Source organism: Murdochiella massiliensis (assembly GCF_900059565.1).
Classification (GTDB): Bacteria; Bacillota; Clostridia; order Tissierellales; family Peptoniphilaceae; genus Murdochiella; species Murdochiella massiliensis.
The window spans coordinates 230,685-288,355 of record NZ_FIZW01000001.1 but is presented as its reverse complement, the minus strand read 5'-3'; the positions used below and the strand labels follow the sequence as shown (position 1 = coordinate 288,355).

The following is a 57,671-nucleotide window of genomic DNA, read 5'->3' as shown; positions in this document are numbered from 1 at the left end:
CGCAGCTGTTCGATTTCTTCTTCGTTTAACGGTCGGTATTGTCCTTCCGCCAGGTCATCATCCAGTTCCAACGGTCCCATGCGGTGGCGGTGTAAAGAGAGAACCGTGCGGTTTCCCGCCGAAAACATTCGTTTAACCTGATGATATTTGCCTTCGGTAATGATCACGCTTGCGCGACCGTCTTGACGCATGGACAATTGCGCCGGACGGGTAAGAATATTCTCCGGTTGCAGGAGAATGCCTTCGGCAAAACGCGTGATGAGTGTCTCATCAATCGGGATGTCCACTTCGACAAAATATTCCTTTTCGACGTGTCGGCGCGGAGACAGGAGCGCATGGGCCAGTCTTCCGTCGTCTGTCAACAGAACCAATCCCGTTGTATCCCGATCCAATCGGCCGACGGGAAAAAGCGGACGAAGACGGTCTTCCGGACGAAGAAGGTCTAAAACCGTTTGACGTCGATCGCGCGTTGCGGATAATACACCTTTCGGCTTGTGCAAAAGAAAGTAAACATATTGTTGATAGCGAATAGCCTGTGTATCACACTGCACGAGATCGGTTTCCGCGATGGCCGTTTTCGGTATGGTGACAACCTTTCCGTTTACCTGTACTCTCCCGGACCGGATGAGCGCATTGACCTCTCTGCGCGAGCCCAATCCTTGATGCGATAGCCATTTATCGAGACGCATGGTCACCATTAGTCCTCAGTTCTCTACAGTTCATCGACACGTTGTCCCGAGACGCGTGTCATTTCCATCGCATTCCCGTGCAGAGGATCCACGGAGCGCAAAAGATAACCTTCGCCCCATTTTGTAGCGACAAGATCATCCATGCCGAGAGTACTCAATTTTTCGCGTAGGCGGCGCACGTAAACATCGATATTACGCTCATGGACGTCATCGGTTTCCGACCACAATTCGCGTGCTAAATCGGATCGAGTAAGCACCTGTCCTTTCTCGCGAATCAGCACTAACATTACCTCGAATTCTTTGCTGGTCAGTTGCACACTCCTGTCTTCACGGCGAAGAACACGATGAATCATATCAATATGCAACCCGTAAAGTTCCATCGTAAAAGGGTCATCGGTGACCTTCACGGTGACGGGTTGTTGACGCAAAAGCGCCCGGACACGGGCTTTCACTTCCAAAATATCCATGGGATAGCGAACGACTTCCTGGTATCCGTACTCCAATAAAAGGACGATGTGTTTTACCGATGGCGATCGCGTTAAAAGCATCGCCGGTAACGCATTGGCCTCCTCGAGAACGGCAAAAAAGTCCAGCACGTTGCCATCTTCCACCTCATCCGTCAGAATGGTCATGTCCACCTTCTGCGCAAGCAAAATTTCTCGGGCTCGTTTTAATGTGGAGGCAGAAAACACCTCATAGCCGTCATAACGAAATGCTTCGGACAAGTCTTCCAATATTTCCCGATCCGGATGAATAAGTAAAAGCTGCATAGCGCCCCCTTCAATTCTCCTCTATTAGGATACCAAAAAATAGAAAATTGAAAAGGGGAGAAAATCAGCCCTTCTCTTGTTCCGGAGGTTCAGTTTCAGCATCCAGGGAATACGGAAAGATGGCATCATAGTAGGCGACCAGTTTATCTAAAATTTCTTCATGACGCCGATAAAACGTGCTGCGTGAAAAAAACATTTCGGAGCAAACGCGTGAAATGGAATACCCTTTATAATAGCGATTTGTCAACAATTCAACGTCTTCATCCGATAAGTGAAGTAAAAGCAGTTTGACCAATTGCACTTCAATTTTTAATCGCTCCATCGTGGAAAAGAACTGGCGTCGTTCCAGCTCCAAAAGAAAAGTCAGCGGAGGCAAGTCCGGGCAAAGTTCGTTCTGTTCTTTTGGCGGCGTCGGAGGAGCCAAAGAGGCAAGATAGTCCTCGCCTGCTTGCCATTCGCGAACAAGTTCATCATCACGATAACGTTCCAATTTTTCCTGATTTACTTTATATCGGGACAGTAAATCAATAATATGCATACGAATACGCGACTCATTTCCCGTCCAAGAAGAAGTCATCTTATCCTCCTTTCTTCCCCCTGTGGAGAAGGTTCTCTGTGTGTCATTTTTTTCTCATCTCGGATCCGCCCGGAATCCGGTGGTGAGCTCATTGTATCAAAGTGCTGCATTCTTCTTGTGTTACGGATGATTCATGATGTCTCAGGAATAAGACGGGAAAGAAACATCTCTCTAAAACAAGGAAATTCCATCTTGTATTCAATAAAAATAAAAACTGCAACAAAGCGTGAGCACGCTCTGTTGCAGTTTTCTTGCTCTTGTCGCCTAAGCTTTAGTAAGCGCCGTATCCGGCTGCCGGATTCATCCCCGGTTCATTTTTCTCCTCCGGAATACTGACCACTGCAGCTTCCGTGGTTAAGAACATCGAAGCGATCGATACCGCATTCTGCAGAGCCGAACGGGTTACCTTGGTCGGATCGACAATCCCGGCGCTGAACATATTGACATATTCCTCGCGCATCGCATCAAAGCCTTCGCCCGGAGCTGCCGCTTTGACTTTTTCTACGACGACGGAAGGCTCAAGGCCGGCATTCGCAACAATCTGACGCAGCGGCTCTTCAAGCGCGCGCACAATAATCTGGCCGCCAACCTTTTCATCGCCTTCAAAATCGGCAATGAAGTCGTTGACATCGTTGATGGCGTCGATCATGGCCGTGCCGCCGCCGGCAACAATGCCTTCTTCCACCGCCGCGCGAGTAGCCGAAAGAGCGTCCTCAATGCGCAACTTCTTGTCTTTCATCTCCGTTTCCGTCGCCGCACCGACGCGCAGAACGGCAACGCCGCCGCCAAGCTTTGCTAAGCGTTCTTTAAGCTTTTCTTTATCGTAATCGGAGTCCGTGTTTTCAATCTGCTTTTTAATCTGTTCTACGCGCTGCGTAATCGCTTCTTTATCTCCATGGCCGCTTACGATCACCGTTTTTTCCTTATCGATGTTGACTTTGGCGGCTCTACCGAGCATATCGATCGTTGCCGTTTTGAGATCCAAGCCGAGATCTTCCGTGATGACGCGGCCACCCGTGAGGATGGCGATATCTTGAAGCATCTCTTTACGACGATCTCCGTATCCCGGCGCCTTGATCGCCACTGCGTTAAACGTTCCGCGAATCTTGTTCAATACCAACGTGGCCAGTGCTTCGCCTTCCACATCTTCAGCGATAATGAGCAAAGTCTTGCCAGACTGCACAATCTGTTCCAAAAGCGGAAGAATGTCCTGGATATTGCCGATTTTTTTATCGGTAATGAGAATATACGGATCTTCCAACTCGGCAACCATTTTTTCGGTATCCGTCACCATATACGGCGAAAGATAGCCACGATCAAACTGCATACCTTCGACAACTTCCAAGGTGTTTTCCATGGTCTTGGAATCTTCCACCGTGATCACGCCATCTTTGCCGACCTTTTCCATCGCTTCGGCGATCATTTGGCCAATCGCCTGTTCCCCGGCGGAAATCGTACCGACATTGGCAATGGCTTCCATCGTATCGACTTCTTTCGCCATCTCCTGCAGCTTTTTGACCACATGGTCCGAGGCTTGTTTCATGCCGCGCTTCACCACCATCGGATTGGCTCCGGCCGCAATATTGCGCAGACCTTCGCGAACAATCGCCTGCGCCAGCAAGGTAGCTGTCGTGGTTCCATCACCGGCGACATCATTGGTCTTCGTGGCGACTTCTTTCACCAGCTGTGCACCCAAATTTTCAAAGGCATCTTCCAGATCAATTTCCTTAGCGATGGTCACGCCGTCATTGGTAATCAGCGGAGCCCCAAAGCTCTTCTCTAAAACGACATTTCGTCCCTTCGGTCCAAGCGTCACCTTAACGGTATCCGCTAATTTATTTACGCCTTCCTGAATCTTCTGGCGTGCTTCGGTATTATAACTAATGAGTTTTGCCATGCTTTCTCTCCTTAAACTACGCTCTTCTTAGCCGTCGTCAGTCACGAACTACGGCCAATACGTCCTCAATCTTAATTACGATATATTCCTCACCGTCCAACTTCACGTCAGTTCCGGCGTATTTGGAATAAATGACACGGTCGCCGATTTTCACAGCATCTTTGTACTCATCCTGGCTGGAAATTTTATCGCTGATTGCTACCACTTCCGCATATTGCGGCTGTTCCTGCGCAGACGAGGGCAACACGATGCCGGACGCCGTTGTTTCTTCCTTTTCTAATTTATGAATGACAATACGCTCTCCGATTGGATTGATTTTCATAAGATCCTCCTGTTTTTTATTATCACTCTCATCGTTTGAGTGCCAACACATATAATATACCGCAGAAAGGAATATATTTCAAGGCCTGCTGTAATAATTTTAAAGCGGAGCCATTCGACCCCGCTTCCCTATTTCCTACTTTCTTTTTTGTGAGCGCGATTATTCGCTAATTACCTGTCTTTCATTCTTTTCGGCGGATGATTCGTCCGCTTTGCCCCATCCGCCATTTCCCTGTTCGTCGATCACTTCTTCACGCGTAATTGTGCGTTCTTTACTTTCCATTTTCACTAACACTCCCACCACGGCAATCCTTCTTTCTTCATCCTGATTGGTCGTACAGGTGGAGAGGGTCACGACGCGATCATGTGGAGAGAGCGTCCCATCAAAGTGAAAGTTAGTCTCGGATTGTGCCAAATCCTGTTGCAGATTGCCCAGAAACTTCTCTTCTTCCAAGTTGGGATAGCGATAGGGGTCAGTAGCGAGGGGCTGACGAATCGAAAAAATCCGATAGGTGTATACCCCCCTCTCGTTCGTTAATGTGAACAGCTTCTCACTCTCGTCAGCATACTTTTGATCGAAAAAATGTTTCAGCACACCGAACATCTCATCGCCGTAATACATCATGTGTCCATAAAGAACGGTATTCTGATCCGTCAAATTAGGATTGTTTTGATAATCCATGAAAGGAATGCCCTGAATGCTATACTGCTCATCAATTCCTCGCCGCAGATAATAATCATTATCCTCCGCCTGCAATACCGGATAGCGATTTTCGGATCCATAAATCGTGATATAGGCCACCGTATCCTTATTCATCGCTTTTAGCCTTTTCATCAATGCAACATAATCCACAAGCTCCTCTTTATTACCCTCTGACGAGCCGACGGAAGCTGCCGGTGGTATGGTTAAATCGGACAGCTGCTGGTTGATCTGCGAAAGCTGAGAATTGGAATGTTGTCTTTCCCAAAGATAGGAGCCAATTTCAACGATACTAAACGCCATCACCATGAGCAATATTCCTTGGATGATGCGCCGCAACCATTTTTTCATCATTCTTCTCCATTACCTTCATCTCTGACGGACGCTGAGTTTACTGCGATACTGCGCTTGAAGCGCTGTCTTCCGGAGCCTGTTCCGCTCCCGTACCATAGAATACTTTTGCTTCTTCAAACGCTTCCGGTGTCAATTCCGCTTTATCCAATACGCCGACAAAGGCAAGACGGTAGGCATCGTCGCCTTCTTCCGTACAGGTGGAAAGCGTTAAGATGCGTTCCTTTGTTGTCACCGGTTGAGGATAGTCAAAATCAATCATATTTTCATCAACGGTATCTTTCAGCAATTTCGCATACTCTTCCTCAGACATATTGGCGAACCGATACGGAGCATCGGCCTCCACTTTGCGAACAGCAAACAGACGATAGGTGAAAATACCGTAATTGGTCGTTATGGTAACCGTTTTCGGAGCGGTATCGGTATAGTCCTGATGCAGATAATGACGCAGGACGCCGAATTGTTCCAATCCGCCGAAATCTGGCATATGACCATACAACACCGTATTCTGATCGGTCATCTTCGGCGTATTTTCCATATCCATGTACGGAATACCATAGAGCTCGTATTCCTTGTCAATATTTCTTCGTAAATAAAAATCATTGTCTCCGGAATAGAGTAAAGGATATGCATTCGGCGTACCGTCAAGGGAAATCCACCCCACGACATCCGCATTGCGCTCCTGTAGTTCCTTTACCTTTTGATCAAAACCGTCTTCAACCAGTGTAATGGTGCCATGACGAAGGCTCGTGATTTCCTCACTGGTTTCCTCAACGACACTGCTCTCCGAAGATGAGCTTTCACTAGATACCGGAGCTGTTTCCTTTCCACAGGCCATCAAAATGAAGGAGAGAGCGAAAATGCCGAGAAGACGCACAAAATATTTGCTATTCATAATTTTCCCCTTGCTTACCCCTCAATGGTTTTGATGATTGTGGCTTTGTCTGTGCCGTTTTTAATCCACATTTTGGCTTTTCCGGCAAGAGCCGTGTTGTGATAGAGAATGGCACCGACCATTTTCTCCTCCTCGTCAAAGAAGAGCTTGGTTATCGCACCGTCCTCACCATCTTTACGCACCATTTCCCCGTCATGCGACCCGGCAGAGAACATCTTGACGGCACCGATTTGTAGATTGGTGAAGAGCAACGGAGAATCATAGTGCGCTTCGCCGCCGGACATATTTTCTCCGGCAATTTTCCCCATTTCCATCGCCGCCGACCAAAGGCCCATCGTTCTCCCGTTCAATTCCGCAACATCACCTGCGGCCCAAACATCTGGCTCACTGGTTTCCATGCGGTCATTGACCACGATGCCCTTGTCTTTTTTAAGGGTTTCTCCAGCCAAGGTGGTATCGGAACGTACGCCAACCGAGAAGACGACTGCATCGCAATCCAGCACTTCTCCATTGGATAATGTGACGGAAGTTACTTTTCCATCACCATGGACGGCTTTAAGAGAGGTTCCTACATGAATGTGTAAACCTTCCTTGGTTTCCAGGCTGTTTTGCACCAGATCTGCGGTTTCTTTATCCAGTTGCCGATTGAGCAAATACTCGGCAAATTCGCAAACATGCACATCAAAGTTCTGTTTGCGCAAAGCATAGGCTGCTTCCAGCCCCAGCAAACCGCCGCCTACGACGAGAACGCGTTTGATTTTCGGGAAGTAAGTCCGAAGCGCATCCAGGTCTTCCGCCGTGCGAATAGAGGTGACACCTTCCAATTTTCCTCCCTCATAGGGAGGAATGAAGGGATTCGCTCCGGTCGCAAGAAGAAGTTTGTCGTAGGCTAATTGTTTACCATCCGCAAAAACTACTTCTTTCTTCGCATAATCAACCGAAGAGACCATTTTCCCAAGAAGAAGCGTTATCTTCTGCTCGTCATAGTAGGCCGGTTTTTGCATTACTAAATTTTCCGTCTTTTCTCCCGTTCCCATGGCCTCGGTCAGTTTAATGCGATAATAGGGGGCCGTTTTTTCCGCGGAAATAATCGTAATGTCCCCTTCCGGGTCATTTTTTCGAATTTGCTTGGCTGCAAAAAAGCCTGCAGCGCTTCCGCCAATAAGCACATATTTTGTCATTTTTTCCTCCGTCATCTACTTACATGGTTGTAATCGCTTCTATCTCTTCCACCAAGCCGGCAAACACGGAAAGAGCCTGATCTACCGTCTTGGGATCGGTCATATCGCATCCGGCCATCTTCAGCTGTTCGATCGGGAAATGGTGAGCTCCGTCCTTCAGGAAGGAAAAGTAGGCTTCCACCTCCGCTTTACCACCATGCAACACGTTTTGGGAAAGCACCGTGGCTGCGGTGAAGCCGGTAGCGTATTTATACACATAAAAGTTGGAGTAAAAATGCGGAATACGCATCCACTCATAGGCAATCTCTTTGTCTGAAATCATCGCCTCACCGAAATAGGCCTGATTCAATTCAAGATAAAGTTGATCGTAATCCTCTCCCGCGAGACTTTCTCCCTTTTCTATGCGCTCATGAACGATTTTTTCAAACTCGGCGAACATGGTCTGACGATATACCGTAGACTTGAAGCTGTCCAGATGATGATCTAAAAGTTCTCGCTTTTCTTCCTCCGTTTTAGCCTGTTTTGTCAGATAGTCCAGCAGCAACAGCTCATTAAATGTTGAGGCAACCTCCGCTGCAAAAATTGTGTAATTATAATAAAGCGCTTCATTGTGATGCTTGGCATAATAGCTGTGCATGGAGTGTCCCATCTCATGCGCCAGCGTAAAGACGGAATCCAATGTTCCGTTGAAATTCAACAGAATATACGGACGGCTCTCATAGGAGCCGGAAGAATAAGCGCCTCCCGCCTTTCCTTCACGAGGATAGACATCCATCCATCGCTCATCAAAAGCTTTTCGATAGATAGCCTGATATTCTTCTCCCAAAGGTGCAACCGAGGCGATGCACAATTCTTTTGCTTCGGCAAAAGTGTATGTTTTTGCCGTGCCTTTGATCAAGGGCAGGTAAACATCGTACATATGCTGTTCGGACAAGCCCAATAATTCTTTTTTCTTCGCATAATAGCGGTGAAGGAGTGGAAGGTGACGATGCACACTCTCCAGTAACGAATTGTAAACAGATAGAGGAACATCATCTTCGTAAAGCGTCATCGCCAACGCACTGTCATAATGACGCAATTCGGCTTCGGTTGTCAGCGCTTTAACGTTATTGGTATACGAGGTTGAGATTGTGTTGCCGAAGGTATGAAACGTAGAATACAGCGAAGTGAACGCCTCTTTACGCACTGCAACATCCGGATTCTTCTCATGCATCGTAAAATTCTGCTGCGTAAGCTCTTCCCCGTCCAGGCTTTGTAATGGTGGGAAGTGCAGGTCGGCATTAGTTAAAAAGTAGTAGATGGCATCCGGCGCTTCGGATAAAAAGTGCAGTTTAGCCAGCAAATTTTCCTCCGCAGCGAAGAGTGTGTGTTCCTTATAGCGGAAAATGCGGGCAAACCACTCGCGGAAAAACGCAAACTTTTCCTCCTGCATCAGCTGCTTCTGTTCTTCGTCCGAGAGGGAGAGAAGAAACGGCTCAAAGAAAGAAAAGGCGGCAATATAGTCTTGCAGTAATCGGGAAGCTGTCTGGTAATTTCGTTGTGCTTCACTGTTTCGGCTATCCTCGTCCTGTTTCATATGCGTATAGACCAGAAGATTTTCGGCAACGATCTCACTTCGACGATACGTGTCTAAAATCTCCTCTAAATGCGCTTTCGGTTCTTTTGACCAGTCTTTCAGAGATTGGATGTTTTGTTTCAAAATAGAAATATCCCGCTCCATTGCTGAGGCTTCCGGATACATTTCATTGATGGCCCAGCGATAAGCGATCGCTTGTTTTTCGTCCATAGTTTCTCCTTTCAACAGCTAATTATGTACCCATTCCTTTTCGCCCTATGCGATAACCGTCTCGTTGACATTCAGCTAACGCTCCACGAAAAATGGTCGATGGGCGGTGGGGATGGCGTAGTGCCGAGCGATTTCCTCCGGATTCGCCCACACCATCTTCTTTCCTTCCGGCACCGTTTCCATTTCTTCCTGAACAGCTTCCGCTTGTGTTAACAGGGAGTCCTGTTGTTTATCATTTCCTAAAGTCACAAGAATCGGATATTTTGATTCTGTGAGGATCACCAGGTAACCGATCATATGCCACTCCAAATGCGAAAAAATATGGATAGCCGGATCTAAACCCTCGATTTGTTGAATACATTCGCGAGCAATGCCCTGCTCGGACATCCGCATAAGAATTTCTTCAGGCGAAAGGTGTCCGTTCAGCATAGGAAAAAGCCACATGCCTGCGAGAAGGTCATTCTTCGGCTGTTGCCATAGCAAGAGGCGATCCCCCTGCTGAATCAGCAAAACGGTCTTTTTTTCTTTCCGTCTCGGTTTTTTCGGGCGGCGCTTCGGATATTGCGTCGCGATTTCCTTCCCCGCAACCGCGCAAAATTCATGTAAAGGACACTGTGCACATAAAGGGTCTCCTTTAGCCAGACAAATCAACGAACCCAAATCCATCAGAGCCTGATTAAATGCCCCCGGGCGCTTGTGGTCGATGACCGATTGCATCGCTTCTTCTAAACGTTTTTTGGTTTCGCGATCCTCCAGGAAGCCCTCTTCCTGCTGCAGACGGGAAAAAATGCGGTATGCATTGCCATCCGGCGCAATCACCGGCTTACCGAAAGCGATGGAAGCAATTGCTCCGGCTGTATAGGCTCCGATGCCCGGCAGACGTTGTAATTCTTCTGTCGTATCCGGCAACTGTCCCTGTTGTTCCTGGACAAGTTGCTTCGCCGCTTTTTGCAAATTTCTTGCCCGCGAGTAGTATCCTAAGCCTTGCCAAAGCTTGAGTAAAAAGCCCTCATCCGCTTCGGCCAAGGCATACACATCCGGTAAAAACGTCAAGAAACGCGTGTAATAGCCTTTTACCGCCTCTACGCGCGTTTGTTGCAACATTATTTCAGACACCCAGACATGATACGGCGTAGGATCCTCTCTCCATGGAAGAAAACGACGATGTTGATCATACCAGGTGACCAGTCTTTCGGCTAATGCAGACACCACAAATCCCTCCTGTTCCTATTATAGAGGAACAGGAGGAACGAATGATGTATTTTCTGTTGAATTTACGGTTAAAGCAGGAATACCGCTTCCTCCTCGCCAAAGCGAAGACGATCCCCCTGTACAATGGTCTGCGGTTGAAATGGTGGAAGCCTATGATTATTCACATAGGTTCCATTCGTCGATTGCCAATCGGTCACCATGTAGCGTCCATGCTCTAACGAAAAGCGGGCATGTTTACCGCTCACTCGTCGATTCAAGCGCAAAATTCCCGCCTCGTTTCCCCGGCCGAGAATCGTAGGCAACGAAGAAAGCTCAACTTCCTCCTTTTCAGAGAAGCGTAGACGAGGACGCACCGGATCCGCAATATGCATCATCCGAATATGGCCGTTTTCTTCCCATAAAAGCGGCGTTGCCTCGTTGGCCATGTGTTGTTTTGTTCTTCGACGTTTCTTTTGCACATCGCTTACGTTTTTTTGATTACGATAGTCTTTCCAGTTTTCAAGGCTGAAGTGCATGAGCAGGTCCAATATCGTTTTTGGTGTCCGGCGCGACTCCGTTTTCTTTTCCTTATCTGGCTTTTGACTCTCTTTTTTCTGTTTTTCCTTTTTTTCCTCTTTTTTCAGCTTCTCCTGTTTTTCCTGTTGGATAAAAGGAAGCGGTTCCGTTCGATGACCGCTCTCTTTTTTCGAATCTTGCTGCGGAATCTGCACAGACAGAAACGGCTTCTCTTTTTTCGGCAATGAGGGTTTTGCAGGTTGCGGCGTGACCAACAATGCGTTCTTCTCTTTCGCCTTCGCCTCCCCCTCTAAGCGACCGATGAGGTTTTTCAGGCTGTTCCGATCAAACGCTGGGGTCCTCAGCGCGTTAAAAGCGAGAGCCAGAAACCGGCTGTCTTCTTCAACAAACCCACGTGAAAAAAGTACGTCTTGGCAAAAATCGGCAAGATATCTCTTCGGAGGCAAAAATGACAACACAGGCAGCAGTAAAAAAACCGCCTGTGTGCCATCCCACGTTACGGCATGCGGATGCAAAAGGAGCATTTTCGGATCCGACAAATAATCTTCGGCTTCTTCCATAGCTCCATCCAGCTGGCGAAAAAAGCCGACCATACTTCCGCAATTCCATGGTTCTTCCATCGTATCCAGCCGCTTTCCGGGCAGTGCATAGCGAAGAGCTTCGTTCTCCGTGGTGGAGAGCGGGGCAAAAAAGGATGAAGGGTTGTTGGTTAACATGGTATAGGTCAGGCGATCAATGCTCTTTTCCCCCTCAACATGAAGCAGAATATGTTGACCATCCTCATCGTCAATAAGGCGCAGCCCCTCGTAAATTATACATGCATCCATGTGACCACCTCCTCTATGGATGAAGAAACGCTGAGTGCGGAGATCCTCTCCCGTCGTTGCGCAAATGTATCGGATTTTCCGGGAAGGAAAGGAACGGAAAACGCGCGCGTGCGTTGCTTCGTATTTCCGCGTTCCAAAAATGCATCACGGCCTTCCTCCCAGGTATAGGGAATGGCCTCCAAAAAAGCGCGCATTCCCTCTTCTTCCGTACCATCGGTAAAAAGAAGCAGGCGATCGGCCACGGAAAACAGTTGGGGAAATTGCCACAGCCAGCCGGCCGGACAATCCACAAGCACACACGATTCCCTCTTTTTTACCGTACGAAGAAGACGTATCCACTCTTCTTTGGAAATATCAAAAAAATCCGCCGGACGACGCGGAGGCAAAAATGTGTCCACTCCGTTTTGCTCAATAATACAAGCCGCTAAACGCAGATCCACATCCGCGGCAGGCATGCGCATGGCAAGAACCACATCGGCAAGAGTGTAGGGCAAACCGGTACGGTTTTCAGAAAAAGCAAAGACCTCGTTCGCGTTCCAAAACGGTTGAAGTCCAAAATAAAATACGTGTTCATCAGGAAAAATCCGTCGATAGGCTCCTGCCAACGCCTGCGTCACCGTAGAAACGCCGAGGCCACCTTTTAAGGCGGTGCAGAAAATCAGCTGTCCGCCAAGATCCGTTGTTGGTTCGCTACTGCGTTGATGGGAAAGAAGATAAAGCAGATCCTGACGAAGGCGAGACACCGGCTGATATTTCGCCGGGCCCCGCTCATCGGTTCTATCCTGCCAGAAAAAAATGTTGGATGCCGAGACGACCGCTTCGACTTCCTCTTTTGTCTGCTTGTCCAGCACCCCAGAGTCCACAAGCAAACGATCATAGATACGATGACGACTCGCCTCCAAAAACGAGGCGACATCGGTCATCCATTCGAGTTCAATGCCTTCATTCGGCTTGGTTTTCCATTGCGCTAAAAAGCGATCGCGATACCGGGTGTCCGGATCGATTACAGCAATTCTCCATTTCATCGCACATCCTCCGTTTCCTCTATCGTAACGGAGAACGTGTCCCGCGTGCGTCCCAAAAAAGAGACAATTCCGTCATACTTTCCCGGCAAAAAATCAGGCGCGTTTGTTACGGAGGTACGCATCAATGCCGCGAGCTGCTTTTCTTCCCGCCCCCATAGCAAGAATAACCGTAGCGGAGCCGGTTACCGCATCGCCGCCGGCAAACACGCCTTGTATCGATGTTTCACCGGTTTCTTCATTAATGATAATGCCCTTCTTTTGATTGAGCGACAGTCCATCCAATCCCTTCGCAGCGCGCGGATTCGCGTTGGTTCCGAGCGCCATGATGACGGCATCGCAGGGCAAATCAAATTCAGATCCGGGAATTTCCACCGGGCGACGACGTCCGGAAGCGTCCGGTTCTCCCAATGCCATTCGTATGCAGCGCACACCGGATACCCATCCTTCTTCGTCTGCAAGAATCTCCACCGGATTACACAGAAAATCAAAGCGAACGCCCTCTTCGCGTGCGTGTTCAATTTCCTCGCGCCGTGCAGGAAGTTCATTTGCGCTTCGTCGATACACCAATCGACTTTCCGCGCCAAGACGCAATGCCGTACGCGCCGCATCCATGGCGACATTTCCGCCGCCCACCGTCACTACACGCGAAAATGGTTCCATTTTCGTATCAAAATCTGGATCAAAGGCATGCATCAGATTGTTGCGCGTCAGGTATTCATTGGCCGACATGACGCCATTAAGAGATTCGCCCGAAATGCCCATGAAACGCGGTAAGCCCGCACCCGTCGCAATGAAGACGGCATCAAAGCCTTCCTCCTCCATGAGCTGCGTAATGGTCACGCTCTGCCCGACGAAAACATCGGTTTCTATCGTCACTCCGAGACGGCGAACATTATCCACTTCATAGGCAACTACTTCTTTTTTCGGCAAACGAAATTCCGGAATGCCGTACTGCAAAACACCGCCCGCCTCGTGCAGCGATTCAAAAATGGTCACGGCGTAGCCCATTTTAGCCAAATCGCCGGCGCAGGCAAGTCCGGCCGGACCAGAACCGATCACGGCAACGCGCTGCTCTTCTGCTTTCCTTGCCGGTTTTTCGGGACGTACACCGTTTTTCCGAGCCCAATCCGCAACATAACGTTCCAGTTTACCGATGGCGACCGCCTCGCCCTTGATTCCTCGAATACAGGCGCCTTCACACTGTTCTTCCTGTGGGCAAACGCGTCCGCAAACGGCAGGCAGCGACGAAGCCTCACTCAATATATTAAAGGCTCGATCAAGCGCATTTGTCTTGATTTCGCGAATAAAACCCGGAATGGCAATAGCCACCGGACAAGCTTTTACACAACGCGGATTCGCACATTCCAAACAGCGCGAGGCTTCCAAAGCGGCACCGCGGGCATCATAGCCGAAACAGACCTCTTCAAAGTTGCCGGCGCGTACTTGTGGATCCTGTTCAGCGATCGGAACACGCTTAAGAATATCAAAATACTCGGTTTCCCCATTCTTGACCGTGGCTTTGGGCATCTGTTTCTGCGGATTCGCTTCCTCCTGCAATAACGCGGTTCGGCCGGCTCTTGTACGCACCATTTTTTGCCGGCGAATCGCCTCCTCAAAGTCGATATCGCGCGCGTCAAATTCCGGTCCGTCTACACATGCAAAGCGTACATCTTTTCCCACATGAACACGACAGGCTCCACACATCCCCGTTCCATCCACCATAATGGGGTTCATAGAAACAATGGTCGGCAAGTTCAACCGGTCCGGCGCTGTGAGCTGCGCGACAAATTTCATCATGACCATGGGGCCGATGCATACGCACTGATCGTACACACGCTCCTCTTTTTTCACCAGATCTTCAAGGCATGTCGTTACCAAGCCGTGTCGGCCGTAGGAGCCGTCATCAGTCGTGATGAAAACATGATCCGCGACAGCTTTCATTCGTTCTTCCCAAAAAATTAGCGACTTCGTTCGTGCGCCGATGAGTACGTCCACTGTCACACCACGTTCATGAAGCCATTTCACCTGCGGATAAACAGGCGCTGTGCCCAAGCCGCCGGCAACAAAGATATATCGCCGTTTTTGGACGACAGAAAGCGGTTCTTCGACGAAAGCGGAAGGATGACCGAGAGGTCCAAGGATATCCCTGGCTCCACTACCGACTTCCAGTGCGGCAATTTTTCTTGTTGAGGCACCGATCGTCTGCACAGCCACCGTAATCGTGCCTTGTTCGCGATCGTAATCCGCAATGGTCAGCGGAATACGTTCAGCGACTTCATCCGCTTTAAGAATCAGAAACTGACCCGGTGAACAGGATTCCGCGACGCGAGGTGCATGAAACACCAAAGAGACAATATTTTCCGCCAGCCACTGCTTTTCGATCAATTCAAACACGATGCCCTCCTCAGAGAAATGGTTCGTCATTCTTGCGCTTGTAGACAGTATACCGTAAGCTAAAAAAAAGGACACGGTCTGACCGTTACAGGATGCAGACAGAATCCTATGAAAAGGTAAACGAATAAGAACAGGAGAACACTGCGTTATGAATACGATGAAGAAAGCCCCTTCCCCCGCGGAACAAACCATCTATTTTGCCGGCGGCTGTTTCTGGGGCATACAAGGTTATTTTCGCCAGCTTGATGGCGTTCTTTCCACCGAAGTAGGCTATGCCAACGGAAAGACGGAAAATACAAGCTATGAACAAATCAAACAGAGTGACCATGCCGAAACGGTCAAAATAGAATACGACCGCAACCGTATTTCACTGGCGGAGCTACTTGATCATTATTTGCGTTTGGTAGATCCCCTGTCGGTGAATCGGCAAGGCAATGACATGGGCCGACAATATCGAACCGGAATTTATATTCCTTCTTCTGCGCCGGAGGGAACGCAAGAAAAGGTGCAAAAACGTCTGGATCGCTTATCCTCGAAACTCGGTCAAAAAGTCGCCATCGAATGCGCGCCGCTTAGCCATTGGGTCAGAGCAGAAGAAGAGCATCAGGACTATCTCCTGAAGCATCCCCAAGGTTACTGCCACATCGATCTTTCGCTTGCCGAGGTTCCCCTTGAGGATGGGTTTGAAGCCTTCCAAAAACCAAAGGATGAAACGCTTCGCGCCCAACTGACAGCGATACAATATCATGTAACACAAGAACAAGGAACCGATGTTCCTCACGCGCATCCCTATGATCAGCTTTTTCGGCCGGGCATTTATGTAGATATTGTTTCCGGTGAACCGCTTTTCAGTTCGCGCGATAAGTTTGATGCCGGATGCGGCTGGCCTTCGTTTAGTAAGCCGATGCGAAACGAACAGCTCACCAAGCATCGCGATCTCTCTATTCCCGGACGCGAACGCGTCGAAGTTCAGTCACGCCGCGCGGAAAGCCACCTCGGGCACGTTTTTCCCGACGGGCCGAAGGATCTCGGCGGCTTACGCTATTGCATTGACGGTTCAGCGCTGCGCTTTATTCCGCGAGAAGAAATGGAGAAAGAAGGCTACGGTGATTGGATTGCCTATGTGGATGAAGAGAAATAAAAAATCGCCGATCGGCGATTTTTTATTTTCTTTTTCAATCTTTATTTCGTTCTGTTCGGATACAGCAATACTTCGCGCGTTGCGGAGTAAATTTCGCGTTCAGCGAAAAACAAAAAATTTGCTCAAAAAGTAGTTGGACACCACTACGCCCACTTGAGCGACTGTTTTTACCGCCCAATCGTAACGCAGGAGCTTTAATCCTTCGATGCCGATAAACATGATGGCAGCTTCCAAAAGAAGAGAAAGAACACGTCCTCCTACGAAACGAAGAAGTTCACCGCCCACTTCGCTCTTGCCCTGTGCCTTCGAGTCGAACACAAAACGCCGATTGGTGACAAATGCAAAAAGTACGGCAACCACCCAGGAGATGCCCGTAGCAACGAGATAATGCATGTGGAACGCCCGCGTAGTAAGGAAATAAACGGCATAGTTTACCAAGGTGGTCAGCACGCCGAAAAACAGATAGGTGATCGGCTCACGATAGCGCTTCCATAACGAGTTGAGGTTCATTTCCATTCCTTTAAGGTGCGTTCAATTCGCCGCTTATCCTCCGCTTCGCGAAGACTTTGGCGTTTGTCATAAAGTTTTTTGCCGCGTGCAAGTGCAATATCCACTTTAATTCGTCGGCCGCGCAGGACTACACTGAGCGGAATGATGGTATAGCCATCGCGCTGTATTGCTTCAGCAAGTTGCTGAATTTCCTTTTTGTGCAGCAACAGGCGTCGATCGCGAACAGGATCCATATTGTATCGGTTTCCCTGTTCGTACGGACTGATGTGTAGGCCTTTAATCCAGGCCTCTCCCCCTTGGATATCCACATAGGATTGTTGAATCGAAACCTTCCCCTGGCGGACACTCTTTACTTCCGTACCCTTTAAAGCAATACCTGCTTCCCAAATTTTTTCGATAAAATAATCGTGTCTGGCGCGTTTGTTGTTCGCCAACACCTTGTTGTCTTCCTTCTTCATTTTTTGTCCTATCTCTATGGCAACGATCAGCCCTTTTTCCGGCTCCGATTGGAAAGCGGATGGCGACGGCGACTTACACCTTTCTTTCTCGGCTGATTGGCTCGGGATGTTTTTGCCCCTTTGAAGTTTTTCGGGCGTTCTTCACTGCGGTGTCGAAACGCGCGACTGGGATGTGCTCCGCGATGGTGTGTCTGACGATCGGTATCACTCGTCTTGTTGCGCTGACCCTCCTCCTGAACAAAATCCGGAAGATGAAAATCTATTTCCCTCAATAGCGGATTTGCTGAAGCAACCAACACGCGCACCTCATCGCCATAGTGCAGTTCATGGTGATTGCGCTCGCCGCGTACAACCATGCGATCCTCATCATAGGAGTAATAATCATCGGTCATATCGCGAAAATGAGCAAGTCCTTCGACCGTGTTGGGCAGACGAATGAATACACCGAAATTGATCAAAGACGTAATCTGTCCCGTAAACTCCTGGCCAATGTAGCGCTGCATGTATTCTGCACACTTCATCGCCACAACGTCGCGTTCCGCTTCTTCCGCTTTTTGCTCGGTCAGGGAGATGTGTTCACAGCGAATGAACAAATCTTTTTTTACCGCCTCATCCGTCACAGGATTTCCGGAAAGAAGAGCCTTCAGCAGACGATGTGCGATCAAATCGGAATACCGGCGAATCGGCGCGGTGAAATGGGAATAATGCTCCTCCGCAAGGCCAAAATGCATCGTCGGTTTCGGGCTGTAAATCGCCTTGGACATACTCTGCAAAACAAACATATTGAGAATGCTCTCTTCTTTTTTTCCCTTAACCTGTTCCAAAATCGCACGAATGCGTGAAGGTTCCGGTTCCACTTCAACGGGTTCATAATGAAAAGCCATGAGAGCGTTGTTCAGTCGTTCAATATCTTCCGTCTTCGGCTCGGCATGAACACGATAGATGAACGGCAATTTCTTCCGGAAAAAAGTTGTGCCGACAACAACGTTGTTGAGAATCATAAACTCTTCAATGATGCGATTCGCAATACGACGATCCGCCAACTTCACGTCCACCGCGACACCCTCTTCATTCAGAACAACGGTCGTTTCGGGAAAGTCGAAATCAAGCGTTCCTCGCTCACGTCGTTTTTGTGCCAGCAGGCGATACAAAGTGGCCATCATGTCCAGATGCGCAAACAACGCTTCATCTTCGTCAAAACGCATGCCTTCTTCCAAATAGTCAGAAACCGCATCGTAGACCAAGCGATGATCAGAGCGGATCACGCTGGGATAAAATTGATGATCGACAACGTTGCCTTCCGCATCCAGCGTCATCTGTGTGGTGATGGCCAAGCGTTCCTCACCCGGATTGAGTGAGCAGAGGCCATTGGACAGTTTTTCCGGCAACATGGGAATGACACGATCCAAAAGATAGACGGAATTTCCGCGTTCGTAGGCATCGCGATCCAAAGCGGAGCCGGGCTTCACGTAATGGGACACATCAGCGATATGCACATAAAGAATGTAGTATTTCCCGCGTTTTTCAACGGAAATGGCATCGTCAAAGTCCTTGGCATCCGCACCGTCAATGGTCACCGTAAAGGTGTTGCGCAAATCACGCCGACCGCGAAATTCCCGTTTATCCACCTCTTCCGGTAACGCTTCCGCCTCTTTTATTGTTTCTTCAGAAAATTCATAGGGCAACTCGAATTGACGGGCAACCGCTGTAATATCCACGCCTTTTGCGCCGGCAGGTCCGAGTACTTCGATAATGCGTCCGGAAGGATTTCCTTCGTTCTCTTCCGGCGGAAGAAGACGAAGAATCACTTTATCCCCGTCTGATGCGCCCATTGCGTCAGCGTCCGACACGTAAATATCTCGAAAAAAACTTTTCTTATCCGGCAACACATAGCCATAACCGTTCTGCTTTTCATACATGCCGACGATGGGATCCGTGTTGCGCGATAAAATCGCAACCACTCTTCCATTGGCATTTCTTCCCGCATCAGGATCCGCTTTTTCGGTTATCGCGATGCGTACGGTATCGCCGTGTATGGCACCATTAAGATCATCCGGAGAAATAAAGACATCCTCCTGCCCTTCTACGGCGGAGATAAAGAAAGCAAAGCCTTTCGCGTTTCCGGTGAGCTTCCCGATGAGGGGATCCTGTTCTTTAGCAAGCGCCTCTTTAGCTTTCTGTTTTTTCTCCCGTTTCTCGGATGTTTTGGCCTCTTTCGCCTCCAATTCGGAGGCCGTCTTTTTTTCCGGCAGCACTTCCGGTTTATGCTCTTTTTTCGTATTCAATGCTGCTTTTTGTTCTGTTTTATCCTTATGCCGTGCGGAAGATTCTTCGTGTTCGGGCAGCGCATACGCTTTGATCTTACCGCGCTTGCTCATCTTAATGACTTCTTCTTCCAGCATGGCGTCGATGGTGTTGTAAAAGGCTATGCGCGCCTCTCCCTCCAAGCCGAAACGATCGGCAAGCTCTCGTGTACGCAGGGGTTCATATTGCGCGCTGGTGAAGTACGACAACAAAAATTCTCTTAATTCCATAATGACTTCCTCCTTCGCATTGGACAAAGAAAAAACCGACGCACAGACGTCGGTTTTTCGTTTCCCTTAGCTTAAAGAGCCAGCAAGGCAATCAGGCTGAGAACAAAGACTACACTGCAAATGGCCGTTACTTTATTTAGCAGCGCATCTTTGGGACGATGCACCGATGTGCCATAAACATTTGAGTCCTGACCGAACATCGTGCCGGCATTGGTTTTGGGCTCCATCATCAAAGTCGCCACAATAATCACAATGCTGGCGAGAACGAGTAAAACAATGATACCAGTTTTCAATCCATTCACCTCTTATTTTTCCTTAGCATTTCACGGTATCGCTATTTTAACAAATGTCCGCCGTCCTTTCAACGTCGGTACCTCACTTCACACAAATTTGCGGTTGAATTTGTTCAAACACTTTTTTTCCGATACCGGAGACATTCATAATCTCTTCTTCGGTTTGAAACGGCTTCTTTTGGCGGTAGCGAAGAATATTTTCCGCCTTAGCCTTCCCAATAGCGGGCAAGCGCTGCAATTCCTCCGCCGATGCAGTATTGATGTTGATTTTAGCGGTATTATCCGAACCGTCCGCTGTTTTAGGATTGCTTTCGTTCGGAAGGGTTACCTCTTGTAAAGAAGAGTCGAATCCCTGCGCTTTTGCCCGGGAAACCTCTTCTTTCGTGGGAACCACAATATTCATTTCATCTCTAAGACGCTGCGCAGGGTTGATTGCTCCCAGTTCACCGTCTGCGGTGAAATTGCCTGCCGCCATGATGGCGTCCTGAATGCGCTTATCGGCATCAAGGGTGTATAAGCCGGGTTTCGTTACCGCACCGCCCACATATACGGTGACTGTTTTCGCAATGGAAGAAGACACCACATCTACGCTTTGTTCCTGATTTTCTGTTCCATGCGCCCCAACAAGAACCGAAGAAGACGTTTCCTTTTCCCCATCCGGCGTGTCCACAGCGATCTTTGCTTTTTCGCTGTTAGTTTCCCCTTCCTGTCCGGTTTCTCCTAACGACGTGTGCGTTCCGTCCATAAAGAAGCGCGCGCCGCCAAGCAGCAAAAGAACGGAAAACAAAATTCCAAAAATAATTTTTTCGGTTCGCGAAGACAAGCTCTACTCGCTCCAGAGATCATCCAGATCGTAGAATTCGCGTTCGCTTTGAGTGAAAATATGGACAATAGTCTCTCCGCAATCCAACAAAATCCATCCTCCGTCACGCAACCCCTCGGTTGTGGTTGGGGCCATCTCGGCTTCCGCCAGTTTTTGCGTGATCGCGTCGGCAATTGCCTGCGTATGGATTTTATTTCTTCCGGTCATGACGATGAAATAATCGCAGATTCCCGCCTCTTCCCGAATCGGAAGTGTGCGGATATCTCTGGCTTGTTTATCATCCGCCGCCTGGATAATCAATTCATTTTTCGAATTTGTTGCTGATGTTGTCAAAAAAAGCTCCTTTCACTTCATTCATTTCTTGTTTTATGTTGTCTGATCATGCCGTTACGAGCAAAAATGGACGCGGGATCAATGACCTGCCCTTTCTGCATCAGGAAGCGAAGAGACGCATCCATTGCGGAAAGAATCGCGCGATCCAAGTTTTCCATGCTCAAACGGCGTAAATGCACCACAAAGGGAAAATCCCGATACGGTTCGATTTCATCCGCAAGATAAACAATTTTGGCCGTTAAGCTCATCGACGGGCTTCCTGTTGTGTGTGAAGCGATGGCTTCCAGCACTTCTTCATCCTGAACGCCATAGCGTTCACGAGCGACATAGCGACCGAGAAAGGCATGAAAAAGAGGAGAAGGTTTCCAATCCTCTTCGTTAAGAATATTTTTCTCACGCAAGAACACAAAATATTCCCGTTCTCGCCCTTTTGCACAATCGTGAAGTAAGGCGGCGAGGCGCACACGATTGACATCCGCGTTGTAACGTTTTGCCAAAAAAATAGCCGTCTTCACCACACTGAGCACATGGCGAAATCGATGCGCCGAGAGTGTTTGTCTCAGTCCTTCCACCATCAGCGGAAAATCATCCGTTTCAAGAAAATCCAACGTTTCCTGTTCCACGCCGCGCAGAAGATCTTCATCCTCCCCACCAATCATGTTGTATAAGCGATGCGAGGCAATGTAGTCATATACGGTTCCCGGAAGAAAGTAGCGCACATCGTTCCCTTCCGCAAGAGACTGTCGAATTCGGGTCGATGAAATCGGAATGGATGGACCTTTCGCAATCTGTATGCAATATCCTTCTTCGTTCAGTACATTCACTTGAGTGAGAAGATCGCCCTCTACCCCCTCCCGCGCGCACACAATAACCGGAATCATCGCGAGTAATTCACGCCAGCGATACCATGTGCGTATATCCATCAGGCTGTCTTCGCCGATTATAAAAAACAACTTCGCTTGGGGAAACTCCTCGCGGAACGAGCATACCGTGTCATACGAATAACGCTTTTTTTCCGCGCGCATTTCGCGGTAATCCACCGAAAAAGAGGGATTTCCTTCTACAGCTACCGTCAGCATCGCGAGGCGGTCAGCAGCATTGTCCTCCTTGTCCTTCTTGTGTGGAGGAGCGTAAGCGGGTACGAAACGCACCTCATCCAAAGCAAACGTCGTCATGGCGTTCACCGCCATCTGTAAATGTCCGATATGCACCGGATCGAAAGTTCCCCCGAGAATGCCTATACGCTGCTGGTCTTCGCTTGACACGCTAACCTCGCCTTTCCACTCTTCAAGACGGCTTACCGTCCTTTTCGTTTTTGCTTACGATTCTATTTTATTGAAAGAAACACCGTCACGCAATGCACGAAAGCGGATTTGCCAACAACGCCCCTCCGTTTCAACATAGCCTATCCCATTCGCACTGATCGGACTTGCGCGATCATATATGGGCTTAATCACCTCCTCTCCATCGAAGGAATAGCCCTGTACGCCCTCCTCTTCCGTCGGCATCAACAGAAAAGATGGATCGGCTTCGATGATGTCTTTTTCCTCCGGTTCCACCGTCGTCTTCACAAAATTACCGTCCACATCGAGCGTAATCCAGACTTCCTTTTTGCGCGCACAGAACCCTTCCGACACGGGAACGAGCGCTTCGTAGTGTGTATCGCTGCGTTCTTCTCCCTGTGTATTCACCAGAAAAAAGCCTTCTTCATCTCTCATAATCGCCGCTTTGTGATGATGCCAGCCGGAAACAAAAACGGCACGTGTCGGAGTCTCCCGGACATCCTGCAAAAGGGAAATCGCCAAGGCATTTTCTGCGGACTCGTTTTTGGAAAAGGGCGTCTCACAGAGTACTTGCCAGGCAAGAACGGATTTTCCCGCCTCTTGCAACGCCGTAATCAACGCCAAACGAGATGCCGGTTCCTGCTTCGTCGACAGGTTCGGAAGTAGATCCATCGCAAAACGAAAATCCTGTTTTTGAAGTGCAATCTGAAACAACAACTCCTCATCCTCGGGAAAAAGCGGTTTCGGCATGGCGTTCAGTTTTTTCTGCGCTTCCCCGTAAAAGCCGGCTTGAGCAAGCATTTGTGCTTCCTCCCGGCAATGCTGTCTTGTTTTTTCTTCCCGTGCCGTCTGCTGCTGACGAAAAAGGAATACTCCTCCGATAAACAGAAGAAGCAGAAGCGCATAAAAACGACAGAAAAGAGCCGGAGAAAAAAGGAGCGAACGAGTCTTTGAATTTATCTGTGTGTGTTCTTTCCGGTTTTGCCAAAAACGCAATTCATTCTCCTTTCACTCCTATTCCTCAACCAACGCTTTTTCTTCGTAGGCATACGATACCGAAACGCCCTCTTCGCGTTCAATGCGCTTGGCCAATGCCGTTAACTGGGCAGAAAAACGGTTCGCCTCTTCCGGCAGGATAACCTTCAGACGCATGCCGCTCGGAATACGGGAGAACGACGTGCCGTCCTCCGAAATCCAGTCGCTTCGCCCGTTTGCAGCCTTCTTCAGACGTTTTGCCTGGGCAACAAGTGCATGCAAAACCGCTTCTTCTTGCACAGTGTAGTTGGTCGCCACCATTCCTGTTCCGGAGCTATACGTTGCCGAAAACAGATTGAGCGATAGTATTGCTTCCACCGTCCCGTCAACATAAAACAAATCCGCAATTTGTCCTTTTTTTAGCTTTTCCGCCGTGGATTGCTGACAAAAACGCTCCACCAAAATTCGCCCTCGTGTAAACGGCGGCTTCTTCCACACACTATCCTCCTTTTCCTTCTCTTCGTCGTTCTCCTCATTTTGGCCGAATACAGGCTCGTCCGTGAGCAGCCAAAGGCCTGCGGTAGACGCCTGATGGACAACTAACGGTCCAAGTGGCTTTAAAAGCCCCGGCAAATCCAGCAGATAAGACAAGTCCGCATACAACAAGTCACGGTCATCGTCCAGATGAATGGAATAGTCCACGCGATGCATGGTTCTCGGAAGTCCTTTGCCGCTGCCGAAAAAACGTCGAAATTCCTGTCGGCCGCCGATATCCAAGGCAAAATTTCCTCCCATCTCCCGCAAAGCTTCCGGAATGGGGATATTGATTTTCTTTATTGTGAGCGCTTCGGCAAAACGTGTAAGTCCGCCTTCTTTTCCTGCCAGTGTATGTGTAAGGGAAATCTTGTCCGCCAGAGCAAGGCAGGATTGATCCAGTGCATGCTGTGCCATAGATTGCACCTGATAAGGGATAAAAAGCAGAATCCAGGAAATCATGGTGAGGAGAAAAAAGCTGAGTGTAAAGGCAGCTTCCAACGTCAGCGAACCTTTCGAAAACGAGCGATGCATCATAGGTTATCCTTTTTTAAGCCGTATCCCTCTTGCCAGTTTTCCTTGACGTCGACCTGCTTTCCTGTGGCATTGAGCAGGGTAGAAGCACGAAATTGAGGCAAAAACGGAACATTTACTTGACTTTCCAACAGCCAGTCCAGGGAAGTCGGCGCCGTCGTGAGATCCGTTCCTCCACTTTCTGCCTGTACAAGGCGGGCAGTTTGCGAAAGCATACTCTCTCGACCGGCTCGTGAACTGCTGTGGATGACCATAAGAAGAAGCATATAATCGCCATAGCTCATCGTAAGGCCTGCTCCGGCTGTCATGCTTCCCACAGCATCTCCTCCGCCCATTTCCGCCTCAAACGTCGCAAGTGCCGTTACCGCCTCCTCCTTGCCGGTCGCTGTATTTTCATCAAGGATACCTTGCAGTTTCTTTTCCAGCTGCACAATGCCTTCATCCGCGAAGGAAGATAAATCTTGACAAGCTTGATTCACGATGGTTTCCGTTCCTTTTCGGATCTGTTCAAGTACCTCTTCTGTCGCTTTTCCCGCCTGCTTTTTCTTTTCTTTTGCTACAGTCAATACCTGTCCAAGCGCAGCACTTTGTGCAGACAGACGTGAAAAAGCATTGGACACGGCAATTCCCATTTTGCCTTCGCCTCCGCGCGATGCAAGTTGCTGCAGTGCTTGTGTGATTTTCGCCTGCTGCTCCTTATCGGATATAGAATCCGCTTCAAGCAAACCCATTTCCATCATCCGCAAAACCGGCTGATGAACGGCATCGTTCGCCTTTTGTATAAGAGAGTCCTTCATTTTTCCGACCGTCTCCTCAAGAGTGTCTCCTCCTGCTTCCAGCGCTGCCAAGCTTTCGTCGGTGAGTACATCAAACACATCATGAGAGGCCTTCTTCGCCAGCTGTGCTACACCGGAAAGAGAAAAATGCCACGTGTCCTGCGTTTTTATGACAGCAACACGTTCGCCCGCAGTAAGCGCATCCATATCCACGGCGGTTTCTCCCACCGCCAAAACCGCTAAAAGCGCCGATTGCACAAGCGGAACAGCAAAGCCGGTCCAACCGGCAAGAGCCAGTGCCAGTTGAGCGGTCTCTGCGTTCAATTCGCTCGAAGTAAACGCATAAAGCATATTACATAGAAGTCGGATGACCAGAATATGGTTTTCAGCCTGCTGAATGTTCTCGAACCAATAAGGTCGCCCGTATAAAATGTATTCCAGTTCGCCACCAAATATCGGCCGTTCCGCTAAGGGAAAACCGGTCAAAGAAAGCAGAGGATGCCCTTCTTCTTTTTCTATCAACGGCGTCGTGCGATGACTGAACATATTCGCCCAATAAGTGAGTAAGGATACCGTATCGCCGGCATTGGCAAAAGACAGACCGGAAAACAGATCGGCCAAACGCATGGTCGCCTGCATCATGCCGTTAAGCATATCCATTTCATTACCTTCTGGCGGCATCCACTCTTCGTACACAGCGGAATGTGCATCCGCTTCATACCGCTGTAAAACGTCCGGGGCAAGAAAATCGGTAATTCCACCGGAAAGATTGGGCATCCCCATACGTTTTGCTTTTCGTGCATTGGCCAGTGCTTTTCGTTTGGTGTTCCACGCCTTCAGAAATTCAATGAAGCCTGACCGATCATCATTACGTTGACCAATGAGGTCTGCCTGCGTTTGTATGCTCTCTTCACTCAGCGCAATGCCGTCCGACCATCCGGGGGGATGCGTCGTGAAAAGCGTCGTTTTCGGCAAGGTGAATGTAGTCTCAGAATGGCGCTTGATCGACGTCAGTCTGGCAGAAAGCCACGACTCAAAAGACAACTCTTCCAGTGGCATTCGGTCAAGAGAAAGAGCTTTCCAGGCCTGGGCTAAATCTTTTGTCTTTTCGCCTGTCCTTTTCCATTCCTCTTTCAGCTGATTCAGCTTTTCCGGGTTGAAAGGATCTGTTGCGCTCAAATAATCCCCCAGCATGCTTTGGGTAACCGCCCCGGGAGGAAGTTGGCTCACCGCATCCTGCCAATTCTCTTTTGAGGCCGTCAGACCGTTCATTTTTTCTGCGGTATTTTGCAATGCGGTAAGGGTATGATGTTCATCCCCTATAAGACGATCAAACCAGGACGAAACGGTCAGATACTTTCCTCTCCAGGTGAGAAAAGCGCTTTTTAAGGCCGCACGATCACCAACGCTGAGGAGTTTTTCCCACTCTTTCGATTGAGATGGCACCTTTTTATGTTCGTTCACTCCCTTTTGCAAACGACGCAGCAATTCGACGTCCAATTGGCGAGCACCGTCGGAAAGTACCTTTTCCGCCGACGCCGGTGCGGGAACGCCGGCAAAGAGCTTCGCTTTGCTTTCTGTGGAAAGAGAGTTCAACGATGCCGGAAGCGCAATCGCCTTCATCCCCGGTGGAAGCAGATTCTTTCCATTGTCAACTTTATCAAAGCAGGCATTGATGGCTTGTTGTACGCTATGCAACTGCATTTCGTATTGTATTTTTGATTGAAAAGCGGGAAGGCAGACCGACAACTTTTTCATCATCTCCACCTGTTGCAACGCTTTTTCTAATGCAATCCCCGGAATTTGCCAAGCCATAAACTGTTTAATCTGCGTGGTCATCACTTCCGGTCGACTGAGTCGAGCATTATCGGAAGGCGTCACCGTAATTCGTGGCGCATAAAGACGCACGCCGATAGATGCCGTATCCGGTGGAAAACGCTGTGCAAGAAGTTCTTCCGTCTGTTCCTGCATACGAGAGACATCTTGAACAGCAAAGAGACCGAACTCCCTCGCTACAGTTTTATCAAATCCGGATAAGGCCGCATGGGAGAGCATCTTCATAGCGGATCGCGATTCCGCCCGGGCAAGCGTAATGCGCGCATAATCCATGAATATTGCGCTGGAAACGCTCATGAGCAATAAGACGCCACAGAGAAAAATAGAAATGACGCCGCGCTCCATGCGCAAATGTAGGGAAAGAGATGCGTTTGCTTTACGATTATGCTTCCTCCGTTTGCCGTGGATTCTGCTGTTTTGATGTCGTCTCCGCCATGCCATGGTCTCCTCCTTTCTTACGTTCCGCCCTCTTTTTGCGTTTGTTTCGCACTGAACCCGTTTATAGCTTGATAACGCCAAAGGTTGGTTGCCGAAGAGCTCCATACACTATCTCGCTTCTGTTCCACTTCCAGCGCGGGAAGCGAAAAAAAGCGAAAGGGAGAATGGTTCTCTTCCTCTTTTTGTTCCACCCTTCTCTTAGCGAAAAACAGGCCGGTTTCCGACCACCGTGAGGAAGAAAGCAGAGCCTTTGCCTGGGGACTCTCTTCCGGATGCACAAAGGCAATGGAAGTGGTCGGTTGAGTCAATGCCCGGCGAATCTTCCCCTCCTGCTCCACCTGCAAGAAAAGAACAAGCGTAAAGAACAGCAACAAGAACAGGGCCATAAAGGTAATGGGAAATAATACCGTTCCCTCGACAAGATATATGCTGCCCCCCTCGTCCAGCCAGCGTTTCATATCTTCATCGCCTCGTTCTCAATTTTTTGAAATAAACTCTCCAGCAAAGCCGTCAAGTTATCTCGAAAAATGGCGATCAGCGCGATAACGACAAGGATAATCAGAACAATCGCCACCATATTAATTTCTCCGCGTTCCTCGCCAAAGCGAGAGCCCTGCGTGTGAAGCATCTGCAAAAGCGTGTAATACATAGAAATCCTTTCTATCTTTGGCCGAGCATCGGCAATAAAACCAGTAGAAGAATGCCGATAAAAAGTAGCAGACTGGGAAAAAGCATACGTTGGGAACTGCGCTCGGCCTGCAGCGCATATTCCCGTTTGCGCTCCTGATATAAGGTGGAGCGAAGACGTTCCAAAGAAACCGAAAGATCAGCCCCACCAACCTCAATGGACTGCGAAAAAAGTTCCGCAAAATCATGCATGGCTTTGATTGGCATTATCCTTCCGAATCCGGCCGTGGCAGCACGAAGGCCTTCCCCTGCCTCCACCTCCCGCACTACACGCGACATTTCTCGATACAATGCGCCTTGTCCCTTTTCCGCAATAGTTTTCCAAGCCACAAAAGGGAGAGTTCCTGCGCGTAATGAGAGAATAAATTGGGTCAGCATATCCGTAAGTGCATTCTCCATTTCTTCGGTCAGATCTTGACTTTGTTTTTTTAAGTCCTGTAATCGACTAAGGTCATAGCCGGCACAGGCAAGACATAAAAAGGCAAAAAGAAAAGGAGACCAAAGAAAGCACGGCCCGGCCATGCCGAGCAAAAAAGCAATTTCGCTCATCGTTTCCATTTCCTGTTTCCATAAGGCGGTGCGTAAATAATAGGGATCCACGAGCATCACCATATACCGCCTTCGTTTTTTTGCGCGCGGGTGATTCGGCGACCAGCCGCGCATTTTCATGAACAACCATCCCATCGGTGCAAAAGCACGTCGGCGCAGAGAAAACGTCTCCGCGATAGGATGAACTTCCGATGGTGCTTTCGGCCATTGACGGTAGCTGTAGTAAAGTCCCACCAACCATGAAACATAAAGAACAAGTGAAAGCAGAAGTGTCATTTTACTGCTCTTTTCCCAACCTGTAGACCGCTGTCATGAAGGATGCGTTGAGTCCATCGCCATGCACCGTAAAAAAGCAGTCCGCAAAACAGGCGAACGCCGTAATCCGTCAAGCGATACTCGGTAGATGCCAATCCTGTAGCATACATCACACAAAGCATCACGACCGGCATAGAAAAGAGCAGCCTTTGTTCACGTTGCGGTCCCGCCAATTTTGCTTCCCGGTCCAGGCGGAGTTCTTGCTCCTCCATCAACAGACGCAGGTATGCGCCGGAAAGCATGGCCAAATCCGCTCCCTGAGCCATTCCCACAGACAAATTCTCAAAAAAGGATTTTGTCAGCGGATCCTGTTCCTCACACACCAAATGCAGAAGAGCTTCCCGTAAGCTGATGCCGGAGGATGTGCTGTCCACCACCCTATTTAACGTATCTTGGAAATCACCAACAACACTTTCCCCGCCAAATAATCGCTCTAACTGATATTGCGCCTCTACCAGCGCTTGCTGAACATTGCTTCCCGAATCCAGCCGCGCATGGAGAATTTCCAAAAACGCCTGAAACTGTTGACGATTCTCTTCTTCTTTCCTTTCTCGATTTCTTTTCTTCCATTGTGCACGGCCTGCACGAAGGCCGAAGAAAGCCGAAGCAAGCATAAACCACCAGCGATACAAAAAGATCGCTCCGCAAAACAGCGCTGCAACGGAATAGCCGACCATCCAAAACAGCGGTTCTCGTTTCATGGAACCTCCTCTCCCGCACGATAAAACTTCTCTTTTCGTTGCATAGACTCTCCGGTTGGTTCCAGTTCACCGATCCGATTTTCATCTATCGGACGAAAAAAAAGAGTATGATAGCGCAGATCGTTATTTTGCCAATAAGGTTCTTCAATGCTAGTGACATAGCGGCGGTGATCACGTAAACGCGAAACGTGTACGAACAAATCAATGGCGGAGGCAATCTGTTGACGTATTGCCGGCAAGGGGAGGCCGTCATGTCCGCTTAATATCATGGTTTCCAGACGCAATTGCATGTCCGAAACGGAATTGGCGTGTCCCGTGCTGAATGACCCGTCATGTCCGGTATTCATGGCCTGTATAGCATCAAGCGCTTCTGGCCCACGAACTTCGCCGACAATAATGCGATCCGGACGCATACGAAGCGACGCACGTATCAAATCGCGAATGGTAATTTCCCCTTCTCCTGCCGCATTGGGTCGTCTGGCCTCCAAGGCAACCCAATTATCAATGTTTTCAAAGTTCAGCTCTCGAGCGTCTTCAATGGTAATCAGTCGTTCGTGCCGATCAATTTCATTGGCCAGTGCATTCAATAATGTCGTTTTTCCCGATCCGGTACCGCCGGAAATAAAGATGTTCAACTTTGCGCGTACACTTTTCTTTAAGAATGCGGAAGCAGAGGAGGACAAGGTACCGTTAGCCACTAAATCGACAAGGGAAAAAATATGGTTGCGAAACCTTCGTATGGTCAATGCGGCATCACCGCCGGCTATCGGTTGAAGGACGACGTTTACGCGAGACCCGTCTTTCATGCGACAGTCAACAATCGGCATGCGCTGATGCACCTCCTTCCCGGCATCATTCACGATTTTTTGGATGATATCGTGATACTTTTCTTCCGAGGCAAAACCGATCTTCATTCTTTGTACGACACCCTCTTTTTCGATATAGAGTTCATCAAAACGATTCACCATGATTTCCGTTACCTGCGGATCTGAAAAATACGCATCCAAAATGTCGTAGCCTCGAATGGCCGAATACATTCCGTTCAGGATACGGGAGCGATCATTGAGCGATTGGCTCTGCCATCCGTCATCTGCACGAAGCAACGTTTCGATCGCCTGAACAAGTGAACGGTCATCAAGACGAGTGACATCCGTGCTTTTCCGTAAACGTTCAAGATTACCCTTCACTTGTTCCGCGATGTTCATAAGACCTCCTTTTAAAGCGGATGGAACGCGTCCGCTTCGGGTTCAGCCTCGCCCGGCTCGTCCCGCCGAGTCGTAACAATTACGATTGGATGTGTACACGGTAAAGGTGAGCATGGCACCGGAAAGCCTGGGGTTCAACACATCGAAGGGCTGTCCTTATGGTAACCCCATCCGCTGTTTCTCTGTGTCCCGAAATGAGGGCCTTTTGTCTCACGACGACAGTCAACTGCGGTGCACGTTTATGACGCCTTCTTTCCTTTTAGTTCGATCTTCTCCATTTATTCTCCATGTTTTATGGAATTATTCATTTTTATACAATAATATATGGATTTTTGGCCGCTTTTTTGCATCTTGATTCATTTTTTGAGAATGAATATAATTTTTACATCAATGGTAGAAAGGGAGTCGGTCATGAATGATTTACTGCGTGCCAATAAACGGATCATCGCTCAAAGTCTTGCGCGACTCCGCAAAGAAAATCACATGACACAGACACAATTGGCCGATGAACTGAACAAGAGGCTGGATACCCGTTATCAGGGTAGCGCCATTTCTGCTTGGGAAAACGCCAATAACTCCATCAATGCGGATTATATTCCGGTTCTTGCTGATATCTTTGATGTGACGTTAGATAAACTCTTTGGTGAAAGTTTTCACCATAAACAGCTGGTTCAAGATGTCTGTGAGACCGTGGAACGCCATTTAACAGAAGAAGAGACACAAATGGTGTCCCAATTCATCTCCTATCTACTTTATTGCCGTCATCATGTCATTCTTCCCGAGGAAGATGATGATGATGAGGAATATGTCGCGGAAACAACAGAGCGTCCGAAGAAAAAATAGAAGAGTCAGTTCCGCTACTTCCCGTTTGCAATTTGCCTTCAAATAGAGTAGAATACGCTCATTGAGGCGCGGGTCTGTAACTCAGCTGGGAGAGTGTCACGTTCGCAACGTGGAAGTCGTGGGTTCGAATCCCATCAGATCCAGAATCAAAAACGCCCGATTTGTTGAAATGTCAACGAATCGGGCGTTTTTTAATGTGTGAACGATTTTACTTCCCATGCTATATCGTCACCTCTGCGGCAGAAAATCGCCGACTCTTCCAATTAGCTGGACTCGGGATGAGGGGAATAAAGATCCGCCACTTCCGCATCATCCACTAGCACCAAAGATCCATCGTTGTGCTCTGAGGCGGGATCCCCGCTGCGATAGTGTTCATTCATCGACATCGTAAAGAGTTCCGCCGTGCTCGGTGGCGTATACGTGATCGCATTTGCTCCGGCATCAATGGTCTCGCGAATAAGATCTTCCCGATTTCCGCCGGAAGCGATGATCGGCACTTCCGGAAATTTTTCACGAATACAACGCACAATTTCTGCGGTATGATGTGCGCCCGCAACATTCAATAAACGAGCACCGGCGTTTAAACGTGCACCGACATCCTCTTCCTGCGAAGTGATCGTAACCACAACGGGAATATCAATCGCTTCCGTGACCGCATGCAAATTCTCATTAGTAAAGGATGCATTCACCACGACCGCCATCGCTCCCTGACTCTCCACATCTTTCGCCAAATCTACTGAGCGCTGGCCATTTGTTATGCTGCCGCCCACCCCGGCAAAAACCGGAATATAGGAATTCTTGATTATGGCATCGGTAATGGTCTGCTGCGGCGTAAACGGATAGACCGCAAAAACCGCATCCGCATCGCAATTACGAATGATGGCCAAATCGGTGGAAAACACAAACGTTTTAATACGCCGTCCAAAAACGAGGATACCGCTTGACTTGCGCATAACCGGTGGAAGCTCCAAAATATTGTGGCGCAACGCGCCGCCGACTTGAGGCACGAATTTCCCCTCATGTGTTTTGAGGTTTTTCATCGCTTTCTCCTTTCTCCGCGTAAGGCTATGCGGACGGGCCTAAACGAAAACCTTTCGAAGCAGAACACAAAGCAGTGTCGAAAATGGGCGCTTTCGTCATATACGCGCCCATGATCAACACTGCAATCCGATAGAGATAATTATAATGCTGCGCGATAAATTGCTTCCACATCCTCCGCCGTCATCGGCTGGAACCCGTGAATGACACCGCCGGAACGGGCCACGCTGTTCCGGGCCATCTCCGCAAGATGTGTTTCATCAATTTCCACTTCACGCAACGTCATGGGGATATCCAGCGAACGGAAAAATGCCGAGAGAGCCTGAATGCCGGCCTCCGCCTGTTCCGCCTCATTTTCTTTCTCAATGCCGAAAACCATTTTGGCAAAACGGGCAATACGGGGTACCGTCTTCTCATTCTTGAAATGACGCAGCCAATGCGGCGTAAGAATTGCCAGGCCGACACCGTGCGTAATGTCATAATACGCGGAAAGCTCATGTTCCATCGCGTGTACACTCCAGGCTTGCGCTTTTCCGGTTCCGATCAGTCCGTTGATCGCCCACGAATTCGTCCAGAGCAAATTGGCACGCGCCTCTTCATTCGTCGGATCTTTGTGCGCAATGGGACCGTATTTTATGCACGTGCGTAAAATCGCCTCTGCGATACTATCCTGCAAGTACGCATCGTCTTCCACCGAAAAATAACTCTCCATCGTGTGACTCATGATGTCCGCCGTACCGGCTGCAGTGTGCCAGGCATTCACCGTATAGGTAAAGGAAGGATTGAGATAGGATACACGCGGAAGAACCAGCGAACTTGACCATCCCAGTTTCTGCTTTGTTTCCGGATTGGAAATCACCGAATGGGGATCCATTTCGGAACCGGTCGCCGCAACCGTAATCACGGTAGCAAGCGGCAGAGCATCCGTAATGGGCGCTTCGCCAAGAACCAAATCCCAAGGATCCGCATCGGTCTTCGCGCCGGCAGCGATGAGTTTTGCACAATCAAGAACCGATCCGCCACCAATAGGAACGATGACCTCAATGTTTTCCTGATGGACGAGCGCAATACCGCGTTTTGCCTCATCAATGCGCGGATTGGGAGAGATTCCTTCACAATCCACCGTAGTAACACCCTGCGCATGAAGCGCATCGACGATAGCATCATAAATACCTAAACGCTTAACGCTGCCTCCGCCCAAAACAATCAGTGCACGTTTTCCCAACGAGGCGACACGTGAAGCAAAGGTCTTTTCCATATCGTGTCCAAAAAGAATTTCTGTCGGAACATGAAAAATGAAGTTTTCCATTGGTTATCCTTTCTGTACGTCCTATTCCTTGTGTGATGTGTGAACTCGCAGAAAGTATACCCATCGGATTAGACATTCTCACGCGTAGTGAGGTTACGCATCCACGTTTTTTTCTTATAAAAGGGATAGATGAAAAAGAGTTTTATGATTTCTTCTGCGCTGACCACAAAAAAAGTCAATTCGAATGGCCAATGAAATACGGCGACACCGAGGAACGCCATGGGTACGGCGAAGAGCCAGATCGACATCAATTCAAAATAGAACGTCCATTTTGTTTCGCCCCCTGCACGTAGAATGCCGATAAAAATCATACTGTTCCAGAAGCGAAACGGTGCGGCAATACCACGAATCAGAAGCAAATTATGCGATCGCGAAGCCACTTCCGCTTCCACACCGCTAAACAGCTTCATCAACACATCCGGGAAAAAGAGCAAAATCGCTGCGGAAAACAAACTCACCACCGTGACGAATTGCATAAAATAATTCGCCATGGTTTCCGCACGCTCCAACTTTCCAGCGCCGAGCCGCTGCCCCAACAAAACCGAAGCAGCTGAGCAGAGGGCATCAATGATGATGAAAAAAATATTGTTGATGGAGTTGGTCAATTGTACCGCAGCGATTACTTCCTTTCCTGCCAAGGCAAAGGCCACCGCCTGCACCAATTGGCCGAAAGACCAGGAGGTTTCCGCCAACACGATGGGCGTAGCGACCGGTAAGCAGTGGCGAAACTCTTTCCCGTGCCACTGAAGAACTTCCAGAGGACGAATATCCATCATGCCGGGATGCTGACGCCAGACGAGTACGATCAGTGCAACCATTTCCACCACACGGGAAATGAGCGTCCCAAGAGCCGCACCGACTACGCCCAGAGCAGGCATGCCCAATTTGCCGAAGATCAAAATGTAATTAAAGAACACGTTCGTAAAAAACGACAAAATGGATACCGCCAACGGTTCCCGTGCGCGGTTGACGCTGCGCAAAACCGTAATCAGGGCGAGCGAAAGGGCAAAAAAAGGAAACGAAAAGCTGACCGGACGAAGGTAGGCTTCCCCCAGCGCCTGTACATGCGGATCCTGGACCATTAGCGTGAGGAGCGTATGGGGCAAAAAAAAGGCAACCAGAAAGAAAACGGCGCTTAGTAAAAACGCCGTTTGCATCGTAATGCTGGTCGATAGACGAACCTTGCGTTCATCACGATTCCCGAAATGTTGTGCGATAAAAACCGCTCCTGCACCGCTGATGCCAAAACAGATCACCTGAAAGAAAAATACAAATTGATTGACCATCCCCACGGCGGCAATCTCCGCGCTACCCAGGGAAGAAATCATAACGGTGTCCGTAATGTTGATGGAGGTGGTGATGAGCAGTTGAAAGGCAATCGGCAACGCCACGGCGAAGACTTCTTTTAAAAAGTGTTTGTCCTGAAAAAACCAGGTCTTCGTCGTGGCGGAAATGGGTTTTGGGCTCATGCAGAACTCCTATTGCTCTGTTCGTTGCGGTTGAAACTTGGGATAATAACGGCGCGTCGAAAGACGTCGTCTCCAGAAGAGAAGAAAACGGGAAAGGGAGCGGTCTTTTTCGTACCAAGTGGGGAAAAAATAGCCTTTGGACAGCAATTCCTCTACAAGAGCACGATCCGCTTCAGCACAATAGGTGCGAAGCACCTTGGGATCGACATAAAGCCATAACGCGGAATCTTGATGATAATGCGTCGGTTTATCCTCGTGCAACAACAAGTCTTCCACAAGAAAAGTGGTGAAGTTGCAGCCTCCGGCCGTCATATACGAAGAGGAGCGTCCTTGACGAATATTGATTTCAAAGACCTTGTATTTTCCATCGCGCACATCATATTTCAGATCAAAATTGGCAAAGCCCCGATAACCGATGTCCTGCAAAAAACGCTCATACTGCGCGTAAATCGCCTCATTTCCTACCGTGACCAGTGCATTATAATTGCCGATCTCCCTGGGAAGGCAGGCGTCCAACAGGCATTTCCCGAGACACATCATCTTTACCTCACCTCGGGTATTCACATAGGCATTAAGCACGTACATACGAGAATAATCACCGGGAATATAATCCTGCAAAATGAGTTCCCCATGGTAGGTGCTGGAATAGATTTCCTTGACCACACGGCGCAGCTCCGCCTCATCCGCAATGCGATAGGCCTTTTTCTTTCCCGGAAAATCCGCATGAAGATAGGCAATCGAATCATTCGGTTTTAATGCCATCGGAAAGCCGAAAGGCGTCTTGAAAGAATCGCGCTCATCATATGTGAGTACGAAAGTGTCCGGATAATCGAGGCCATATTCTTCACACACGGCATAAAAATCTTTTTTGTTTTCCAAGCGCTCCTGCATAGTCTGATCAATATAGTTAAAAAGGTAGCGTTCGGAAAGTGCATCGCGATGTCGGGTAATCAGAGCAGTATAGTCATCCCCGCAGGAAATAAGAAGCAAAGGACATGTATAGCGCCGTCCCACTTCATCAAGAACCGCTAAAAACACCTCATCCTGTTCAAAATCCTCGCGTGTCTCTACCTCGACAATACGTGAATGTTGCGTGTACATCAGTGGACGGATACCAAGACAAAGCGATTTTACGCCATACGCTTCATAAAAAGAGCGCGCTGTGCCATAGGCATTGATGTCGGTTCCTAAAATAATCGGCTTAAAATTCACCATATCCTCTACACTTTCTGATCGCTTCCTCGCCCAAAACCTTCAGCGCATCCACCACCGGACGATCGCCCACCGGTATCGTGGAAAGTTCCGTACAAGCTAAAATCACGCGTCCCTTGTCACGATAGCGATCAATCATCTCCAAAAGTTGCGGAAAATCACGGCGATTCTCTTGCTTCACGGCATAAATGATCTTCATGATCTCTTCCGCATCCGGTTCCTCCATCGGTACGCAGGAGATGCCGTATTTTTCAGCATAGCGCTCATATACGCCGCTCCTTCGTGTCCCCGATGTGGCCAGCACAACGACTTTTTTATCCCCTTGTCGCGCGCAAACCTTGATGGATTCCTCCACCATATTGATGATGGGCGTCTGCGTATACGTGCACAGGGTATCATAAAAATAGTGGGATGTATTGCAGGGTATGGCAATCGCCTTTAACTTTAACGGTTGCAGAAGAGCAAAATCCGCCTTCATCTGTTGCAAAAGCGGGCCCGTTTCTCCCGAAAGAATGCACGCGCTTCGATCTGGCATCGTTGCATGGCTTAAGAGAATCACATTGATATGGTCCTGATCCCGATGTGCCTTCGTATGATCGATCAGGTATTGATAAAATACATTGGTGGCAAGCGGCCCCATGCCGCCGATTACGCCAAGTTCATAAGTCATGCGCCCTACCATTCCTAATTCTTCTGCTCGTGAAGTTCCGGCATCTTCTCCACTTTTGCCGGTAAGACAAAGTAAAAAACAATGGCCAGTACTACACTGGGAACGATCCAATAATAATTTTGCCACATCTCCGGAATCAAGCCGGCTTTTCCGCTCAGTACGGGCGTTCCTCGCACCAAGCCGATGAGAAAGTCCACCGCCGGAAACGAGGCGCCGAGGACGGCGCCGATGTGAACGGAGCGCCGATTTAGCGGTCCCTGCACAAGATTAAGTACAATGAGGGCAATTGCAATTGGATAAATCGCAACCAAAATCGGCGCGGAGATCGCGACAATCTGATCCACCCCCTGTACCGCAAGAACGGCACTGACGACAACACACAGAATGGACCACACGCGAGCGCGAATTTTTCCCTTTGTCAACCGCTCCATGAAATCGGAAAATGTTGACGTCAAACCAATGGCCGTAGTGAGGCACGCCAAGAACATAGCGATCGTCATCAACATCTTTCCGGTTGTGCCGGAAAGTTTGTCCACGCTAAAGAGCAGCAGGTTCACCCGGCCGAGGTTTTCCACACCAAGCGATGACGTGGTCGCACCGATATACATCAAACCACCATACACTGCCACCAAACCCAGTGCAGCAAAAATCGAAGAAATAGCCGTGCAGCGTACCACCATTGCGGGATCTTCCATTCCCCGTCGCTGAAAGTCTTTGATAATCACGATAGAGAACGCAAGCGCCGCCAGCGCATCCATGGTCTGATAGCCCTCCAAAAAGCTGTTAGAAAATACCTCTTGCGCTCCCGTATCCGCCATGGGTCCAAGAGGGAAAAGAATCGATTTTCCGATCAGAAAAACCAGAATGGCGACGAGAACCGGCGTAAGAACCATGCCCAAGCCTGAAACGACACGGCTCGGCTTGATCGCAAAGAATAACGTGACCGCAAAGAAGCATACCGAAGTAACCAGCGGAGAAAGGCCAGGGAAAAACGCACCGGCAAGCATCTCATGACTGGTCGCCGCCGTTCGTGGAATAGCCAATCCCGGACCGATACAAATAAGAATCAGCCCGCCAAAGGCCATCGAAAGCGGCCCTCCAAGATGACGTGCCACGGATTCAATGGTTCCACCTGCCCGAATAGTGGCAATCGCGCTTAACAGTACCAAACCCACGGAGGTGACGGAAAAGGCAAGAAAAGCAGGCAGAAGCTGATCCCCCACATCTCGACCGAGCGTGGGCGGAAAAATAAGATTGCCCGCTCCAAAGAACATCGAGAACAAAGCAAACGAAGCGACGGCTATCCATTTCCGATTTAAAGATACCTGTTCACGCATGAAATCACACTCCTCTTCCCGCTCATGGCGATGGTTTCCGGGTAGGTTTTCCCCACCCTTCCGCTATCGCGGCCGCGAATGTTTCTTTCCATTTTATGTTGAAACGGTTGATCTGTCCATACAAAGCACCGGTTTATCCCCCTTTTCATTCTCTTTTTTAGACGAATCGTTTGTCCGAGCCGTAAGAAAAGATTTTTATGGAAAACCTTAATCTTTCCGACGAATGTGGTATACTGATGTACGGAAACTGAAGGATGCGTGGAAATCAGTCAGTTTTTATTTTTTGCGAAAGAGAAATCGTTTCCCTACGATTCTCTTTCTACTATTAAAAGGAGGAATGTTCTATGAAATCAGTGAAGTTACTTGGTCTTCTGTTGGCCGGCGCGCTTGCGCTGACCGCATGCGGTGGTGGTTCTAAACCTGCCGAATCAGAGGCTCCTGCGGATAGCACGGCTCCGGCAACGGAATCAACCGCTCCCGCCGGTGAAGTGAAGAACAACGAAAAACCGTTGGTCTGGTACAACCGTCAGCCGTCGAACAGCTCGACCGGTGAACTGGACAAAGAAGCGCTGAACTTCAACGACAAAACCTATTATGTCGGCTTCGATGCCAACCAAGGTGCGGAGTTGCAAGGACAGATGATCGTCGATTACATTCAGAAAAATGCGGACAAACTGGATCGCAATGGCGACGGCACGATCGGATACGTGCTGGCCATCGGTGACGTCGGTCACAACGACTCCATCGCCCGTACGCGCGGCGTCCGTAAGGCGCTGGGAACAGCCGTTGAAAAAGACGGTGCCATCGATCCGTCTCCGGCCGGAACGAACGTTGACGGAAAAGCCACCGTTGTTAAAGACGGCGAGCTCGAAGTAAACGGCAAGAAATATGTCGTTCGTGAATTGGCTTCGCAGGAAATGAAGAACTCCGCCGGTGCAACCTGGGATGCTGCCACCGCCGGTAACGGTATTGCCACTTGGTCGGCTTCCTTTGGCGATCAGATCGACATCGTTGCATCGAACAACGACGGCATGGGCATGGCCATGTTCAACGGCTGGGCCAAAGAGAACAAGGTCCCGACGTTCGGCTATGACGCCAACAGTGACGCCGTTGCGGCGATTGCCGACGGTTATGCCGGAACCATCAGCCAGCATGCGGATGTTCAGGCTTACCTGACCCTACGTGTACTGCGCAACCTCCTGGACGGCGTAGATGTCAACACCGGTATCAGCACACCGGATGAAGCGGGCAACGTCCTGACCGACAAAGACTACAAATATGTCGAAGAAGAGCGTTCCTACTATGCATTGAACCTCGCGGTAACCGCTGAAAACTACAATGATTTCATGGATGCCACGAAACCGTATGATCCGGTTGCCAAACAGCTTGACGCGGCGAAGAGCCCCGAAAAGAACGTATGGCTGAACATCTACAACTCGGCGGATAACTTCCTGAGCGCCACCTATCAGCCGTTGCTGCAGAAATACGACAAACTTCTGAACCTCAAAGTCGAATACATCGGCGGCGATGGACAGACCGAATCCAACATCACGAACCGTCTGGGCAATCCGAGCCAGTACGACGCGTTTGCGATCAACATGGTGAAGACAGATAACGCTTCTTCTTACACCACGCTTCTGAATCAATAATCGTTTGTGATTCCGATGATAAAGAGGCTATCAGGAACTGTCCTGATAGCCTCTTTTCGGAATGAATTTAGAAAGAGAATGCTTATGACAGAAAAGAAAGACGATTTCGTTTTATCGATTCGGGGCATGTCAAAATCTTTCGGACGTAACCGCGTTTTGGATCAGATCAATCTCGATGTGAAACGTGGATCGGTCATGGGCCTTATGGGAGAAAACGGTGCTGGGAAATCAACCATGATGAAGTGCCTCTTCGGTACCTACCAAAAGGATGAAGGCGAAATCTTTTTGGATGGACAAGGCATCAATTTCAGCGGGCCGAAGGAAGCGCTGGAAAACGGCATTGCCATGGTGCATCAGGAGCTCAATCAGGCACTCGATAGAAGCGTTGTCGACAATCTCTTTTTGGGTCGCTACCCCTTAACGCCTCTCGGCTTCGTCGATGAAGCGTTGATGCGCAAGGAAGCCGCCGATCTTTTCCGCAGCTTAGGCATTTCCGTTCCTTTGGATGTGCCGATGCGCCAGTTATCGGTCTCCAAGCGCCAGATGTGTGAGATTGCCAAAGCGATCTCCTATCATTCCAAGCTCATTGTTCTGGATGAGCCCACCTCTTCCCTGACCGAGCCGGAAGTACGTAAACTCTTCGCCATGATGCGTAAACTCCGTGATCGCGGCATTTCCCTTATTTACATTTCGCATAAGATGGATGAGGTGTTTGAAATTTGCGATCAGGTTTCGGTATTGCGCGACGGTAAACTCATTGCCACCAAAAATACGGCCGAAACGAACATGAATGAGCTGATCTCGGCCATGGTCGGTCGGTCGCTGGATAACCGCTTCCCGCCGGTGGATAATGAGCCGGGAGAACCGATTCTCTCCATTCAGCACCTTTCTACCAAGTTTCGTCCCTATCTGACGGATATCACGTTCGAGGTGAAAAAAGGGGAGATTTTCGGTCTTTACGGGTTGGTCGGCGCCGGGCGTTCGGAGCTTCTGGAAACGATTTTCGGCGTACGCACGCGTGCCGCCGGTTCTGTTTACTACCGCGGAAAGCGCATGAATTTCGAGAATACGAAAGAAGCCATGGCACACGGTTTTGCCATGATCACCGAGGAGCGTAAGCTCAACGGTATCTTTTCCAAAGGCGATTTGATTTTTAACACAACCATCGCCAATATGAATCACTATAAATCCGGCATTGCCCTGTCGAAGCAAAAGATGCTTAAGGCAACCACGCGTGAGCTGGAAATTATGCGTACGAAAGCCATGGGGCCGGAGGATATGATCACCAGTCTTTCCGGCGGCAACCAGCAAAAAGTCATTTTCGGCAAATGGCTGGAACGTCAGCCGCATGTCTTTTTAATGGATGAACCGACGCGTGGTATCGATGTCGGCGCGAAGTATGAAATCTACGAACTCATTATCCGCATGGCAAAACAAGGAAAGACCATCATCGTCGTTTCTTCCGAGATGCCTGAAATTCTGGGCATTACAAATCGAATCGGTGTCATGTCGAATGGACGTCTCTCCGGCATTCTGGAAACCAAGGATGCCAACCAGGAAGAGCTCCTCCGTCTGAGTACGAAATATCTGTAAAGGAAAAGAGGACTTATGAGCCAAAATAATCTCATTTCGCCGAACAACGGCATCCTGACTCCGGAGAAGGAGGAGTTGTTGCTTGCGCCGATTCAGGAACACGTGGATGCGGTACAACAAAAAATTGACGCTCTTCGTCAAGACGGCACGACCAAAGTCTCCGAGATCAACAATGCCATCAAACTCATTCGCGGCGACAAGAATTTCTCTAAACAGGAACAGGACGAACAAGTTGCGCGTTTGACGCGTGAACTGGAAAAGGCAAAAGCCGTCGAAGCCGCCAATAAAGCGGAAGTGGATAAGCTTATTGCAGAAGGCGAAGCCTATCTCAATAAACACTTCGATCAGGATTATTATAATCTGGTGAAAAACAGTGCCGAGTTGGAGCGGAAAGAGGCAAAAGCCCAATATGAGCGCCAACTTGCCGAATACAAAACGAATTATGAAGCACAGCTTGCGGAAATCAACAAATTAAGCGGAGACGAAAAAGCGCAGGAAATTAAGGACGCGAAGTACGTCTACCACAATAAAACGTTTGATGCCAAGGTGCGTTATGATATTGCGCTGCAGGATATCAAAGATCGTCGTCATGAAGCGTTTTTGCAGAAATTTCAGATGATTGATCGTCTGCGCAACTCACGCTTCACCGTCGGACAAAACTATGCACAAAAATGGGAGAATTTCCTGTACCGTTTCAATATGAAGCAGTTCCTGCTGAAAAACGGTCTTTATCTGGTCATCATCCTCATCTTTATTGCCTTGAGCATTATCACCCCGAAAGTGAAGAATACGGATCTGTTTACCTTCACGAACATCGTAAACATCCTGCAACAGGCGTCTCCGCGCATCTTCCTTGGTTTGGGCGTTGCCGGCCTCATTCTGTTGACCGGAACCGACCTCTCCATCGGTCGTATGGTCGGCATGGGCATGGTGATTTCGACGGTCATCATGCATAAAGGGCCCAATACCGGTCAGATTTTCGGTAAGGCCTTTGATCTTACCGGCATCCCCATTCCGGGACGCATTATCTTAGCGTTGCTCACCTGCATTGTTTTCTGTACCATCTTTACGTCGATAGCAGGCTTCTTTACGGCACGTTTTAAGATCCATCCGTTCATCACCACAATGTCCAATATGTTGATTATCTTCGGCTTAATCACGTACTCGACAAAGGGCGTTTCCTTTGGTGCGATTGAATCGGAAATTCCGAACATGGTCATTCCAAAGATCAACGGCTTCCCCACGATTATTCTCTGGGCGGTCGCTGCCATCATCATTGTCTGGTTCATCTGGAATAAAACCACCTTCGGCAAGAACCTTTACGCCGTCGGTGGAAACCCCGAAGCGGCTTCCGTTTCCGGTATCTCCGTTTTCTGGGTCACCATGTGTGCCTTCATCATGGCCGGTATCCTTTACGGCTTCGGTTCATGGCTGGAATGTATGCGCATGGTGGGCTCCGGCTCGGCTGCTTATGGCCAGGGCTGGGACATGGATGCCATCGCAGCCTGCGTTGTCGGTGGTGTCTCCTTTACCGGCGGTATCGGTCGCATCTCCGGCGTTGTCGTCGGTGTCTTGATCTTCACCGCTCTCACCTACTCCCTGACGGTCTTGGGTATCGATACCAACCTTCAGTTCGTCTTTGAAGGCATCATCATCGTTGCCGCCGTCACGTTGGACTCGTTGAAGTACGTGCAGAAGAAATAAGAGCTGTAGATGTACAAGTCGAACAACATATTTGCAACGAAAAGGGGAAGCCGAAACGGCTTCCCCTTCTTCTTTTCCTAAATCGCTTTTACCACTTCTTTCGATAATGAACCCCGAATCCGACCAAAATCAGAGGAATAAGAAAGAAGAAAAAATCCCAACAATATCTAAAGATTTCCGCACTTTGCACGGGTGGATTCCCCACTTGAAATCGCTTTACGATGTCAACCAATATACGTAAAGGACGCGCAACAGCCTGCCCCAGAAGAAAAGCTAAACCAACGGAAAAGAGGCTGTATGAACGATTCGTTTCTGTATACGGTTGACGCACTTCTTGAAATATCCGATACGCATCGTCGCTAAAGCTCTTACACCACCGAATCATGACTCCGTCCTCCCTTCTAATTTACAAGGTAACAAGAATCGCGCGCTAATGAACGCGAACTTCGCCACTTCGATTCAAATAGATTAATCCGTTATCCGTATAGAAAATAAACTTATAGGTTGCCCAGATTGCATCGACATGAGATTTGCCGGTAATTCCTGAAGTAGCAATTCTGCGTTTCTCGCCAGAATAAATCTCAAAATACCCGGCTTTACCTTCAATAGGATTAGCAAGAGAACGAATCAAATCGAAACTCGTTGAAAGAATGGAGCCATAGGGTTCTCCACAAAAATAAAAACCTTTCGAAATCAAGTCCATACGGAGCTGGTCATTATTTGCCTGTTCCTGACTAATATAGGTTCTATTCTTAAAAAATCAATGGATCGCTTTCATAGTGATAGGTAAAGGGATTATTTCTTAACACCACACTTTTGGCTTCTGACCGTGATGAACCTATCGTGCAAGCACAGAAAGAAACAGAAATCGCAAGTAACAACGAAACTACACGACGATACTTTATTTTCATATAAACCTCCTTCTCCAATCAACCAGTACTTTCTTCCTCTTTCAAATCTATTGTACTCCGCTCATTAAATCCTGTAAATATTGATTAATATCAAACAAAAATTCATGTTTTTAGAAAATAGATTCAATAATAATTGAGAGACAATACGCCAACGAAAAGGGGAAGCCGAAAGGCTTCCCCTTTTCAAGATGGAGTGAAGGATGGTCTACGAATGTGGTGGGAGCACATCCGATTATAACGTAGTAATTAGGAGTGATGCTTCTCCAACATGGAGTCGGTGGAGCATCCGGAGCACCCGCTGCAGCCGCAGCCACAACCACAGGCACTCTTCCCCTTTCGATGATTGGCGATCATTACCTTAATGATTAAGATGACGATTGCCAGAAGACCCGCTGCGACAAGCACAGTGGAAAGATGTTCGCTAAGCCATTGCAGCATACTTGCTTCCTTTCATTTCTTGCTGTCGTCTTTGCGACAACGGGATGAAGGACAATATGTCGTCCTTTCTTCGTTCGCCCTAAGGCGTTTTGATCTCTATTCCTGTTCCAGCGCGGGATGGCGATGAGAAACTTTCGCCTCCGGCGCATGGTATTTCTTAATAAAGAGCATATAGAGGATGGCTGCCAAGGCTGCCAACGCAGCAATCAAGCCCAAAATCGATCCGGACCCCGTAAAGAATGAACCGAACTGATAGATCATCAGCGCGATGAGATACGCGAAACCGCACTGATAGCCGACCGCAAAGAGCGTCCATTTCGTATTGTTCATTTCGCGGCGAATGGCGCCGATGGCGGCAAAGCACGGAGCGCAGAGCAGGTTGAAGACCAAGAACGAATAACCCGAAACGGTCGTAAAGACCTGTGCCATTTCCGTCCAAACGGAGCCGGAGGAACCGTATAGGATTCCCATGGTACCGACAATGTTCTCTTTCGCTACGAGCCCCGTCACCGAGGCGACGGCTGCCTGCCAATTTCCCCAGCCCAGCGGGCGGAAGATCCAGGCAATCGCGTTTCCGATGGTAGCGAGAATCGACAGGGACAGCTCATCCTCCTGCAGCATACGGAAGCTGCCATCGACAAATCCGAAATAGGAAGTAAACCAAACCAAGATGGTGGAAAGCAGAATCACGGTGCCGGCCTTGCGAATGAAGGAATATCCACGCTCCCACATAGAGCGCAAGACGTTGCCCACCGTCGGAACGTGATAGGGCGGCAGTTCCATAACAAAGGGAGCCGGTTCTCCGGCAAAGCCCTGCGTCTTCTTCAGCATGACGCCCGAGACGATAACCGCAAGCATCCCCACGAAGTACGCGGAGGTTGCCACCCAAGATTCTCCGCCGAAGATGGCACCCGCAACCAACGCAATGAACGGAATCTTGGCACTGCACGGAATAAAGGTTGTGGTGATGATGGCCATGCGCCGATCACTTTCGTTTTCAATGGTACGGCTCGCCATAATGCCCGGAACGCCGCAGCCGGTGCCGATGAGCATCGGAATAAAGGATTTTCCGGAAAGCCCGAATTTGCGGAAGACACGGTCCAAAACGAAAGCGATACGTGCCATATAGCCGCAATCTTCCAAAATCGCGAGCAGGAAGAAAAGTACCAACATCTGTGGAACAAAGCCCAGAACTGCGCCGCAGCCGGCGACAATGCCGTCGAGTATCAGGCCCTTAAGCCATCCGTCGACATGAATCTTCTCTAAGAGATCGCCGATTAAAACCGGCACACCGGGTACCCAAGTTCCGTAATCCGCCGGATCGGGCGCATCAAAGCCATGGGCGGTAAAATACGTTACCGCATCTTGGAACGTGATAGGAATGATATCTTTCTCTTCCATCTCTTTTTCCGTCATGTTCGGCAGCGCATTGTAATATACCGTTTTGACCGTTTCTTTCAAGGTTTCTTCGTCCACCGTTTTTACCGTCTGTGTCGTCTCCCCTGTTACGGTCTTCAGCTCGTTCAATGCTTCTTGGCCGTCGAATCCTTCTTCTTCCGGATCTACCTCCGCGAAGGCCTGCACCGCCAATAATGCATTCTGATAGGCATCATTGTCTTCTTCGTATTCCTTGGTACCCATGCCAAACAGATGGTAGCCATCCCCAAAGAGGCCGTCGTTTGCCCAATCGGTTGCCGGCGTACCGACAGCAACCATGGCCACCCAGTATACGACGAACATGACAAGGGCAAAAATCGGCAAGCCTAAAATACGGTTCGTCACCACGCGATCAATGCGATCGGAAGCGGACAGTTTGCCTGCGCTTTTTTTATGATAGGTAGATTGAATCAGTGATTCGATGTATTGATAGCGCTCATAAGTCATGATGCTTTCCGCATCATCATCCCGACTTTCTTCTAATGCCTCCACTTTTTCGGTAATCGCCTGTTGCGTCTCTTCGGAAAGCAGCAACGATTCCGCCATGGTCTTATCTTGTTCCATGAGCTTCGTCGCTACAAAGCGGCGTTTTTCCGCCGGCACTGTATCCGAAAGCATCGCTTCGATCTCCGCTAACAGCGACTCAACATCAGCGGCAAACGGTTCATCCATCGTCGGAATCTTCTTTTCCTTCGCCTGGCGGATAGCAGCTTCTGCAGCTTCCTGAATGCCGCGATTTTTCAATGCCGAAATGGACACGATCGGGCATCCCAGGGTTTTGGAGAGCGCCGGCATATCCAGATGGTCACCGTTTTTCTCCATCACGTCCTGCATATTGACGGCCATCACCATAGGAATGCCGAGTTCCAGAAGTTGCGTAGTTAAGTAAAGATTGCGTTCCAGGTTCGTCCCGTCCACAATGTTCAGGATCGCATCCGGTCGCTCTTCAAACAGATAACGGCGTGCGATTACCTCCTCCAACGTGTATGGAGATAGAGAATAAATGCCCGGAAGGTCCGCGATCAGCACATCGGGATGATTCTTCAGTTTTCCTTCCTTTTTTTCCACCGTAACGCCGGGCCAGTTGCCGACATATTGATTGGATCCCGTCAGCGCGTTGAACAACGTGGTTTTTCCGCTGTTCGGGTTCCCGGCCAAAGCAATGCGAAGCTGCATATCTTTCCTCTCTTCTTTTTTTCTTATATAGGGTTTTGTACTTTTTTTCTGTCGCGTTCCTGTCGTAATCCTGGTTTGAGCTCCTGGTGCGTTCTCGTCGCGCTCCTGGTGCAATTCTGGCTCGCTCCTGGCTCGCTCCTGTCGCAGTCCTGGCGCTGTCCGGCGCCATTCCTGATTTCAGAAATTCCCGATTGCAGGAACGATGACACTATTCTTGATTTACAGGAACGACTTCAATCATTTCCGCATCTGCTTTGCGAATAGAAAGCTCATAATTACGTACCGTGACTTCAATCGGATCTCCCAATGGAGCCACTCTTCGCACAAAAACCAGCGCACCTTTTGTCAGGCCGACATCCATCATGCGCCTCTTCACGGCTCCCTGACCGTGTAATTTGACAATTTTTACCGTCTCTCCCACGGCAACATCACGTAATGTTTTCATTTTCTTTCTCCTTTGGATGCCATTGTCGATTTTCGTGAAGCGCGTTGCGGCCTTCACTCTGTTCCCACTTTTCGTCGGCGTATCATTGTTAGTATTAACTAACTCCATAACAGAAACGTTCAAAAAATCCATCCTATGAACGATATCGCAACAGGTTAGCTGTTAGTCACGTCTAACGCAGCTCTACTTTACCCTGTTTTGCATGACCCGTCAAGCGGTTGAGGTGATTTTTTCTATGTTCGATATGGAGCCGGCCTACGGCCGGCGATTGGAGACGCCGCGTTGCGCGATATGGAGCCGACCCGCAACCGACGATTGGAGACGCCGCGTTGCGCGATATGGAGCCGACCCGCAACCGACGATTGGAGACGCCGCGTTGTAGTATAAACAACATCAATAAGGAATCGCCCTTAGGCCGATGTGGATAAGCTGTACCCTCAGCGGCTTGAGCGGTGCTCCGCTTTAAACGCGCCGCCAACATTATTCCAGCGGCGCTCCATATGGAGCTGTCGCCCCCTGTTATGATACGAAATTCATCCTTCATCAGGGACGCGAACCCTGATAACATCTCTTTTCAACCATTTGTCAGGGATGCCGACCCTGATAACTTCTCAATTTAGCAACTCATCAGGGTTCTTCTGCCCCTGTTTTGATACGAAATTTATCTTTTGTCAGGGACGCGAACCCTGATAGCATTTCAATTTAGCAATTCGTCAGGGGGCGACGGTCCCTGGTATTAGCACGAAATTTACCTTTCTCAGGGGCGTGGACCCTGATAACATCTCGTTTCTGCCATTTATCAGGGGTGCCGACCCTGAGAACATCTCGTTTAAGCCATTCGTCAGGGATGCCGACCCTGATAACTTCTCAATTTAGCAATTCACCAGGGGCGTGGACCCTGATATCATCTCAATATAGTCATTCGTCAGGGGGCGACGGTCCCTGGTATTAGCACGAAATTTGCCTTTCTCAGGGACGTGGACCCTGATAACATCTCGTTTCTGCCATTTATCAGGGGTGCCGACCCTGATAACTTCTCAATTTAGCAATCCATCAGGGGCCGTCGAACCCTGGCATTTACACACATTTACTCTTCATCAGGGGTGTGGACCCTAATATCATTTCAATTTAGCAATTCGTCAGGGGGCGACGGTCCCTGGTATTAGTACGAAATTTGCCTTTCTCAGGGACGAGAGCCCTGATAACATCTCGTTTCTGCCATTCGTCAGGGGTGTCGGCCCTGATAACATCTCAATTTAGCAAATCATCAGGGGCCGTTGAACCCTGGCATTTACGCAAATTCATCTTTCATCAGGAGCGCGAACCCTGATAACATCTCGTTTCTGCCATTCATCAGGGATTTGCTACGAAGCCCCATCAGCAAGCAAAGCGAAGCAATAAACGCCAACCACCTCTATTCTCTCTGAAACCATCGATGAGTTCCGAACACTAAAAAAATAGCCACCTCAGAAGGCGGCTAACCTCACGCGCCAGCACAGTGTTTCAGGAAAATCAAGTGGGCAACAGCGCCGCTAATACTATTTCCAGCGGCGCTCCGCCTTAAACCGTGCCGCCAATACCATCCCCAGCGGCACTCCGCCTCACGAACCCTGGCCGGCAAGCTAATCAGACGACAGCCAGGGTTCCGCTACAAAAATAGACCCTGGCAAGGACGCATTATTTCATCCAGCCAGGGTCGCACGTCATTACGAATCAAAACCGCGCCACCAACACCATTCCCAGCGGCGCTCCGCCTTAAACCGCTCCGCCGGCAACAGGCGGTACTCCACTTATACGGCTCAACATCTCCAAAGCGTCAAATCGCTTTAGATAATGAAGTACTTCAGCACAAACAGAATGGAAAGCACATACATTAACCAAGACAGCTCTTTAGCCTTGCCGGTAAGAATATGAAGAATGGTGTATGTGATAAAGCCGAAGGCGATGCCATCTGAAATGGAGTAGGCAAAGCCCATCATGGTGATGCAGGCAAAGCAAGGAATGGCTTTGGTCATATCGCTCCAGTCAATATGAGAAACCTGCTGCATCATCAGGAAACCGACGATGATCAGAGCCGGTGCCGTCGCAAACGCCGGAATGGTTAAAAACAGCGGCGTAAGGAAAAGAGCAACCAGGAAAAGAACACCCGTTACCACACTGGTAAGGCCGGTGCGTCCGCCTTCCGCAATACCGGAAGAGGATTCCACGAACGTCGTAATCGTCGACGTACCGAGCATGGCGCCAATCGTCGTTCCAATTGCATCCGCCAGCAGGACACCTTTGATTCCCGGCAATTTGCCGTCTTCATCCAACATATTGGCCTTCGAAGCGCAACCGATTACCGTGCCGAGCGTATCAAAGATGTCCACAAAGAGGAAGGCGAAGCAGACCACCACGAAATTGAGGAAATTCTGCGAAATAAAGGAAAAGTCCAGTTTCATCAGTGTCGGTGCGAGAGATTCCGGCATGGAAACCACTGCCGACGGAATAAGCGAATAATAGCCCGCATCCGGTGCCGGAACATAAATGCCGAGAAGTTGTGCGACAATGCCCAAGCCCCAAGTGGCCAACATGCCCCAGAGCATGTACCCTTTCACGCCTTTAATGAGCATCCAGCCCGTTAAAATGACACCGATGAGACAAAGAATAATTGCTACACCCTGAGAAGCGTTGGTTTCAACGCCTTTCGTAAACGAATAAAGGCTGACGAGCGTCGGTCCCTCTACAATGAGACCGCAGTTCTGCACGCCAATGAAAGAGATAAAGAAGCCGATGCCGACGGCAACACCGATTTTCAGCTGCGCCGGGATGGCGTTAAAAATGGCTTCACGAACGTTGGTTAAGGACATCAGAATAAAAATAACACCTTCAACAAAAACCGCCGTCAACGCGACTTGCCAGGAATAACCCATCGCGCCGCAAACCGAATAGGCAAAATAGGCATTCAAGCCTAATCCCGCAGAAAGCGCAAACGGCTTGTTGGAAAATGCCGCCATGCAGAAGCACGCAATCGCGGAGGCCACCGCCGTCGCAGTCAGGATTGCACCCGGATCCATACCGGCAGCACTGAGAATGGTCGGGTTTAACGCCAGAATATAGACCATCGTCATAAAGGTCGTGATGCCGGCCAACAACTCGGTATGTACCGTGGTTCCGTTCTCCTTCAACTTAAATACTCGTTCAATCATGATTCACTCCTTTTTTACACAAGAAACGGACAATAAAACCATTAACGCTTGACGAAGAATTCTTCATACCAAAGCAGGAACATATACACTGTCCAGATTTTGCGGTGCTGTGCGCGTCTTCCGGACAGGTTTTCCTCAATAAGAGCTTTCAGTTGTTCCACATCAAAGAACTGCGCCGCCAATTCTCCTGTGAGCATCTCCGTGATGATATCGCTGTACTTCGGCTCCTTGAGCCAATTTTTCAACGGAACCACATACCCCTTCTTCTTGCGCGTAGCCCACTCTTCCGGCAAATACTTTAGCGCTGCATGACGAAAGGCAATTTTGACCTTATTGCCTTGAATTTTTAATTCATCCGGTAATGTGCGCGCAAATTCCAGCAAATCTTCATCCAGAAGCGGTGTCACCAGCTGAACACCGTGACCGATGTTCATGCGGTCTGCCTTTAACGCAATATCGTTGACCATCCAAACATGAAAATCCAAATACTGTTTTTTCTGAATGGGAGAAAGGTTTCTCGCCTTTTCAAAATAGGGGGCCAACAGTTCCTGTACACGCGGAGCATAGCGATAGGAACGATGCACCAAATAGCGCGCCTCGGATTCATGGAAGATTTTAGCCTGACCAATGTACCAATCTTCCGTCGGCATCCCCTTGATCATAAAGTTTTTGCCCTTAAAATCTCTCGTCGATTTCAGCATACGTCGGCCAATTGCACGACGAAGAGAAGTCGGCAAAATTTTGTACACATTCATGTACTTCGGCTCCGTGTATTCAAAATAGCCGCCGAAAAATTCATCCGAACCTTCGCCCGAAAACACGGCGTTGGTGTGCTGGCTGATCTGTTTTGACAGATAGAACATGGGCACGGCGGAAAGGTTCGCAAAGGGCTGATCGCACAGATACGCAATCGTTGAAAGCTCCGAAAAGGTCTTTTCGGAATCCACAAGTTCGCTGTAGTGCGTGGCGCCGATAATTTTGGACAAATCCCGTGCATTATCAATCTCTGAAAACTCTTTATCGTGATAGCCTACGGTAAAAGTCTCTTTCGGACGAATGCGCGAAGCAAGGTAGGAGCTGTCCACACCACCGGAAAGCGACTGGCCGATCGCTTCGGGATGAGCAAAATACTTTATTTTTGCCGCAATCGAGGATTCCACCAACGAATTGATCTTTTCCGCCGCTTCCTCCAGGCCGATTTCCTGCGGTGCAAAATCCACATCCCAGTAACGCTCTTTCGTCAGCTGAACCCCTGCTTCCCCGTTTCCGGTTGCTGTAACCGCCGTCGCCGGCGCAAACGTGAAGACGCCTTGAAAGAACGTCTCTTCCAAAGTAGGCGACTGGAAAATCAAATACGGCACCAGCGCGTCTTTATTGAATTTTTTCTCGAACGACGGCAAAGCGAGAAACGCCTTGGTCTCTGAAGAAAAGACGATTCCTCCGTCCTTTGTTTGATAGTAATAAACCGGTTGGACGGCAAAACGATCGCGAAAAACGATAAGGGCGTCGGTTTCTTTGTTGTAAATCAATACCACATAGCCACCCTTGAGCACGGTGGCAACCTCTATGCCTTCTCTTTCATAGATCGCCGCAATGGCTTCCGCCGGCGTCAGCGAGGTGGCATCCGAAATCCCGCACTGTTCGGCATGCCTGCGCACGTCATCCACGTTATTCACATAGCCCGTCAATAAAACGGTCGTTTTCTCCCCTTGATAAAGCTCTTTGCGATCGAAGGCATAGTCCAAATCCATGCCCAAATAGCCCAGTTCCAGATCGCCTTCCTTCAGATGATGGCGATAATCCTTACCGCGATAGGCCATCGTGTCCAACATATTCTCTATCGTATTCTCTTGTATCGACGTTCGAAACGCCGCAACAAAACCTGCCATGCATTACTCCTTGTTCTTGCCTTGTCTCCGGCGGGTCACCGGCAAAACCCATGAACTTAGGATAGCACCAACCGCTCTCGTATGGGGAGAGATCATTCGTTTTTTCATAACACGTTTGTCTCCCGTTAGCGACGGGGTGCACCTAAGACGACAGCCGTATTTTATACGAAAGTTCAGTTCTGATTCAATCCTTTATGGAAAAAGGAGGCATTTTTCACTCGTATTTGATCCCGAAAAATGAAAAAAAGAAATTGACAAACTCTACGGCGTTTGTTATCGTTGGCTAACAAGCGGTGCAATTCCGTTTGTACAGCGAAAAAAATACATACGCCAAATAGGGCACCTTATAGAAAAGGAGCAATTTGTGAATTCTCTGTACCCTTTTGAGCAGGCGATTGTCCGTCATGGCGCGGAAACACTTGCCGGTCTCAAGCCGGCCTCCCTCCTTTGTTGGACAACAAGAAGCGTTGCGATTGAAGAAATCCTGGCCTATGGGCGACGCGAATTTGAACGCTTTGATGTTCGTTTTTTCCTGCTTGGAAAATGTGGAAACGCACATCGTATCTTAATTTATCGCACCCGCCTGCTGGCAAAACGTTTAGTATGCCCGGATGTTAGCCTTGCCTTACATAATTTAGGCTATTGTTACGACCGGCCGAACAACCAGGTGCGGGCAACAGCAAATTCGACGTGCGCTTTATATGGAGAAGCAAAGAAAGACCTCGTCACTTGGCTTCTTTTGCAGTTGCAGGAGCGGATATGCCTTTCACCTTCCCTTCCCGATGAAATCGGATTGTTCTTAGGTTATCCCGTGGAAGACGTGCTTCGTTTCATGCAGGATCACGGACAAAGTGCCTATCCTCTGCGAGGATCCTGGCGCGTGTATCACCATCCGCAACAAGCAGAAGCCACCTTCAATACCTTTCGCGCCTGTCGTCAATGTTGGCTTCAGGCCATGCAGAAAGGTTGTTCCCTGCCCCAGGTGATGGACAGACTATCACCGGCGGTATGATTCATTTTCCCCTTGTTCGACATGAACTTTTGTAACACGAACATTTCATCAAGCCATCTGCATAACAGCGGATGCAGCAAAGAATAAAGGATAAAGGAGAAACAAATGCGCATTGGAATCATTTATTGGAGCGGAACCGGCAATACGGAAGCCATGGCTCATGTTCTGGAAGAAGCGCTGAAAAAAGAAAACGCCGACGTCGAGGTAAAAAGTGTGAGCGAAGTCTCCGTTGCCGACGCACTTAGCTATGATCGACTGGCTCTCGGTTGTCCGGCCATGGGCGATGAGCAGCTGGAAGAGGTCGAATTTGAGCCCTTCTATGAAGATCTCAAGGCCGAAATCGGCAAAAAGCCGGTTGTCCTCTTCGGATCCTATTCATGGAACGACGGGCAATGGATGGAAGACTGGACCGATGATGCCCGCTCCGCCGGCCTGTGCCTGATGGATGACGGTGTAGCCTGTTATGAAGGTCCGGATGATGAGGAGAAAAAAGCAGCGTTGGAAGACTTAGCCAAAGCACTGCTGAAATGATGCGACGTTGTCCATTTCCTAAACGGTCGAAATCGGATAACCTATGCAAACCGACAGAGGCACGATGAACGGTTTCCTGTACTCGTCGTTCAAATCAATTGGTTTCTCGTCATTTCAATCCATCGATGGATAGAAAGGGAAGGCGGAAAAATCCGCCTTCCCTTTTTCTGCTATCTGCAAACTGTTGTCTGCAAACTGTTATCTACAAACTTCCCTTGGTAAAACCGCAGCAGTGGTATCGCCAAAACAGGAAGTCTCAATGCTCTCTATTTATGACGAAAAGCCGTAGAGCGACTCCACTGCCTGCTGCTGAATGCCCTGTTTCACGCGCTCCGTCGTTTCCTCACCACAAAGGGCCGTAATCAACGCAAACGAGAGATAGACTGCCGCCGCCGCTCCGCGTCCGGTAAAGATGTTTTCATCCTGTACCACGATGGCCTCGGTATCGTAGGTGCCGACATTTTCCAGCTTGTCCACTGTTCCCGGATAGCCCGTCACTCGCTTATCGGCAATGACGCCCGCCTTTTCCAACACGATGGGCGCTGCACAGATGGCCGCCACCGCTTTCCCCGTATCAGCAAAATCGCGGACAATGTTCAGAACTCGCGCATCATCACGCAAGTTGAGCGATCCCGGCATCCCGCCCGGAAGATATACGCCATCATAGACAGTGGGATCAATCGAATCCAACGTGGTATCCGCGGAAACCACGATACCGTGTGCGCCGGTAACCGAAAGATCATCGGTAAGGGAGGCCATGTCCACATCTACATCCGCACGACGCAAATAATCCACCGGGGTCAAGGCTTCTATTTCTTCGAACCCTTCGGCCAACAACAGTAAAATCTTTTTCATGCTTTCTTCTCCCTTCTTCCGTCGGTAACGACAACCAATGAGCGTAAGCTCGCCTTCCATCGCACCGTTTATTTGGCACGCACCATATCTTCAAGACATGGTACGAATCATACATTTTTCTATTACCCATTCTTCTTCCTTTCGTCCCACGGACGTTGGGTTTTACAATTCCGAGAGGGCGGTCTATACTGTAGCTGATGTAAAAAAGAGCAGGAGAGGCGAATGAAAAATCTGGGATATTATAACGGACAGGTGGATTTAATTGAAAACATTTTTATCCCCATGAATGACCGCGTGTGCTGGTTCGGGGATGGCGTATATGATGCCGGGCCGTGCCGCAATCAGCACATTTTTGCTTTGACGGAACATGTGGATCGCTTTTATCGCAATGCCGAAGCACTCAACATTCAAATGCCCATGGAGAAGGATGCCTTTTCTTCCCTATTATGTGATTTGGTGAAAAAACTCGACGATGATGATCTCTTCGTCTACTACCAGGTCACCCGTGGAACGGCGGAGCGCAATCATACGTATGTTCCCGGAAAAGGTAATCTGTGGATCATGATTAAACCGCAAAAAGTCAACGATGGGACAACGCCCATTTCACTCATCACCTGCGAAGATACGCGTTTTTTTCACTGCAACATCAAGACCTTAAACCTGATTCCTTCGGTTATGGCGGCGCAAAAAGCGAAAGAAGCCGGCTGTCATGAAGCGGTCTTTTATCGTCCGGGTGGACGCGTCACCGAATGTTCCCATAGCAACGTGCATATTCTACGGGATGGCGTACTCTACACCGCGCCCACCGATTGTCTGATTCTTCCGGGCATTGCACGTCATCATCTTTTGTTGGCCTGCGAACGCCTGCATATTCCATATCGTGAAGAAGCTTTTTCGCTGGAAGAGCTGGCTTCTGCAGATGAAATTCTTGTGACCAGTTCCAGCAACCTTTGTCTACGTGCCGATCACCTTGACGGCAAGACTGTCGGCGGAAAGGATTTTGCCCGCTATGAGCAACTGCGTGAAGCCGTTATCACGGAATTTATCACTGAAACCGAACGCCCCTGATGGGATAAAGGAGAAATAATGTTTGATGTACTCATTATCGGCGGCGGAATTGTCGGCTGTTCGATCGGAAGACAACTCTCCCGATATGCCTGCCGTGTCGGTCTGTTGGAAAAGAACACCGAAGTCGGGCAGGAAACCACGAAAGCCAACTCGGCCATCGCGCATGGCGGATTTGATTGCATTCCGGGGACAAAAAAAGCGGCCATGAATGTGCGCGGCAACCACCTGATGACAAAACTGAGTGAAGAATTGGGGTTTGCCTATCATCAAGTGGGCTCGCTGGTTCTGGCCTTTGATGACGAGGATATTGCTCAGTTGCACGTTTTGTTGGAGCGGGGAAAAGCAAATGGCGTGACTCCGCTCTCCCTGCTGGATCCGCCGGAAATTTTTGCGCTGGAGCCGCGTGTTGCAAAGAACGTAAAAAAAGCGCTCTACTGTCCGACGTCCGGCGTCGTAGATCCCTTTAATTTTACCTATGGCATGATCGAAAACGCCATCGAAAACGGCTTATCACTTTTCACCGAAACAGAAGTTTTCGGCATGGAACGTTGCGGTGATCACCTTTTGGTGCATACGGAGCACGGAGATATGGAGACGCGCTTCGTTGTCAATGCTGCCGGGCTCGGAGCCGGGCGAATCGCCGCCATGGCCGGCGATAAGGAAATCCGTCTACGTCCGACCAAAGGGGTCTATCGCCTGTTGGATAAAACCAACGATGAATGTATTCATACCGTTCTTTTTCAAACGCCGACGGAAAATGGTAAAGGCGTATTGGTTGCGCCGACTTATGATGGCAGCACGCTCGTGGGGCCCACCGCAGACGCGGTGAGC

General features: G+C 49.2%; 50 protein-coding genes and 1 tRNA gene (2 of these 51 cut by a window edge). 10 read left to right on the top strand and 41 right to left on the bottom strand.

All coding sequences use genetic code 11. The annotated features are described in order from the left end of the window. The 13 genes from BN3910_RS01310 to gltA all read right to left on the bottom strand — a co-directional run. Positions 1-698, bottom strand: the 5' portion of a protein-coding gene (locus BN3910_RS01310) for a pseudouridine synthase (RefSeq protein WP_075967952.1). It extends 34 nt beyond the left edge of the window; the window shows 698 of its 732 coding nt (coding positions 1-698); the start codon lies at positions 696-698; its stop codon lies off the left edge, out of view. Positions 699-712: 14 nt separating this feature from the next. Continuing rightward, on the bottom strand, positions 713-1,459 hold the full coding sequence (locus BN3910_RS01305) for a response regulator transcription factor (RefSeq protein ID WP_066923537.1): 747 nt from the start codon (positions 1,457-1,459) through the stop codon (positions 713-715). Between the two features lie 64 nt (positions 1,460-1,523). Continuing rightward, positions 1,524-2,036 carry a hypothetical protein gene (locus BN3910_RS01300; protein ID WP_066923534.1) on the bottom strand — a complete coding sequence of 171 codons (513 nt, stop codon included), beginning with the start codon at positions 2,034-2,036 and terminating at the stop codon, positions 1,524-1,526. Positions 2,037-2,307: 271 nt separating this feature from the next. Continuing rightward, the gene (gene groL, locus BN3910_RS01295; protein WP_066923531.1) at positions 2,308-3,933 is read right to left on the bottom strand and encodes a chaperonin GroEL; all 1,626 of its coding nucleotides are present in this window, start codon (positions 3,931-3,933) and stop codon (positions 2,308-2,310) included. A gap of 37 nt (positions 3,934-3,970) precedes the next feature. Beyond that, positions 3,971-4,255: a co-chaperone GroES gene (locus tag BN3910_RS01290; protein WP_066923529.1), complete on the bottom strand. Its 285-nt coding sequence runs from the start codon at positions 4,253-4,255 to the stop codon at positions 3,971-3,973. 159 nt (positions 4,256-4,414) lie between these two features. Beyond that, on the bottom strand, positions 4,415-5,308 hold the full coding sequence (locus BN3910_RS01285) for a class B sortase (RefSeq protein WP_066923526.1): 894 nt from the start codon (positions 5,306-5,308) through the stop codon (positions 4,415-4,417). Positions 5,309-5,345: 37 nt separating this feature from the next. After that, a complete protein-coding gene (locus BN3910_RS01280; RefSeq protein WP_066923523.1) occupies positions 5,346-6,200 on the bottom strand; it encodes a class B sortase in 855 nt (284 codons plus the stop codon). A 14-nt stretch (positions 6,201-6,214) separates the two neighbouring features. After that, positions 6,215-7,381 (bottom strand): NAD(P)/FAD-dependent oxidoreductase, encoded by a 1,167-nt coding sequence (locus tag BN3910_RS01275; protein ID WP_066923519.1) that lies wholly within the window; start codon positions 7,379-7,381, stop codon positions 6,215-6,217. Between the two features lie 19 nt (positions 7,382-7,400). Continuing rightward, the gene (pepF, locus tag BN3910_RS01270) at positions 7,401-9,167 is read right to left on the bottom strand and encodes an oligoendopeptidase F (RefSeq protein WP_075967951.1); all 1,767 of its coding nucleotides are present in this window, start codon (positions 9,165-9,167) and stop codon (positions 7,401-7,403) included. 75 nt (positions 9,168-9,242) lie between these two features. After that, positions 9,243-10,379, bottom strand: coding sequence for an A/G-specific adenine glycosylase (gene mutY / locus BN3910_RS01265; RefSeq protein ID WP_066923517.1), 1,137 nt, complete (start codon positions 10,377-10,379; stop codon positions 9,243-9,245). A gap of 68 nt (positions 10,380-10,447) precedes the next feature. After that, positions 10,448-11,722 (bottom strand): FHA domain-containing protein, encoded by a 1,275-nt coding sequence (locus tag BN3910_RS01260; RefSeq protein ID WP_066923513.1) that lies wholly within the window; start codon positions 11,720-11,722, stop codon positions 10,448-10,450. Then, positions 11,707-12,747, bottom strand: a complete 1,041-nt coding sequence (locus BN3910_RS01255; protein ID WP_066923509.1) for a P-loop NTPase family protein — start codon at positions 12,745-12,747, stop codon at positions 11,707-11,709. Before BN3910_RS01255 ends, BN3910_RS01260 begins: the two co-directional genes overlap by 16 nt. A 93-nt stretch (positions 12,748-12,840) precedes the next feature. Further along, positions 12,841-15,141: an NADPH-dependent glutamate synthase gene (gltA, locus tag BN3910_RS01250; RefSeq protein ID WP_066923505.1), complete on the bottom strand. Its 2,301-nt coding sequence runs from the start codon at positions 15,139-15,141 to the stop codon at positions 12,841-12,843. A gap of 148 nt (positions 15,142-15,289) precedes the next feature. Between gltA and msrB the strand changes: the two genes are divergently transcribed. Further along, positions 15,290-16,282: a peptide-methionine (R)-S-oxide reductase MsrB gene (msrB, locus tag BN3910_RS01245; RefSeq protein ID WP_066923502.1), complete on the top strand. Its 993-nt coding sequence runs from the start codon at positions 15,290-15,292 to the stop codon at positions 16,280-16,282. Between the two features lie 99 nt (positions 16,283-16,381). Here the strand turns inward: msrB and BN3910_RS01240 are convergent, their stop codons facing one another. The 15 genes from BN3910_RS01240 to BN3910_RS01170 form a co-directional block, all read right to left on the bottom strand. Continuing rightward, positions 16,382-16,792, bottom strand: a complete 411-nt coding sequence (locus tag BN3910_RS01240) for a GtrA family protein (RefSeq protein WP_066923499.1) — start codon at positions 16,790-16,792, stop codon at positions 16,382-16,384. Next, complete coding sequence (smpB, locus tag BN3910_RS01235) at positions 16,789-17,250, bottom strand: SsrA-binding protein SmpB (protein ID WP_066923496.1); 462 nt, start codon at positions 17,248-17,250, stop codon at positions 16,789-16,791. Before smpB ends, BN3910_RS01240 begins: the two co-directional genes overlap by 4 nt. Before the next feature lie 26 nt (positions 17,251-17,276). Beyond that, positions 17,277-19,784: a ribonuclease R gene (gene rnr, locus BN3910_RS01230; protein ID WP_066923493.1), complete on the bottom strand. Its 2,508-nt coding sequence runs from the start codon at positions 19,782-19,784 to the stop codon at positions 17,277-17,279. Between the two features lie 71 nt (positions 19,785-19,855). Next, positions 19,856-20,086: a preprotein translocase subunit SecG gene (gene secG, locus BN3910_RS01225; RefSeq protein WP_066923490.1), complete on the bottom strand. Its 231-nt coding sequence runs from the start codon at positions 20,084-20,086 to the stop codon at positions 19,856-19,858. 73 nt (positions 20,087-20,159) lie between these two features. Then, positions 20,160-20,900, bottom strand: a complete 741-nt coding sequence (locus BN3910_RS01220) for a helix-hairpin-helix domain-containing protein (protein ID WP_066923488.1) — start codon at positions 20,898-20,900, stop codon at positions 20,160-20,162. A 3-nt stretch (positions 20,901-20,903) separates the two neighbouring features. Then, entirely contained in the window at positions 20,904-21,233 is a 330-nt protein-coding gene (gene rsfS / locus BN3910_RS01215) for a ribosome silencing factor (RefSeq protein ID WP_066923485.1), read from the bottom strand. 17 nt (positions 21,234-21,250) lie between these two features. After that, entirely contained in the window at positions 21,251-22,498 is a 1,248-nt protein-coding gene (nadD, locus tag BN3910_RS01210) for a nicotinate-nucleotide adenylyltransferase (RefSeq protein WP_066923482.1), read from the bottom strand. A 54-nt stretch (positions 22,499-22,552) separates the two neighbouring features. Continuing rightward, positions 22,553-23,512, bottom strand: coding sequence for a WG repeat-containing protein (locus BN3910_RS01205; protein ID WP_066923479.1), 960 nt, complete (start codon positions 23,510-23,512; stop codon positions 22,553-22,555). Positions 23,513-23,530: 18 nt separating this feature from the next. Beyond that, positions 23,531-24,562, bottom strand: coding sequence for a hypothetical protein (locus BN3910_RS01200; protein WP_066923475.1), 1,032 nt, complete (start codon positions 24,560-24,562; stop codon positions 23,531-23,533). Continuing rightward, positions 24,559-27,612 carry a DUF5702 domain-containing protein gene (locus BN3910_RS01195; protein ID WP_066923472.1) on the bottom strand — a complete coding sequence of 1,018 codons (3,054 nt, stop codon included), beginning with the start codon at positions 27,610-27,612 and terminating at the stop codon, positions 24,559-24,561. Before BN3910_RS01195 ends, BN3910_RS01200 begins: the two co-directional genes overlap by 4 nt. A 14-nt stretch (positions 27,613-27,626) precedes the next feature. Continuing rightward, on the bottom strand, positions 27,627-28,067 hold the full coding sequence (locus tag BN3910_RS01190; protein WP_066923469.1) for a hypothetical protein: 441 nt from the start codon (positions 28,065-28,067) through the stop codon (positions 27,627-27,629). After that, positions 28,064-28,258, bottom strand: a complete 195-nt coding sequence (locus BN3910_RS01185; RefSeq protein ID WP_066923466.1) for a Flp1 family type IVb pilin — start codon at positions 28,256-28,258, stop codon at positions 28,064-28,066. The genes BN3910_RS01190 and BN3910_RS01185 overlap by 4 nt, the downstream gene beginning before the upstream one ends. Before the next feature lie 11 nt (positions 28,259-28,269). Further along, positions 28,270-29,121 (bottom strand): type II secretion system F family protein, encoded by an 852-nt coding sequence (locus tag BN3910_RS01180; RefSeq protein ID WP_066923463.1) that lies wholly within the window; start codon positions 29,119-29,121, stop codon positions 28,270-28,272. Then, the gene (locus tag BN3910_RS01175; protein ID WP_066923460.1) at positions 29,118-29,861 is read right to left on the bottom strand and encodes a type II secretion system F family protein; all 744 of its coding nucleotides are present in this window, start codon (positions 29,859-29,861) and stop codon (positions 29,118-29,120) included. Before BN3910_RS01175 ends, BN3910_RS01180 begins: the two co-directional genes overlap by 4 nt. Beyond that, positions 29,858-31,066: a CpaF family protein gene (locus tag BN3910_RS01170; RefSeq protein WP_066923457.1), complete on the bottom strand. Its 1,209-nt coding sequence runs from the start codon at positions 31,064-31,066 to the stop codon at positions 29,858-29,860. Before BN3910_RS01170 ends, BN3910_RS01175 begins: the two co-directional genes overlap by 4 nt. Positions 31,067-31,477: 411 nt before the next feature. Here BN3910_RS01170 and BN3910_RS01165 point away from each other — a divergent pair, with 411 nt between their 5' ends. After that, the gene (locus tag BN3910_RS01165; protein WP_066923454.1) at positions 31,478-31,909 is read left to right on the top strand and encodes a helix-turn-helix transcriptional regulator; all 432 of its coding nucleotides are present in this window, start codon (positions 31,478-31,480) and stop codon (positions 31,907-31,909) included. Positions 31,910-31,979: 70 nt separating this feature from the next. Then, positions 31,980-32,052: transfer RNA gene (locus BN3910_RS01160), tRNA-Ala, on the top strand. Positions 32,053-32,172: 120 nt separating this feature from the next. Here the strand turns inward: BN3910_RS01160 and BN3910_RS01155 are convergent. The 6 genes from BN3910_RS01155 to brnQ form a co-directional block, all read right to left on the bottom strand. After that, positions 32,173-32,949, bottom strand: coding sequence for a beta/alpha barrel domain-containing protein (locus BN3910_RS01155; protein WP_075967949.1), 777 nt, complete (start codon positions 32,947-32,949; stop codon positions 32,173-32,175). Positions 32,950-33,089: 140 nt separating this feature from the next. Continuing rightward, a complete protein-coding gene (locus BN3910_RS01150; protein WP_066923451.1) occupies positions 33,090-34,256 on the bottom strand; it encodes an iron-containing alcohol dehydrogenase in 1,167 nt (388 codons plus the stop codon). A 68-nt stretch (positions 34,257-34,324) separates the two neighbouring features. Continuing rightward, the gene (locus BN3910_RS01145) at positions 34,325-35,725 is read right to left on the bottom strand and encodes an MATE family efflux transporter (RefSeq protein WP_066923447.1); all 1,401 of its coding nucleotides are present in this window, start codon (positions 35,723-35,725) and stop codon (positions 34,325-34,327) included. A 9-nt stretch (positions 35,726-35,734) separates the two neighbouring features. Next, entirely contained in the window at positions 35,735-36,940 is a 1,206-nt protein-coding gene (locus BN3910_RS01140) for a carboxylate--amine ligase (protein WP_066923443.1), read from the bottom strand. After that, entirely contained in the window at positions 36,927-37,607 is a 681-nt protein-coding gene (locus BN3910_RS01135) for an aspartate/glutamate racemase family protein (RefSeq protein WP_187367674.1), read from the bottom strand. Before BN3910_RS01135 ends, BN3910_RS01140 begins: the two co-directional genes overlap by 14 nt. Positions 37,608-37,621: 14 nt before the next feature. After that, positions 37,622-38,944: a branched-chain amino acid transport system II carrier protein gene (gene brnQ, locus BN3910_RS01130; RefSeq protein WP_066923436.1), complete on the bottom strand. Its 1,323-nt coding sequence runs from the start codon at positions 38,942-38,944 to the stop codon at positions 37,622-37,624. Positions 38,945-39,288: 344 nt separating this feature from the next. Between brnQ and BN3910_RS01125 the strand changes: the two genes are divergently transcribed. From BN3910_RS01125 to BN3910_RS01115, 3 genes are all read left to right on the top strand, one after another. Continuing rightward, positions 39,289-40,593, top strand: a complete 1,305-nt coding sequence (locus BN3910_RS01125) for a substrate-binding domain-containing protein (protein WP_066923434.1) — start codon at positions 39,289-39,291, stop codon at positions 40,591-40,593. Between the two features lie 84 nt (positions 40,594-40,677). Beyond that, the gene (locus tag BN3910_RS01120) at positions 40,678-42,186 is read left to right on the top strand and encodes a sugar ABC transporter ATP-binding protein (RefSeq protein ID WP_066923429.1); all 1,509 of its coding nucleotides are present in this window, start codon (positions 40,678-40,680) and stop codon (positions 42,184-42,186) included. Positions 42,187-42,201: 15 nt separating this feature from the next. Next, positions 42,202-43,890, top strand: coding sequence for a galactose/methyl galactoside ABC transporter permease MglC (locus BN3910_RS01115; RefSeq protein ID WP_066923426.1), 1,689 nt, complete (start codon positions 42,202-42,204; stop codon positions 43,888-43,890). A 752-nt stretch (positions 43,891-44,642) separates the two neighbouring features. On the opposite strand, the gene BN3910_RS07720 is transcribed toward BN3910_RS01115, so the two are convergent. From BN3910_RS07720 to asnB, 6 genes are all read right to left on the bottom strand, one after another. Beyond that, positions 44,643-44,801, bottom strand: a complete 159-nt coding sequence (locus BN3910_RS07720) for a hypothetical protein (RefSeq protein ID WP_156469871.1) — start codon at positions 44,799-44,801, stop codon at positions 44,643-44,645. Between the two features lie 246 nt (positions 44,802-45,047). After that, the gene (locus BN3910_RS01100) at positions 45,048-45,239 is read right to left on the bottom strand and encodes a FeoB-associated Cys-rich membrane protein (RefSeq protein WP_066923417.1); all 192 of its coding nucleotides are present in this window, start codon (positions 45,237-45,239) and stop codon (positions 45,048-45,050) included. Positions 45,240-45,335: 96 nt separating this feature from the next. Further along, positions 45,336-47,852, bottom strand: coding sequence for a ferrous iron transport protein B (feoB, locus tag BN3910_RS01095; RefSeq protein ID WP_066923414.1), 2,517 nt, complete (start codon positions 47,850-47,852; stop codon positions 45,336-45,338). Positions 47,853-48,060: 208 nt separating this feature from the next. After that, complete coding sequence (locus BN3910_RS01090; protein WP_066923412.1) at positions 48,061-48,297, bottom strand: FeoA family protein; 237 nt, start codon at positions 48,295-48,297, stop codon at positions 48,061-48,063. A 1,826-nt stretch (positions 48,298-50,123) separates the two neighbouring features. Beyond that, positions 50,124-51,485: an NCS2 family permease gene (locus tag BN3910_RS01080; protein ID WP_187367673.1), complete on the bottom strand. Its 1,362-nt coding sequence runs from the start codon at positions 51,483-51,485 to the stop codon at positions 50,124-50,126. Positions 51,486-51,526: 41 nt separating this feature from the next. Further along, the gene (gene asnB, locus BN3910_RS01075) at positions 51,527-53,374 is read right to left on the bottom strand and encodes an asparagine synthase (glutamine-hydrolyzing) (RefSeq protein ID WP_066923406.1); all 1,848 of its coding nucleotides are present in this window, start codon (positions 53,372-53,374) and stop codon (positions 51,527-51,529) included. 364 nt (positions 53,375-53,738) lie between these two features. Here asnB and BN3910_RS01070 point away from each other — a divergent pair, with 364 nt between their 5' ends. Next, on the top strand, positions 53,739-54,386 hold the full coding sequence (locus BN3910_RS01070; RefSeq protein WP_066923404.1) for a DUF3793 family protein: 648 nt from the start codon (positions 53,739-53,741) through the stop codon (positions 54,384-54,386). Positions 54,387-54,491: 105 nt separating this feature from the next. Beyond that, positions 54,492-54,917: a flavodoxin gene (locus BN3910_RS01065; RefSeq protein WP_066923400.1), complete on the top strand. Its 426-nt coding sequence runs from the start codon at positions 54,492-54,494 to the stop codon at positions 54,915-54,917. Between the two features lie 270 nt (positions 54,918-55,187). On the opposite strand, the gene BN3910_RS01060 is transcribed toward BN3910_RS01065, so the two are convergent. Then, the gene (locus tag BN3910_RS01060; RefSeq protein WP_066923691.1) at positions 55,188-55,772 is read right to left on the bottom strand and encodes a DJ-1 family glyoxalase III; all 585 of its coding nucleotides are present in this window, start codon (positions 55,770-55,772) and stop codon (positions 55,188-55,190) included. A gap of 222 nt (positions 55,773-55,994) precedes the next feature. Between BN3910_RS01060 and BN3910_RS01055 the strand changes: the two genes are divergently transcribed. Beyond that, positions 55,995-56,840, top strand: a complete 846-nt coding sequence (locus BN3910_RS01055) for an aminotransferase class IV (RefSeq protein WP_066923398.1) — start codon at positions 55,995-55,997, stop codon at positions 56,838-56,840. Between the two features lie 18 nt (positions 56,841-56,858). Next, on the top strand, positions 56,859-57,671 hold the 5' portion of the coding sequence (locus tag BN3910_RS01050) for an NAD(P)/FAD-dependent oxidoreductase (protein ID WP_075967948.1). It continues 738 nt past the right edge of the window; the window shows 813 of its 1,551 coding nt (coding positions 1-813); its start codon is at positions 56,859-56,861; the stop codon falls past the right edge of the window.

Bases quoted from the DNA above. Each gene is read 5' to 3' on its own strand.
- BN3910_RS01120 (WP_066923429.1), top strand. From the start codon at position 40,678: ATGACAGAAAAGAAAGACGATTTCGTTTTATCGATTCGGGGCATGTCA.
- groL (WP_066923531.1), bottom strand. From the start codon at position 3,933: ATGGCAAAACTCATTAGTTATAATACCGAAGCACGCCAGAAGATTCAG.
- BN3910_RS01125 (WP_066923434.1), top strand. From the start codon at position 39,289: ATGAAATCAGTGAAGTTACTTGGTCTTCTGTTGGCCGGCGCGCTTGCG.
- BN3910_RS01290 (WP_066923529.1), bottom strand. From the start codon at position 4,255: ATGAAAATCAATCCAATCGGAGAGCGTATTGTCATTCATAAATTAGAA.
- feoB (WP_066923414.1), bottom strand. From the start codon at position 47,852: ATGCAGCTTCGCATTGCTTTGGCCGGGAACCCGAACAGCGGAAAAACC.
- BN3910_RS01170 (WP_066923457.1), bottom strand. From the start codon at position 31,066: ATGAACATCGCGGAACAAGTGAAGGGTAATCTTGAACGTTTACGGAAA.
- BN3910_RS01275 (WP_066923519.1), bottom strand. From the start codon at position 7,381: ATGACAAAATATGTGCTTATTGGCGGAAGCGCTGCAGGCTTTTTTGCA.
- BN3910_RS07720 (WP_156469871.1), bottom strand. From the start codon at position 44,801: ATGAAAATAAAGTATCGTCGTGTAGTTTCGTTGTTACTTGCGATTTCT.
- BN3910_RS01180 (WP_066923463.1), bottom strand. From the start codon at position 29,121: ATGACACTTCTGCTTTCACTTGTTCTTTATGTTTCATGGTTGGTGGGA.
- BN3910_RS01280 (WP_066923523.1), bottom strand. From the start codon at position 6,200: ATGAATAGCAAATATTTTGTGCGTCTTCTCGGCATTTTCGCTCTCTCC.
- msrB (WP_066923502.1), top strand. From the start codon at position 15,290: ATGAATACGATGAAGAAAGCCCCTTCCCCCGCGGAACAAACCATCTAT.
- BN3910_RS01195 (WP_066923472.1), bottom strand. From the start codon at position 27,612: ATGGCATGGCGGAGACGACATCAAAACAGCAGAATCCACGGCAAACGG.
- BN3910_RS01240 (WP_066923499.1), bottom strand. From the start codon at position 16,792: ATGAACCTCAACTCGTTATGGAAGCGCTATCGTGAGCCGATCACCTAT.
- BN3910_RS01260 (WP_066923513.1), bottom strand. From the start codon at position 11,722: ATGGATGCATGTATAATTTACGAGGGGCTGCGCCTTATTGACGATGAG.
- smpB (WP_066923496.1), bottom strand. From the start codon at position 17,250: ATGAAGAAGGAAGACAACAAGGTGTTGGCGAACAACAAACGCGCCAGA.
- BN3910_RS01140 (WP_066923443.1), bottom strand. From the start codon at position 36,940: ATGGTGAATTTTAAGCCGATTATTTTAGGAACCGACATCAATGCCTAT.
- BN3910_RS01065 (WP_066923400.1), top strand. From the start codon at position 54,492: ATGCGCATTGGAATCATTTATTGGAGCGGAACCGGCAATACGGAAGCC.
- BN3910_RS01175 (WP_066923460.1), bottom strand. From the start codon at position 29,861: ATGAAACGAGAACCGCTGTTTTGGATGGTCGGCTATTCCGTTGCAGCG.
- BN3910_RS01115 (WP_066923426.1), top strand. From the start codon at position 42,202: ATGAGCCAAAATAATCTCATTTCGCCGAACAACGGCATCCTGACTCCG.
- BN3910_RS01190 (WP_066923469.1), bottom strand. From the start codon at position 28,067: ATGAAACGCTGGCTGGACGAGGGGGGCAGCATATATCTTGTCGAGGGA.
- BN3910_RS01165 (WP_066923454.1), top strand. From the start codon at position 31,478: ATGAATGATTTACTGCGTGCCAATAAACGGATCATCGCTCAAAGTCTT.
- BN3910_RS01060 (WP_066923691.1), bottom strand. From the start codon at position 55,772: ATGAAAAAGATTTTACTGTTGTTGGCCGAAGGGTTCGAAGAAATAGAA.
- BN3910_RS01145 (WP_066923447.1), bottom strand. From the start codon at position 35,725: ATGAGCCCAAAACCCATTTCCGCCACGACGAAGACCTGGTTTTTTCAG.
- BN3910_RS01300 (WP_066923534.1), bottom strand. From the start codon at position 2,036: ATGACTTCTTCTTGGACGGGAAATGAGTCGCGTATTCGTATGCATATT.
- pepF (WP_075967951.1), bottom strand. From the start codon at position 9,167: ATGGACGAAAAACAAGCGATCGCTTATCGCTGGGCCATCAATGAAATG.
- BN3910_RS01200 (WP_066923475.1), bottom strand. From the start codon at position 24,562: ATGATGCATCGCTCGTTTTCGAAAGGTTCGCTGACGTTGGAAGCTGCC.
- BN3910_RS01185 (WP_066923466.1), bottom strand. From the start codon at position 28,258: ATGTATTACACGCTTTTGCAGATGCTTCACACGCAGGGCTCTCGCTTT.
- BN3910_RS01285 (WP_066923526.1), bottom strand. From the start codon at position 5,308: ATGATGAAAAAATGGTTGCGGCGCATCATCCAAGGAATATTGCTCATG.
- BN3910_RS01155 (WP_075967949.1), bottom strand. From the start codon at position 32,949: ATGAAAAACCTCAAAACACATGAGGGGAAATTCGTGCCTCAAGTCGGC.
- rnr (WP_066923493.1), bottom strand. From the start codon at position 19,784: ATGGAATTAAGAGAATTTTTGTTGTCGTACTTCACCAGCGCGCAATAT.
- BN3910_RS01080 (WP_187367673.1), bottom strand. From the start codon at position 51,485: ATGATTGAACGAGTATTTAAGTTGAAGGAGAACGGAACCACGGTACAT.
- BN3910_RS01135 (WP_187367674.1), bottom strand. From the start codon at position 37,607: ATGACTTATGAACTTGGCGTAATCGGCGGCATGGGGCCGCTTGCCACC.
- asnB (WP_066923406.1), bottom strand. From the start codon at position 53,374: ATGGCAGGTTTTGTTGCGGCGTTTCGAACGTCGATACAAGAGAATACG.
- BN3910_RS01255 (WP_066923509.1), bottom strand. From the start codon at position 12,747: ATGAAATGGAGAATTGCTGTAATCGATCCGGACACCCGGTATCGCGAT.
- BN3910_RS01100 (WP_066923417.1), bottom strand. From the start codon at position 45,239: ATGCTGCAATGGCTTAGCGAACATCTTTCCACTGTGCTTGTCGCAGCG.
- BN3910_RS01150 (WP_066923451.1), bottom strand. From the start codon at position 34,256: ATGGAAAACTTCATTTTTCATGTTCCGACAGAAATTCTTTTTGGACAC.
- BN3910_RS01305 (WP_066923537.1), bottom strand. From the start codon at position 1,459: ATGCAGCTTTTACTTATTCATCCGGATCGGGAAATATTGGAAGACTTG.
- brnQ (WP_066923436.1), bottom strand. From the start codon at position 38,944: ATGCGTGAACAGGTATCTTTAAATCGGAAATGGATAGCCGTCGCTTCG.
- BN3910_RS01055 (WP_066923398.1), top strand. From the start codon at position 55,995: ATGAAAAATCTGGGATATTATAACGGACAGGTGGATTTAATTGAAAAC.
- BN3910_RS01090 (WP_066923412.1), bottom strand. From the start codon at position 48,297: ATGAAAACATTACGTGATGTTGCCGTGGGAGAGACGGTAAAAATTGTC.